This window comes from Kineococcus lubricus, assembly GCF_050871965.1.
Classification (GTDB): domain Bacteria; phylum Actinomycetota; class Actinomycetes; order Actinomycetales; family Kineococcaceae; genus Kineococcus.
The window spans coordinates 230687-276709 of the sequence record NZ_JBJLSK010000001.1 but is presented as its reverse complement, the minus strand read 5'-3'; the positions used below and the strand labels follow the sequence as shown (position 1 = coordinate 276709).

Below are 46023 nucleotides of genomic sequence, written 5' to 3'. Positions count from 1 at the left end.
GCGGGCGCCCGCCAGCGCCCCCGCGCCCCCCCCCCCCCCCCCCCCCCCCCCCCCCCCCCCCCCCCCCCCCCCCCCCCCCCCCCCCCCCCGCGTCTTCGGTTGCGCTGCAACCGGGTCGACGGGCATGATCGCCCGATTTCGCACACGGCGCGCCGTCGCGTAAGCTTGACCGTCGGTCCGTCATGCCTTCTGTTGGGTCTTCCAGCGGGGGTGATCAGACGGACTTCAACCGACACTTGATGAAAAGCGGAGGACATGCCGAAGAAGGACGGCGTCATCGAGATCGAAGGCACCGTGATCGAGGCCCTGCCGAACGCGATGTTCCGCGTCGAGCTGAGCAACGGTCACAAGGTGCTCGCCCACATCTCCGGGAAGATGCGTCAGCACTACATCCGCATCCTCCCCGAGGACCGGGTCGTGGTCGAGCTCAGCCCCTACGACCTGTCCCGCGGGCGCATCGTCTACCGCTACAAGTGACCACCCACTGGCCGCCGGCCCGTCCCGAGACCGGGACGGGTTCTGCACGACCGGAGACACGATGAAGGTCAAGCCGAGCGTCAAGAAGATCTGCGACAAGTGCAAGGTGATCCGCCGTCACGGGCGAGTCATGATCATCTGCGACAACCTGCGCCACAAGCAGCGCCAGGGCTGACGCAGCACGCACCGCAGCTTCGCCACTGCTCCAGCACGGACGCAGTTCCCACAGCAGGACCCGCCAGCACCGCTGGTGACACCCCCGGTCGGAGGCCGGGGACCCGCTCGAGACGGCGGGACAGGCCCTGCTCCAGACCTCCGCGACAGAAGAGGGACCATCCCGCATGGCACGTCTCGTCGGCGTCGACCTCCCCCGCGAGAAGCGGCTGGAGATCGCGCTCACGTACATCTACGGCGTCGGTCGCACGCGCGCCCAGGAAACCCTGGCCGCGACGGGTGTGAACCCGAACCTGCGCGTCCGCGACCTCTCGGACGACGACCTGGTCGCGCTCCGCGACCACATCGAGGGCAACTACCGCGTCGAGGGTGACCTCCGCCGCGAGGTGGCCGCCGACATCCGCCGCAAGGTCGAGATCGGCACCTACCAGGGCCTGCGGCACCGCCGCGGGCTGCCCGTCCGCGGTCAGCGCACGAAGACCAACGCGCGCACCCGCAAGGGCCCGAAGCGCACCGTGGCCGGCAAGAAGAAGGCCGGTCGCAAGTAAGCAGTGCGCGGTCCGCCTGCGGGCCGCCTCGCGAACCCACCGGTTCGCCCTCGAAGCCAGTCGTCGCAGTCCACCAGGAGTCCGGAGAGCATGCCTCCCAAGAGCCGCCAGGCCACGGCGACGCGCAAGCCGCGTCGCAAGGAGAAGAAGAACGTCGCGCACGGCCACGCGCACATCAAGTCGACGTTCAACAACACGATCGTCTCGATCACCGACCCGACGGGCGCGGTCATCGCGTGGGCGTCGGCCGGTCAGGTCGGGTTCAAGGGGTCCCGCAAGTCGACCCCGTTCGCCGCCCAGATGGCCGCCGAGGCGGCCGCTCGTCGTGCGCAGGAGCACGGCATGCGCAAGGTCGACGTCTTCGTCAAGGGCCCGGGGTCGGGCCGCGAGACCGCGATCCGTTCCCTCCAGGCCACCGGCCTCGAGGTCGGCGCGATCCAGGACGTCTCCCCCAGCCCGCACAACGGCTGCCGTCCGCCCAAGCGCCGGCGCGTCTGACTCGGGAGCGGTCCCGGGGCCCTCGGGTCCCGGGACCGACCTGATCGGAAACCCAGTTCTCTGATCGAGCCAGACCCCGTCGGTGGACCGATGCCGACGGGCGTGCGGGGCGTCATATGGCGGACGCCCGCGGGAAGGAACCTCCGTGCTGATCGCACAGCGCCCCACCCTCACCGAGGACGTCGTCGACGAGTACCGCTCGCGCTTCGTCATCGAGCCCCTCGAGCCCGGCTTCGGGTACACCCTCGGCAACTCGCTGCGCCGGACCCTGCTGTCGTCCATCCCGGGCGCCGCGGTGACCAGCCTGCGGATCGACGGTGTGCTGCACGAGTTCACGTCCGTGCCGGGGGTGAAGGAGGACGTCACCGAGATCGTCCTCAACGTCAAGAACCTCGTCGTCTCCTCCGAGCACGACGAACCCGTCGTCATGTACCTGCGCAAGCAGGGCCCGGGCGCGGTCACCGCGGCCGACATCGCCCCGCCCGCGGGGGTCGAGGTCCACAACCCCGACCTGCACATCGCGACGCTCAACAGCAAGGGCAAGCTCGAGCTGGAGCTGACGGTCGAGCGCGGCCGCGGCTACGTCTCGGCGGCGCAGAACAAGTCCGGTGAGCAGGAGATCGGCCGCATCCCGGTCGACTCGATCTACTCCCCGGTCCTGAAGGTGACGTACAAGGTCGAGGCGACCCGCGTCGAGCAGCGGACGGACTTCGACCGCCTCGTCGTGGACGTGGAGACCAAGCACGCCATCACGCCCCGCGACGCCGTCGCCTCGGCCGGCAAGACCCTGGTCGAGCTGTTCGGCCTGGCGCGCGAGCTCAACGTCGAGGCCGAGGGCATCGACATGGGCCCCTCGCCGACCGACGCCGCGCTGGCGGCGGACCTGGCGCTGGAGATCGAGGCGCTGGACCTCACGGTCCGGTCCTACAACTGCCTCAAGCGCGAGGGCATCCACACCGTCGGCGAACTGGTCTCGCGCAGCGAGGCCGACCTGCTCGACATCCGCAACTTCGGGCAGAAGTCCATCGACGAGGTCAAGGCCAAGCTGGTCGGCATGGGCCTGCACCTCAAGGACTCCCCGCCCGGGTTCGACCCGAGCGCCGTCGTCAACGACTTCGAGGACGACGACCAGTCGTTCGCCGAGGACGAGCAGCTCTGACCGTCCGCAGCTCCGCGCGCTGACCGGGCGCGGGGCAACACCGAGGAGACACAACAATGCCCACCCCCACCAAGGGTCCGCGGCTCGGCGGCGGGCCGGCCCACGAGAAGCTCATCCTCGCCAACCTGGCGACGCAGCTCTTCGAACACCGCAGCATCACCACCACCGAGGCCAAGGCGAAGCGGCTGCGCCCGCACGCCGAGCGCCTCATCACCTTCGCCAAGAAGGGTGACCTGGCGGCCCGCCGCGAGGTCATGAAGACGGTGCGCGACAAGTCCGTCGTGCACTTCCTCTTCACCGAGATCGCGCCCGCGATGGCCGAGCGCAACGGTGGCTACACGCGCATCGTGAAGATCGGTCCCCGCAAGGGCGACAACGCCCCCATGGCCGTCATCCAGCTCGTCATGGAGCCGGTCAGCGCCAAGCAGGGCGTCGTCCGCGAGGCCGAGCAGGTCGCCGCCGCGACCGCCCCGGCCGCGGAGGCCCCCGCGGCCGAGGCGACCCCGGAGACCACCGAGGTCGAGCCCGGCAGCGTCGCGCAGCCGGACACCCTCCCCGAGGGCGACGCCCCGGCGACCGCCGACGAGGGCACCGAGGTCGACGCCGCTGAGGCCGACCCCTCGGACGAGAAGAAGGACCAGGCCTGAGCGCCTCCCGTCCCAGCGTCGAGCCCGTCCTCCCCGTTCGCGGGGAGGGCGGGCTCGTTCGCGTCCGCCTCGACCTCGGCTACGACGGGACGCGCTTCGCGGGCTGGGCCGAGCAGCCGGGCCTGCGCACGGTGCAGGGGGAGCTGACCGCCGCGCTCGGCCGGGTGCTGCGGCTGGACCCCGCCCCCCGGCTCACGGTGGCCGGCCGCACCGACGCGGGCGTCCACGCCAGCGGTCAGGTGGCCCACGTCGACGTCCCCGCGGCCGCCTGGGCGGCCGTGCCGGGGAGGTCGGGCTCCCCGCCGGGGACGGCCCTCGTCCGGCGCCTGGCGGGCGTCCTGCCGCCCGACGTGCGCGTCCACCGGGCCGGGCCCGCCCCCGACGGTTTCGACGCGCGCTTCGGCGCCCTGCGGCGCCGCTACGCCTACCGCGTGTGCGACGACCCGGCCGGGGTGCCGCCGCTGCGCCGGTTCGACGTGCTGCACCACCGCCGGCCGCTGGACGCGGCCGCCATGGACCTCGCCGCCCGCAGCCTCGTCGGCCTGCGCGAGTTCGCGGCGTACTGCAGGCCGCGCGAGGGGGCGACCACGGTCCGCACGCTGCTGGCGTACTCGTGGTCGCGCGCGGACGACGGCCTGCTGGTGGCCGACGTGCAGGCCGACGCCTTCTGCCACTCCATGGTGCGCGCGCTGGTGGGCGCGGCGCTGGCCGTGGGGGACGGGCGGCGCGACGTCGACTGGCCGCGGCTGGTGCAGGACCGGGCGCGGCGCGACCCCGCCGTGACCGTCGTCGGCCCGCAGGGCCTGACGCTGGAGGAGGTCGTCTACCCCGCCGACACCGACCTCGCCGCGCGCGCGGCGCAGTCCCGGGCCGTGCGCACGCTGCCCTGACCCGATCGGGCGCCCCGGGCGCGGGGGCGGTTCGCCGGGCGGGCCCGGCGTGCGGCAGGCTAGGGCAACGTGCCCACGCTCGTCGTCGTCCGCCACGCGAAGGCCGATTCGCCGCTCGGACTGCAGGACATCGCCCGCCCCCTCGCCGACCGCGGCAGGGCCGACGCCGTCGAGGCCGGCCGCTGGCTGCGGGAGCACGTCGGCCGCTGCGACCTCCTGCTGAGCTCCCCGTCCCGCCGCACCGAGGAGACCACCGCCCGGCTGCTGGACGGCTGGGGGGCCGCCCCCGTCATCGTCGACGAGGAGCGGCTGTACGAGGCCAGCCTCGGGGACCTGCTGCGCATCGTCCGCGGGCTCGACACCGAGACCGCCGACGCCACGGTCGTCCTCGTCGCGCACAACCCGGGGGTCAGCGCGCTGGTCGAGGCCCTCACGGGCGAGGTCGTGCAGCTGCGCACGGCCGGCATCGCCGTCCTGGACGTCGCGGGGGAGTGGGCCGACGCCGACTCCACCAGCTGCTCGCTGCGCCTGACCCACACCGCCCGCGCGGAAACCGGCAGCGAGCTCTGACCTCCTCGGGGCAGACTGTCCCGCCGTGGCTGGATCTGCGAGTGGACACGTCGACGTCTCCGGGCTGAGCCACGAGCTCCCCGACGGGCGTCCCCTGCTGGACGACGTCGCCTTCCGCGTCGCCGACGGCGCCACGACGGCGCTCGTCGGCCCCAACGGGACGGGCAAGACCACGCTGCTGCGGCTCATCGCCGGCGACGAGCCCGTCCAGCAGGGCGCGATCGCCCGCAGCGGCGGGCTGGGCGTCATGCGGCAGTTCGTGGGGTCGGTGCGCGACGACACGTCGGTCGCCGAGCTGCTCGTCCACGTCGCCCCCGCGCCGCTGCGCGCGGCCTTCGCGGCCGTGGAGGCGACCGAGGCCGCGATGGTCGAGGACGGGACCGAGAAGTCCCAGCTGCGCTACGCGCAGGCCCTGGCCGACTTCGGCGACGCCGGCGGCTACGAGCAGGAGGTCGTCTGGGACGAGTGCACCCTGGCGGCCCTGGGCGTCCCGTTCGACCGGTGCCGCAACCGCCTGGTCCGCACCCTGTCGGGCGGGGAGCAGAAGCGGCTGGTGCTGGAGGCGCTGCTGCGCGGTCCCGAGGGCGTGCTGCTGCTGGACGAGCCGGACAACTACCTCGACGTGCCGGGCAAGCGCTGGCTGGAGGAGCAGCTGCGGGCGACGTCGAAGTCGGTGCTGCTGGTCAGCCACGACCGGGAGCTGCTCGCGGCGGCCGCCGACCGCATCGTCACCCTCGAACCGGGGGCGCTGGGGGCCGTGGCCTGGACGCACGGCGGCTCGTTCGCCGAGTACGGCGCCGCCCGGCAGGCCCGCGGGGAGCGCCTGGAGGAGCTGCGCCGGCGCTGGGACGAGGAGCGCGTCAAGCTGCGCACGCTTGTGGTGACGCTGCGGGAGAAGTCGAAGTTCAACGACGGCATGGCCTCGCGGTACGCCGCGGCCCAGACCCGGCTGGCGAAGTTCGAGGAGGCGGGCCCGCCGCAGGCGCCGCCGACCGCGCAGGACGTGCGGATGCGGCTGCGCGGGGGCCGCACGGGCAAGCGCGCGGTGGTCGTGGAGCGCCTGGAGCTCACCGGCCTGATGCAGCCCTTCGACGCGGAGCTGTGGCTGGGGGACCGGGTCGCGGTGCTGGGCTCCAACGGCTCGGGCAAGTCGCACTTCCTGCGCCTGCTCGCCGCCGGCGGGTCCGACCCCGACGCCGAGCACCTGCCCGTCGACGAGCACGTCCCGGCGCCGGTGGAGCACCGCGGGTCGGTGCGCCTGGGGGCCCGGGTGCGGCCGGGCTGGTTCGCCCAGACGCACGAGCAGCCGGCCCTGGTGGGCCGGACGCTGCTGGACGTGCTGCACCGCGGGAACTCCCACCGCGACGGCCTGGACCGGGAGGCCGCGGGCCGGGCGCTGGACCGGTACGGGCTGGCGGAGGCGGCCGAGCAGCTGTTCGAGCACCTGTCCGGCGGTCAGCAGGCCCGGCTGCAGATCCTGCTGCTGGAGCTGTCCGGGGCGACGCTGCTGCTGCTGGACGAGCCGACCGACAACCTGGACCTGCACTCGGCCGAGGCCCTGGAGCGGGCCCTGGCGGCCTTCGAGGGGACGGTCGTGGCGGTGACCCACGACCGCTGGTTCGCCCGCGGCTTCGACCGGTTCCTGCTGTTCGGGGAGGACGGCCGCGTCGTGGAGACGCCCGAGCCGGTGTGGGACGTCGCGCGCGTGGAGCGGGTACGTTGAGCGGCTGCCACCAGCCGTTTTGACCCATCCGGCGAACGGCAGGTAACGTCATGGGTCGTTGTGCCCACGCAGTACCTGCCGTCAGGTTCGGGAGATCTTCCCGGCGCCGGAGGGATTCGAGCGCGGGCCCAGTCCGCAATCGTCCGAGGAGATGGGTAACCCCCGTGCGCACGTTCACCCCCAAGCCGGGCGACATCGACCGCCGTTGGCTCGTCATCGACGCGGAGGACGTCGTCCTGGGCCGTCTGGCCGTTCAGGCCGCGACCCTGCTCCGCGGCAAGCACAAGGCGACGTTCGCCCCGCACGTCGACGGTGGCGACTACGTCATCATCGTCAACGCCGCGAAGGTGGCCCTGACGGGCTCCAAGCGCGAGCAGAAGGTCGCCTACCGCCACTCCGGCTACCCGGGCGGCCTCAAGGCCACCAGCTACGTCGAGCTGCTCGACAAGAACCCGGAGAAGGCCGTCGAGAAGGCCATCCGCGGCATGATCCCCAAGAACTCCCTCGGCCGTCAGGTCCTGAGCAAGCTCAAGGTCTACGCCGGCCCGGAGCACCCGCACGGGGCGCAGCAGCCCGTGCCCTTCACGATCACCCAGGTCGCGCAGTGAGCCGCGGCACCAACACGGCCAACTGAGCGGAGCGAGGAGCATCGTGAGCGAGTACACGACCGAAGACGTCGTCGAGGACATCACCGAGACCGACGAGTTCGACGGGTCCTACACGTCGGAATCGTCCGCCCCGGCCACCGGCGGCAACAGCATCATCGCCCCCGGCGGGGCCACCGGCCGCCGCAAGGAGGCCGTCGCCCGCGTGCGCATCGTCCCCGGCACCGGCCAGTGGAAGATCAACGGCCGTGAGCTGGACGACTACTTCCCGAACAAGGTGCACCAGCAGCTCGTCAACGAGCCGTTCCGCGTCACCGCGCTCGAGGGTTCGTTCGACGTCATCGCCCGCATCCACGGCGGTGGCTCCTCCGGCCAGGCCGGTGCCCTGCGCCTCGGCGTGGCGCGCGCGCTGAACGCCGTCGACCTCGAGGCGAACCGCCCGGCCCTGAAGAAGGCCGGCTTCCTGACCCGCGACCCGCGCGTCATCGAGCGCAAGAAGGCCGGTCTGAAGAAGGCCCGCAAGGCGCCGCAGTTCAGCAAGCGCTGATCCAGCGCCTGTCGGCGAGTACCGTCACGACGGCCCCGGGAGTCTCCCGGGGCCGTCGTGGTGTCTGGGGCCGGGATCGGCCGAGTGGAGAGGGAACGAGCGTGGGGCGGCTCTTCGGGACCGACGGCGTGCGGGGGCTGGCGAACGTCGACCTGACCGCCGAGACGGCGCTGGGTCTGGCGGTGGCCGCGGCCACCGTCCTCGTCGACGACACCGGCCAGGCCCGGCCGCGGGCGCTGGTGGGCCGCGACCCGCGCGCCTCGGGGGAGTTCCTGTCCGCGGCCGTGGTCGCCGGGCTGGCCGCCTCAGGGGTCGACGTGCTGGACGTGGGCGTCGTCCCGACGCCGGCGCTGGCGCACCTGGTCGGCACCTCCGGCGCCGACTTCGGCGTGATGCTCTCGGCGTCGCACAACGCGATGCCCGACAACGGCCTGAAGATCTTCGCCCGCGGCGGCACGAAGCTGCCCGACGACGTCGAGGACCGCATCGAGGCCGCCCACCGCTCCGGCGCGGCGCGGCGCCCCACGGGCGCGGGGGTCGGGCGGGTCCACGCCGGACCGGACGTGGAGCAGGACGCCCAGGACACCTACGCCGACCACCTGCTGTCGACCCTGCCCGGTGGGCCGTCGTCGCTGGCGGGGCTGCACGTCGTCGTCGACTGCGCCAACGGCGCCGCCAGCGCGGTCTCGCCGCGCGTGCTGCGCGAGGCCGGCGCCCGGGTCACCGTCCTGGCCGCGGCCCCCGACGGGCTGAACATCAACGACGGCGTCGGCTCCACCCACCTCGGCCCGGTCCGGGCGGCCGTCGTCGCGCACGGCGCCGACCTCGGCCTGGCCCACGACGGGGACGCCGACCGGTGCCTGGCGGTGGACGCGGCGGGCGACGAGGTCGACGGCGACCAGATCATGGCCGTCCTCGCCCTGGCCCTGCGCGACCGCGGGCAGCTCGTGGAGGACACCCTCGTCGCGACCGTCATGAGCAACCTCGGCCTCAAGCTCGCCATGCAGCGCGAGGGCGTCACGGTGGTCGAGACGGCCGTCGGCGACCGGTACGTGCTGGAGGCCCTCACCGCGGGCCGGTGGAGCATCGGGGGCGAGCAGAGCGGGCACGTGGTGCTCCCGGCGCACGCCAGCACCGGCGACGGCGTCCTGACGGGTCTGCACCTGATGGCCCGCATGGCCGAGACGGGCCGGTCGCTGGCCGAGCTCGCCGGTGTCGTGGAGCGGCTGCCGCAGGTCCTGGTCAACGTCCGCGGGGTCGACAAGTCCCGCGCGGGCGCCGACGGCGACCTGCTCGAGGCCGTGGCCGCGGCCGAGGCCGAGCTCGGCGCCACGGGCCGGGTCCTGCTGCGTCCCAGCGGGACCGAACCGCTCGTGCGGGTCATGGTCGAGGCCGCCCACCAGGAGCAGGCGCAGGCCGTCGCCGACCGGCTCGCCGACGTGGTGCGCGCCCGCCTGGCGCTGTGAGGACCCCTCAGACCTTGCGCAACCGCACCTGACGCACCGAGTGGTCGGCGCCCTTCTGCAGGACGCAGGTCGCGCGGCCGCGGGTCGGCAGCACGTTCTCGGCCAGGTTCGGGCCGTTGATGTCGTTCCAGATCCGCCCGGCCCGCGCGACGGCCTCCTCGTCGGTGAGGGCGGCGTAGCGGTGGAAGTACGACTGGGGCTTGGAGAACGCCGTGCGGCGCAGCTCCAGGAACCGGTGCACGTACCAGTTCCGCACGTCCTCGCTGCGGGCGTCGACGTACAGGGAGAAGTCGAAGTAGTCGCTGACCGCGACGCCCTGCGTCCCGTCGGCGCGGACCCGGGCCGGCTGCAGGACGTTGAGCCCCTCGACGATGAGCACGTCGGGGGAGCGGACGACGATGTGCTCGTCCGGCACGATGTCGTAGACGAGGTGGGAGTAGACCGGCGCCCGGACCTCGGGGACGCCGGACTTCACCGCGGCCAGGAAGCGCAGCAGCGCCCGCCGGTCGTAGCTCTCGGGGAACCCCTTGCGGTGCAGGATGCCGCGCCGTTCCAGCTCGGCGTTGGGCAGCAGGAAACCGTCCGTCGTGACCAGCTCGACCCGCGGGGTCTCGGGCCAGTGCGACAGCAGCTCGCGCAGGACGCGGGCGGTGGTGGACTTGCCGACGGCGACGGACCCGGCGATGCCGATGACGAACGGGGTGCGCTGGACGTCCTCCCCGAGGAACGTGGAGGTCGCGGCGTGCAGCGACCCGGCGGACCGGTCGTAGAGGGTCAGCAGCCGCGACAGCGGCAGGTACACCTCCTCGACCTCCCGCAGGTCGACGCGGTCGCCGAGGCCGCGCAGGCGCGCCACGTCCTCGGCGGTCAGGGTCAGGGGGGTGTTGGCGCGCAGGGCGCTCCAGTGCGCCCGGTCGAGCACCACGTAGGGGGTGGGGGTGCTCGCCGACCCCGCTGCTACCGAGGACAGCGACGTCGTCGCACCCGAGCTCACCGGCGAGAGGCTACCGGGTGACCCCGCGGGGCGACCCCCCGGCGACCCCCCGGGCGACCCCCGGCGAGGCCGCGGCCCCGCGCCGCGGCGGGACCGTACCCTCGATCCCATGTGCGGAATCGTCGGGTACGTGGGGGTCGCCCAGCAGGGCACCGAGGTGGTCCTGGAGGGCCTGCGGCGGCTGGAGTACCGGGGGTACGACTCGGCCGGCATCGCCGCCGTCACCGCCGACGGCGTGCAGACCCGCAAGAAGGCGGGCAAGCTCGCCAACCTCGTCGAGGTCCTCGGGGCCGATCCGCTGCCGGAGACGGCCACGGCCATCGGGCACACCCGCTGGGCCACCCACGGCGGCCCCACCGACGCCAACGCGCACCCGCACGTGGGGGTCGGCGGCCGGGTCGCCGTCATCCACAACGGCATCGTCGAGAACTTCGCCGCGCTGCGCACCGAACTGCTCGAGGCCGGGGTCGAGTTCGCCAGCGAGACCGACACCGAGGTCGTCGCGCACCTGCTGGCCCGCGCGTACGACGGCGACTCCGGGGGGGACCTCACCGAGGCCCTGCGCGCGGTCTGCCTGCGCCTGGAGGGCGCCTTCACGCTGCTCGCCGTGCACGCCGACGCACCCGACACCATCGTCGGCGCGCGCCGGAACTCCCCGCTGGTCGTGGGGCTCGGCGACGGGGCCAACTACCTGGGTTCCGACGTCGCGGCGTTCATCGGGTCCACCCGCGAGGCCCTGGAACTCGGCCAGGACCAGGTCGTCACGATCACCCCGACGTCGGTCGTCGTCACCGGTTTCGACGGTGCGCCCGTGGAGGGCCGCCGGTTCCACGTGGACTGGGACGCCGCGGCCGCCGAGAAGGGCGGTTACCCCTCGTTCATGGCCAAGGAGATCCACGACCAGCCGCAGGCCATCGCCGACACCCTGCTGGGCCGGGTCGACGCGGCCGGCCGGTTGCAGCTGGACGAGATGAAGATCTCCGAGGCGGAACTGCGCAGCGTCGACAAGATCGTCGTCATCGCCTGCGGGACGGCCGCGTACGCGGGGCAGGTCGCCAAGTACGCCGTCGAGCACTGGTGCCGCATCCCCGTCGAGGTCGAGCTCGCCCACGAGTTCCGCTACCGCGACCCCGTCGTGTCCGACCGCACGCTCGTCGTCGCCATCTCCCAGTCGGGGGAGACGATGGACACCATCATGGCCGTGCGGCACGCCCGCGAGCAGGGCGCGAAGGTCCTGGCGATCTGCAACACCAACGGGTCGACGATCCCGCGGGAGTCCGACGCCGTCCTCTACACCCACGCCGGTCCCGAGATCGCCGTCGCCTCCACGAAGGCGTTCCTGGCCCAGATCACCGCCTGCTACCTGCTGGGGCTGTACCTGGCCCAGTTGCGCGGGAACAAGTTCGCCGACGAGGTCGGGGAGGTCCTGGCCCAGCTGCACGAGATCCCCGGTCAGGTCCGGCAGGTCCTCGACGGCCTGGAGCAGGTCCGCGAGATCGCCCGCTACATGGCCGACACCCGCTCGGTGCTGTTCCTGGGCCGGCACGTCGGGTACCCGGTGGCGATGGAGGGGGCGCTGAAGCTGAAGGAACTCGCCTACATCCACGCCGAGGGTTTCGCGGCCGGGGAGCTCAAGCACGGGCCGATCGCGCTCGTCGAACCCGGTCAGCCGGTGTTCGTCGTCGTCCCCAGCCCGCGCGGGCGCGATTCGCTGCACTCCAAGGTCGTCAGCAACATCCAGGAGGTCCGCGCCCGCGGGGCCCGGACCCTGGTCATCGCCGAGCAGGGCGACACCGCGGTGGAACCGTTCGCCGACGTCGTCATCCGCATCCCGCGGACCTCGACGCTGCTGTCGCCGCTGCTGGCCGTCGTGCCGCTGCAGGTGTTCGCCTGCGAACTCGCGACCGCCAAGGGGCTCGACGTCGACCAGCCGCGGAACCTGGCGAAGTCCGTCACCGTGGAGTGAGCGCCCCCGCGTGATCGTCGCCGACCCCCCGCCGTCGGGCGTCGCGGACCCTCGTGGGAACGTGACGCCGGCGGAGGTCGAGGGCGCGGAGGGGTGCACGGATGATCATCGGCATCGGGATCGACGTCGTCGACGTCGCCCGCTTCAAACGGCAGGTCGAGCGCACGCCGCTGCTGCTCGAACGGCTCTTCGGGGACGGTGAGCGCGGGCTGCCGCCGGAGTCGCTCGCGGCCCGGTTCGCGGCCAAGGAGGCCGTCGCGAAGTCCCTGGGCGCGCCCGTGGGGCTGGTGTGGCGCGACGTCGTCGTCGAGCGCGAGGACGGGCACCGCCCGCGGATCGTGGTCAAGGGCAGCGCCAAGAAGATCGCCAAGGAGATGGGCGTGGGCACCTTCCACCTGTCCCTGTCGCACGACGCCGGCATCGCCACCGCCATGGTGGTCGCGGAGGGCAAGTGATCGGCGCGCACCGCGCCGAGGACGTGCGCGCCGCCGAGCGGGCCGCGCTGGCGGGGCGGGCGCCGGGGACGCTGATGGACCGGGCCGCCGCCGCCCTCGACGTGGTCTGCGCCGACGTCCTGCGCGACACGACCGCCGGGGTCGCGGGCCGCCGCGTCGTCGTCCTGGCCGGGTCGGGGGACAACGGCGGCGACGCGCTGCTGGCGGCCGCGCGGCTGGCCCGGCGCGGGGCGGCGGTCACCGCGCTGCTGACCGCCGACCGCGCGCACCCCGAGGCCCTGGCCGCGGCCCGGCGCGCCGGGGTGCGGTCCCGGCCGTGGGCGCCCGGTGACGAGTCCGCCTGCGCCGCGGCCGACCTCGTCCTGGACGGCATCGCCGGTCTCGGCGGCCGCGGTGGCCTGCGCCCGGCGTTCGAGGGGCTGTCCGCGCTGACCGGGCCGGTCGTCGTGGCCGTCGACCTGCCGTCGGGGCTGGACGCCGACTCCGGCGCCGTCGGCGGCGAGGTCGTGGCCGCCGACGTCACCGTCACGTTCGGCACCGCCCGGCCCGCGCACCTGCTCGGCCCGGCCGCCGGGCTCTGCGGCCGGCTGCTCGTGGCCGACATCGGGCTGGGGGAGCTGCCCGCCCCCGCCGTCGAGCGGGTCGAGCCCGCCGACGTCGCGGCCCGCTGGCGGCGCGCGCGGCCCGCGGACGACAAGTACTCCCGCGGGGTCGTCGGCGTCGTGGCCGGCGGGCCGGACTACACCGGCGCCGCGGTCCTGGCCGTGGAGGCCGCCGTCCGCGCCGGCGCCGGCATGGTCCGCTACCTCGGCCCGGCCCACCCCACCGAGCTGGTCCGGCAGCGCCGGCCCGAGGCCGTCGCCGGGCCCGGCCGGGTGCAGGCGTGGGTCCTGGGCCCGGGCGTCTCCCCGGACGACCCCCAGCAGCAGGCCCGCGTCCGCGCGGCGCTGGCGTCGGGCGAACCGGCCGTCGTCGACGCCGGCGCCCTGGCCGGCCTGCCGGACGCCCTCGGCCCGCATCACGTCCTGACCCCGCACGCCGGGGAGCTGGCCCGGCTGCTGGGCGTGGACCGGGCCGCCGTGGAGGCCGACCCGCTGACGCACGCGCGCCGCGCGCACGAGCGGACCGGCGCCACCGTCCTGCTCAAGGGCACCGTCACCACCGTCGTCGGGGACCGGGTGCTGACGGCCGCGGCCGCCCCCGCCTGGCTGTCGACCGCCGGGGCCGGGGACGTGCTGGCCGGGATCCTCGGCGCGGCCCTGGCCTCCCGGCCCGGGGACGACCCGGCCGTGGTGGCCGCCGACGCCGCCGTCCTGCACGGCCGGGCGGCCGAGCTCGCCTCGGCCGGCGGGCCGCTGGCGGCGCTCGACGTCGCCGACGCCGTCCCGGCGGCCCTGACCGGCCTGCCGGGGTGGGACCGGCCCGGGAGCTGACGGGGGGCCGGGTACCGTCGAGGAGTGCATCCACGACCCGGTGTACCCGCCGACGTCCCGGACGGTGTCCCCGCGGTGGCCCTCGTCGACCTGGGGGCGGTCGCGCGCAACGTCGGGGCCGTCCGCTCCGCCGTCGGCCCGGCCGAGGTGATGGCCGTCGTGAAGGCCGACGCCTACGGCCACGGCCTGGTCCCCGTCGCGCGGGCGGCGCTGGCGGGCGGGGCGACCTGGCTCGGGGTCGCGCACGTCCACGAGGCGCTCGCGCTGCGCGCCGCCGGGGTCGAGGCGGACGTGCTGGCCTGGATCCTCACCCCCGGCACCGACCTGGTGCCCGCCGTGCGGGCCGGGGTCGACCTGTCCGTCGCGGCGGTCTGGGCGGTCCAGGCCGTCGTGGCGGCCGCCCGCGCCGCCGGCCGCCGCGCCGACGTGCACCTGGAGGTCGACACCGGGATGTCGCGCGGCGGGGCGTCCCCGGCGGAGTGGCCCGCGCTGCTGGACGTCGTCGCGCGGCACGTCGCGGCCGGGGACCTGCGGGTGCGCGGCACGTGGGCGCACTTCGCCAGCGCCGACGTGCCCGGCGACCCCTCCGTCCCGGCGCAGCTGGCCGCGTTCGAGGCCGCGCTGGCGACCGCCCGCGACCACGGGGTCGACCCGGGCCTGCGGCACCACGCGAACTCCGCGGCGGCGTTCTTCGTCCCCGCCGCCCGCTACGACCTCGTCCGCGCCGGGCTCGCCGTCTACGGCCTCAGCCCCGCCCCCGACCGGGCCACGGGCGCCGAGCTGGGGCTGGAACCGGCCATGACGCTGCTGGCCCGGCTCGCGCACGTGCGCCGCGTCCCCGCCGGGGCGGGCGTGTCCTACGGCCTGACGTACACCGTCCCGGCCGCCACGACCCTCGGCCTGGTCCCCGTCGGCTACGGCGACGGGGTGCCCCGGCACGCGTCCTGGGACGGCGAGCGCTCCGGCGAGGTGCTCGTGGGTGGCGCCCGGCGGCGCATCGCGGGCCGCGTCTGCATGGACCAGGTGGTCGTCGACCTCGGCGACGACGCCGCCGAGCCCGGCGACGTCGCGGTGGTCTTCGGGCCCGGCCGGCACGGGGAGGCCACGGCCGACGACTGGGCCGCCGCCGCCGGGACGATCTCGTGGGAGGTCGTCACCCGCATCGGGGCCCGGGTCCCGCGCAGCTACCGGGAGACCGCCGCACCCGCGGGCACGTCCGTGCCCGAGCGGGCGGGGGTGTGCGCGTGAGGCCGTCGCTGCGGGCGCGCCGGCACGTCCCCGGCGCCCGGCGCGAGGAGCTGCACCCGCTGACCGGCGAGCCCGTCGAGGTCGTCACCGACGACGGCGCCCGGCTGCACGTCGACGTGGACCCGGTCGGCCACGCCCACGGCTCCGGCGGCCCGACGGTCGTGCTCTGCCACGGGTACGCCCTGTCCAGCGACTGCTGGCACTTCCAGCGGCTCGCGCTGCGCGGCCGGTACCGGCTCGTCCTGCCCGACCAGCGCGGCCACGGCCGCTCCGGGCGCGGCCCCGCCGGGCCGGTGAGCGTGGCCCGGCTCGCCGACGACCTCGGCCAGGTCCTCGACGCCGTCGCCCCCACCGGCCCGGTGGTCCTGGTGGGGCACTCCTTGGGCGGCATGACCGTCATGGAGCTCGCCGCCCGCCGCCCGGACCTGCTGCCCCGGGTGTCGGCCGTCGCCCTGCTGGCCACCAGCGCGGGCGGGATGGCCGCCGTCGACCACGGCCTGCCGCTGCTGGGGCACCACCTCGTCCGCTGGGCCGAGCTGGCCCTCGAACGCGCCGAGCACCGCTACGACGTCCTCGAGCGCAGCCGGCGCGCGGGCGCGGACCTGGAGCAGCTCCTGGTGCGGCACTGGAACTTCGCCGGCCCCGTCGGACCGGAGCTGCTGCGGCTGTCGGCGCGGATGATGGCGCAGACCCCCGTCGACGTCATCGCCGACCTGCTGCCCGCGTTCAGCACCCTCGACGAGCGCGAGGCGCTCGCCGGGCTGGCGGGCCGGCCCGTCCTGGTGCTGGCCGCCGAGCGCGACCTCATGACCCCCGCCGCGCACAGCCTCGAGATCGCCGAGGCGATCCCCGGCGCCGAGCACGTCCTGGTGCGCGGAGCCGGCCACCTGCTGATGCTGGAGCACCCCTCGGTCGTGACCGCGCGGCTGGAGCGACTGCTGTCGCGCCGGGCCCCGGTGGCCGCGACCGTGCAGGAGGTCGTCGTCCCGCTGGCGCGGCGCACCCGAGGACGGGGGACCCGGTGACCGAGCTGGAGCTGCGCACGCCCGAGGAGACGGCCGCGTTCGGGCGCCGCGTCGGCGCGCTGCTGCGGGCCGGGGACCTCCTCGTCCTCGCCGGTGACCTCGGCGCGGGCAAGACGACGTTCACCCGGGGCCTGGCCGAGGGCCTGGGCGTGCGCGGGCCCGTCACCTCGCCCACGTTCGTCATCGCCCGCGAGCACCCCTCCCTGGTGGGCGGGCCACCGCTCGTGCACGTGGACGCCTACCGGCTCGGGTCGCTGGCCGAGGTCGACGACCTGGACCTGGACACCTCGGCCGACGAGGCCGTCACGGTGGTCGAGTGGGGCCGCGGCCTGGTCGAGGACCTCGCTGGGGACCGCCTGGAGATCGAGCTGCTGCGCCCGCACGGCGCCGTCGACGTCGAGGGGGACGCCCCCGTGGAGCCCCGGCGCGCGCGGCTGCGGGGCCTGGGGGCCCGCTGGGCCGGGGTGGAACTCGGGTGAACCTCGCGCAGCGCTCGCCCGACGAGCGGGTGCGGGGGTTCTCCCGCCGCCACCGCGACCGCCCCCGCGCCGCGGTCCTGGTCCTGCACGGCTTCACCGCGACCCCGCTGTCGGTGGCCGAGTGGGCCGAGGAGTTCCACGCGGCCGGGTTCGACGTCGAGGTGCCGCTGCTGCCCGGGCACGGCACCACCGTGGCCGACTGCAACCGCAGCACCTGGGCCGACTGGGTGGCCGCGGCCGGGGCGGCGCTGGCCCGGCTGGACCACGAGGTGGTGCTCGTCGCGGGGATCTCGATGGGCGGGGCCCTGGCGCTGCGGCTGGCGCAGCTGCACCCCGACCGCGTCCACGGCCTCGTGCTGGCCAACCCCGCCGTCGCGCTCGACCCGTGGCGGGCCGGGGCGGTGTGGGCGCTGGGCCGGCTGCTGCCGGGGTGGCCGGCGATCGCGGGGGACCTGTCCGACCCCACCGCCTCGGTGCTGGCCTACGACCGGACGCCGCTGCGGGCGCTGGCGTCCCAGACCGCCGGCTGGCGGGACGTGCGGCGCGACCTGCCGCTGGTGCGCCAGCCCCTGCTGCTGCTGCGCTCGCGCGTCGACCACGTCGTGCCCCCGCTGTCCGCCCGGGTCGTGCTGGCCGGGGTCTCCTCGACGGAGGTGTCGGAAGTGGTGTACGCCAACAGCTTCCACGAACTGACCAGCGACCGGGACGCACCCGCGGTGTTCGCCGCGTCCGTCCGCTTCGCCCGCCGCGCCGCCCACCCGAGGACCTGACGGCGGCCTTCGCGCGCGTACGATCCTCCGGTGCTGCTCCTCGCCCTCGACACCGCGACCGACGGGGTGGCGGTCGCCCTCCACGACGGTGAGCGGGTCCTGCGGTCCACCCGCGCCGGGACGGCCCGCAGCCACAACGAGGTCCTCGTCCCGACGATCGCCGCGGTGCTGGCCGACGCCGGCCGCGAGCGCACCGACGTCACCGACGTCGCCGTGGGCGTCGGCCCGGGCCCGTACACGGGCCTGCGGGTCGGCATCGTCACCGCCCGCTCGCTGGCGCTGGCGTGGGGCGCGCGCGTCCACGGCGTCTGCTCCCTCGACGCGCTCGCGGCCCAGGCCGCCGCCGGTGGGCTGGACGGGGAGTTCCTCGTCGCCACCGACGCCCGCCGCCGGGAGGTCCACACCGCCCGCTACCGCGCGGGCGCCGAGGGGGTGCGGCGGACCGCGGGTCCGGACGTCGGGGCACCGGCCGAGGTCCGCGTGGACGTGCCGGTCGTCGGCTCGGGCACCCGGCTGTACCCCGACGTCCTCGGCGCCGAGCGCGGGCCCCTGGTCGTGGACGGCGGCGCGCTGGCGCAGCTGGTCGTGGACGCGCTCGCCGGCCGCGGCGGGCTGGAGCTGGTGCCGCCGGAGCCGCTGTACCTGCGGCGCCCGGACGCCACCGAGCCGGGGGCGCGCAAGCGCGTCACGGCGTAGCGCGGCCCGTACCCTCGCGCGGGTGGAGCTGCGGGAGATGCGCTGGTGGGACCTGACCGACGTGCACGCCCTGGAGGCCGACCTGTTCGGCGGCACCGCGTGGTCGCCGGAGTCGTTCTGGGGTGAGCTGGCCCGGCCCAACCGGCGCTTCCTGGTGGCCGTGGAGGACGGGCGGGTCGTCGGGTACGGCGGGGTCGCGGTCAACGGCGCCGAGGCCGACGTGCAGACCATCGGCGTCGCCCGCGACCGGCAGGGCCGCGGCACGGGGCGGGAGCTGCTGCGGGCCCTGCGGGCGCAGGCCGCCGGGGCCGGGGCCAGGCACCTGCTGCTGGAGGTCCGCGCCGACAACGAGCCCGCGCAGCACCTGTACCGCAGCGAGGGGTTCGAGCAGATCGCCCGGCGCGCGCGCTACTACCAGCCCGACGACGTCGACGCGCTGGTGCTGCGGGCGCGCCTCAGCTGACGGGCTCGACGAGCAGGACGCTCTGCCTGCCCCGCAGGCGGGTCAGCACGATCGTCGCGGGCCGTGAGCCCTTCAGCGCGAGCTGCCTGCGCAGCTGGTCGGGGTCGACGGCCGTCCCGCGCTTCTTGACCGTCAGCGGCCCGACGTCCAGGGCCCGCAGCCGCGCCCGCAGCGTCTTCAGCCCGAACGGCATCACCTCCAGCACCCGGAACGAGCGGGCGAACCCCGACGTCGCCGCGTCGTCCGTCGTCACGTAGGCGATGGTCTCGTCGACCAGCCGGCCCCCGAGGTCGTGCGCGACGCGGCCCACGAGCCCGGCGCGGATGACGGCCCCGTCCGGTTCGTGCAGGTACTGCCCGACGTCCCCGACGTCCGCCACGGGCAGGTCGCGGTCGTCCAGCTCCAGGGCGGTGGCCCCGCGGACCACCCGGGCGCTGCGCCCGACGCCGGGGCGGGCCAGCGGTCCGCACCACAGCGCGCACTCGACGACCTCGCCGTCCACGGACGTCCACCGCGCCTCGGCGCCGGGCGGCACGAGGTCGTGCGGCAGGCCGGGGGCGAGCTTGGCGCCGGTGGCCGGGACGCGCGCGGCGGTGGCCAGCACGAACGACAGGGGCGGGGAGGTGGCCTCGGGGTCGAACAGGCGCCGTCCGCCGGAGGTGCGCCGCGCCGGGTCGAACCAGGCCCCGTCGGTCGCGGTCAGCTCCTGCACGACGCCGGCCGTCACGTCCTCGCAGCGGACCGGCACCCCGAGGTTGTGGGTGGCGACGGCCGCGGTGACCGGGTCGGCGTCGACGGGCAGGACGTCCAGGCCCGCGTCGAGGAAGGCCAGGGAGTCCGCCCCGACCCCGCAGCCGAGGTCGGCGACGCGGGTCACGCCCGCGGCGGCGAACCGTCGGGCGTGCTCGGCGGCGACGACGGCGCGGGTCGCCTGCTCGGCGCCGGCGGCGGTGAGCAGCAGCTCGTGGGCGCGCGGGCCGAACTTCGCGGCGGCCCTCTCCCGCAGCCGCACCTGGGTGGTGGCCAGGGCGGCGAGCGCGGGGTCGTGCCCGGCGCGGCGCAGCCGGGTGGCGAGGGCGACGGGGTCCTCGCCGGCGGTCCCGGCCAGCTCGGCGAGCAGGGACCGGCCGGCGGGGGACTGCAGGGCCTGGACGTCCGCGGTGTTCACCCGGTGGATGCTGCCAGGACCGACCCGGACCTGGCACTCGCCGGTCGTGAGTGCTAACGTCACGCGCAGCGTCGGTGGCACTCCTCACGGGGGAGTGCCAACGGGGCAGCGGCCGAACGGCACCCGCGACGACGTGCGTCCGCTCCCCACCCCACCGACCGTCCCGTACGCCACGTTCGCTGAAGCAGAAGGGGAGGGCCGCACCAGTGTCGGTCTCCATCACTCCGCTCGAGGACCGCATCGTCGTCAAGCCGCTCGACGCGGAGCAGACGACCGCTTCCGGTCTCGTCATCCCGGACACCGCCAAGGAGAAGCCCCAGGAGGGCGAGGTCCTGGCCGTCGGTCCGGGCCGCGTGGACGACAACGGCAACCGCGTGCCGGTCGACGTCGCCGTCGGCGACAAGGTCATCTACTCCAAGTACGGCGGCACCGAGGTGAAGTACGGCGGCGACGAGCTGCTGATCCTCTCGGCGCGCGACGTCCTCGCCAAGGTCGCCAAGTAAGCGGCACGAGGTCCTGACGCCCCGGGCGCCCGAACACCGGGTGCCCGGGGCGTCCCTCGTTCTGCCCGAGCTCCGGAAGGAAGAACACATGGCCAAGCAGCTCTCGTTCGACGACAGCGCCCGCAAGTCCCTCGAGCGCGGTGTCGACGCCCTCGCCAACGCCGTCAAGGTGACCCTCGGCCCCAAGGGCCGCAACGTCGTCATCGACAAGAAGTGGGGGGCGCCGACGATCACGAACGACGGCGTCACCATCGCCCGCGAGGTCGAGCTCGAGGACCCGTACGAGAACCTCGGCGCGCAGCTCGCGAAGGAGGTCGCCACCAAGACGAACGACGTCGCCGGTGACGGCACCACCACCGCGACCGTGCTGGCCCAGGCCCTCGTCAAGGAGGGTCTGCGCAACGTCGCGGCCGGCGCGGCCCCCTCCGGCCTCAAGCGCGGCATCGACGCGGCCGTCGAGGCCGTCAACGACAAGCTCCTGTCGCTGGCCCGCGACGTCGACGGCAAGGGCGACATCGCCCACGTCGCGACGATCTCGGCCCAGGACTCCACCGTCGGCGAGCTGCTCGCCGACGCGTTCGACAAGGTCGGCAAGGACGGCGTCATCACGGTCGAGGAGTCCTCCACGACCGCCCTCGAGCTGGACTTCACCGAGGGGATGCAGTTCGACAAGGGCTACATCTCGCCGTACTTCGTGACCGACGCCGAGCGTCAGGAAGCGGTCCTCGAGGACGCGTACGTCCTGGTCCACCAGGGCAAGATCTCCACCGTCCAGGACCTGCTGCCGCTGCTGGAGAAGGTCCTCAAGGCCGCCAAGCCGCTGCTGATCATCGCCGAGGACGTCGACGGCGAGGCGCTGTCGACCCTGGTCGTCAACAAGATCCGCGGCACCTTCAACGCCGTCGCGGTGAAGGCCCCCGGCTTCGGGGACCGCCGCAAGGCGATCCTGCAGGACATCGCCACCCTCACCGGCGCGCAGGTCGTCGCCGAGGAGGTCGGCCTCAAGCTCGACCAGATCGACCTCGACGCGCTGGGCACCGCCCGCCGCATCACGGTCACCAAGGACGACACCACGATCGTCGACGGCGCCGGCTCGGCCGACGACATCGCCGGCCGCGTCGCCCAGATCAAGGCCGAGGTCGAGCGCACCGACTCCGACTGGGACCGCGAGAAGCTCCAGGAGCGCCTCGCGAAGCTGTCCGGTGGCGTCGTCGTCATCAAGGTCGGCGCGCACACCGAGGTCGAGCTCAAGGAGAAGAAGCACCGCATCGAGGACGCCGTCTCCGCGACGCGCGCCGCGATCGAGGAGGGCATCGTCGCCGGCGGCGGCTCGGCCCTGGTGCACGCCGTCTCCGTGCTCGAGGGCGACCTCGGCAAGACCGGCGACGAGGCGACCGGTGTCGCCCTGGTCCGCAAGGCGGCCTCCGAGCCGCTGCGCTGGATCGCCGAGAACGCGGGCCTCGAGGGCTACGTCGTGGTCGAGAAGGTCCGCGCCCTGGAGCCGGGCAACGGCCTGAACGCCGCGACCGGCGAGTACGTCGACCTGCTGGCCGGCGGGGTCCTCGACCCGGTCAAGGTCACCCGCTCCGCGCTGCGCAACGCCGCGTCGATCGCGTCGATGGTCCTGACCACCGACACCCTCGTCGTGGACAAGAAGGAGGAGGAGCCCGCCGCCGCGGGCCACGGTCACGGCCACGGCCACTGACCTCCTCCGCTGCACGACGAAGGGCCCGGTCCCCCGAGGGGGGCCGGGCCCTTCGTCGTCCGCACGCCGCACCACACCGCGCACGGGGTGGGGCGGGGGTCAGCTGGCGACGCGCATCCCGCGCCGGCGTTCGGTGGCGTAGATCGCCTCGCGGTCGTCCTCGGTCATGCCGCCCCACACGCCGTAGGGCTCGCGGACCTTCAGGGCGTGCCGGCGGCACTGCTCGAGCACGGGGCAGGCGCCGCAGATGGCCTGGGCGGCGGCGTCGCGGTTGCGGCGGGCGGGCCCGCGCTCACCCTCGGGGTGGAAGAAGAGGTTCGGGTCGGCCTGGCGGCAGGACCCTTCGAGCTGCCACTCCCAGACGTCGGCGACGGGTCCGGGGAGGCGGGAGATCTCGGCCATGGTGCGCTCCTGTGGGGGGAGGGGATCTTGCTGACTGCCCTGAAGCTACAACCGCGCCAGAAGTTGTTCAAGCCCCCTGGGGAAACTTGTTCACGATCTCCGGCGACCTCCCTCGCCCGGATCCCGGCGCACCGCACCCCCGGTTGAACCGCAGGTGAACAGCGCGCGGAGCGGTCGCAGAGCCCGGAGCGCCCCGATCCGGCCCCCGGGCGACGCGGTCCTGAACAACGGTGAACAACTCGGACGCGCTGGGCGAGTGGCGATCCCGGCAGGCGCTTGCCAGACTCGCCCCATGTCCACCGCCGCCGACCCCACCGCCGGGGGACCCGACGCGCCGGGCGCGCCCACGCCGCCCGCCCCGCGCATGACCCTCACGGTGGCCGCCGTCGCCCGCCGCCTCGGCGTCGCCCCGGCGACGTTGCGGACCTGGGACCGGCGCTACGGGCTCGGGCCCTCCGAGCACACCGCCGGTGCGCACCGGCGCTACTCCTCGGCCGACCTGGCCCGGCTGGTGGTCATGCGCCGGCTCACCCTCGAGGGCGTCGCCCCCGCCGAGGCGGCCCGCCTGGCCGCCACCACCGCCGTCGCCGACGGCGGGTTCGCCCTGGCCAGCGTCTCGACCATCCCCGCGGCCGTCATCGAGGCCGCCGTCACCGACGCCGCCGCCATCGCCGGGCCCGGCTCGGGGCTGCTGAACCCCACCGCGCCCGGCGGAGGGCTGCCCGCCGACGAGCCGCGCGCCGGGGAGCCGGCGGAGCCGGTGGAGCCGGCGGAGGGGACCCGGCCCGAGACCGCCGGACCCGACGAGTCCGAGGACACCGAGAGCCGTCCCGCCCGCCGCACCCACCGGCGCGAGGACCCCGTGGACGAGGCCGCCGAGTGGGCCGTCACCAGCCTCGCGGACCGCTTCGCCGTCGAGATCCGCACCCGCGGGGTCGCCCGCGCCTGGGACGACGTCCTCGGGCCGGCCTCGGCCGCCCGCGACGCCGCCATGCACGCCGCCGTCGCGCGGGCGCTGTCGGCGCTGCCGACGGCGAACGGCGAGCGGTCGGTCCTGCTCGCCGGGACCGGCACGGTCGACGACCGCGACCGCACACCCGTCCTGCTCGCCGCCGCCGCCGCGCTGGCCGAGACCGGCACCGGCACCCGCAGCGTCGGCGACGGCGTCCCGCCGCGGATGCTCGCCGCCGCCGTGCGCCGGGTGCGGCCGCCGGCCCTGCTGCTGGTCGCCGAGCGCGACGGCGCCCCGGGAGCCGGGGGAGGGGACGCGCTCGCCGACCTCGACGACGTCCTGCGGGTGCGGCCCGCACCGCTGGTCGTCCTGCTCGGCGCCGCGTGGCCCCCGCACGCCGCGGCCGGGCGGCCCGACGTCGTCGTCGCGTCCACCCTGGAGGCGGCCGTCGCGGCGTGCGCCGCCGCCGTCTCCGCCTGAGGACGTCTTCTAGACGCCCCCTCTAGCACGCCGGAGGGCCATCGCGCCAGCGACCTGACGAACATCCCGCTCAGGTCGGGTCCGGTGCGTGCCGACAACTCCCTACGTGGCGCACCCGACGTGCGACTCAGCTGGGCCACGGACGGCCCCGCTCCACCCACACAGGGAAGAGGTTTGTGGTGGCAACGGTTCTGGTCTGCGATGACCTTCCGCTGGCCCGCGAAGCCATGCGCCGCATGGTGGCTGCTGTCCCGGGCGTCACCCGCGTCGTGGGTGCGAGCTCGGGCGAGGAGGCTCTCCAGAGGTGGCCCGTCGAACGGCCCTCGCTGGTGATCATGGATGTCCGGATGCCGGGCATCGGTGGCGTGGAGGCGGCCCGACGGCTGCTCGCCCGTCACCCGGAGGCGAACGTCCTCATGGCCACGATGGCCGAGGACGGCGACGGTGTGGCCCGCGCGGTCGCGGCCGGCGCTCGCGGTTACCTCGTCAAGGACGTCTCGCGGGAGGAGCTCGCCACGGCGGTGCTCCAGGCGCTGCAGGACGTCAGCCGCCGTCGTGGCGGCAACCGCACGCGTGCGGTGCTCACGGGCCGCGCGCCCGTGCTCACCGAGCGCGAGCAGCAGGTGCTCGTGGGCATGAGCCGCGGGCGCAGCAACGCGGAGATCGGCCGGGAGCTGTTCCTGTCCGAGGACACGGTCAAGACGCACGCGCGTCGGCTGTTCCGCAAGCTCGAGGCCGCCGACCGCGCTCAGGCGGTGGCTGTGGGATTCCGCTGGGGTCTCGTACGGTAGACGGGTGAGCCCCGGGGGCGACGAGCCGGTCGACGCGAGGACCGTCGGCCGGCCCGACGCGGACAGCAGACGCGCCGACGCCGCGTCCGCCGTCGCGCCCGACGTCCCCCGGGTCGAGTTCACCCCCGGCCCGCAGGACGTCGAGGTCGTCGTGACCGGCTCCGCCGCGCTCCCCGAGGACCTGCCCGAACACCTGCCCGACGACCGGCCCGGCACGGTGCCCGGGGACCAGCACGACGGCGAGCCCGAGGAGGACCCCCTGCGGACCGGTGCGGGCGGAGGTGTAACACCGGGCGCCCCGGTGCCGATGAACAGCACGGATGCCGGGGGGCTCCAGGAACTGGCGGCACGCGCCCTGACGGGGGAGCAGGGGGCCGTCGCCGACCTCCTGGCAGCGGTGCGCCGCCTCGTCCACCGTTACTGCCGGGCCAAGCTCGGGCGCCTGCCCGGAGCTGATCACGCCGCAGAGGATGCGGCACAGGAGGTCTGCATCGCCGTGCTGACGGCCCTGCCTCGCTACAAGGACACCGGGCGCCCGTTCGAGGCGTTCGTGTACCGCATCGCGGCCAACAAGGTCGCCGACGCCCAGCGTGCCTCCTACCGCGCACCCGTCCCGACGGACGACGTCCCCGACGCCGCCACCGCCGAACCCGGTCCCGAGCAGCTCGCGCTCGACGCCTTCGACGCCGAGACCGTGGGCCGCCTGCTCGACACCCTGCCGCCCAAGCTGCGCGAGATCATCACGCTGCGGGTGGGGGCGGGGATGTCCGCCGAGGAGACCGGCCGCGCCCTGGACATGACCGCCGGGGCCGTCCGCGTCGCCCAGCACCGCGCCATGCAGAAGCTGCGCAAGACCGCCCTGGCCGACACCTCCCTGCAGGTGGCCCCGTGAGCACCGGCGACGACGGCTCGCGCGGCGGACGCCGCCGCGGCCACCTGCGCGGCGTCCGCGGCGACGCCACCAGCACCACCACCGAGACGACGATCGACCAGGCGGGAGGGGACGACGTGGACGACAACTCCTTCTCCGTGCCCGACCTGCTGGCCACCGACGCCCTGCTGGACCGCCTGGGCCGGCACGAGGCGACCACCGGCGACCTGTCCGACGCCGTCGCCCGGCTGCTGGACTCCTACGCCCTGCACGCCGACCCCGAGACCGCCGGCGTGCGGCCCGTCGAGCTGCCCGACCTGGACGTCGCCGACCCCGCGCCCCAGCACGTCCCGGCCCCGCGGGTCCTGCTGGCCCGGCGCCGCACCCTGCAGCGGCTGGGTCGCGGGACGGTCGCGGCCGCCGCGGTCCTGACGCTGCTCGGCGGGACGGCCGCCGCGGCCGCCACCGGGGTGGGCCCGCTCGGCGACCGCGACGGCCGGGTCGCCGCCTCCTTCGCCTCCCAGCTGCCCGGCTGGTTCCCCGACACCGTCTTCGAGGCCTTCGCCGGCACGCCCGCCGAGCGCGTCCAGCGCGAGCTGAGCCAGGTCCAGGCCCTCGCCCAGGCCGGGGACGACGAGTCCGCCTCGGCGCGGCTGAAGAACCTGCGCCGCCAGCTCGACGGCGCCGACGTCGACGCCGTGGTCGTGCAGCAGGTCGACGAGGCGCTCGCCGTCCTCGAGGCCGAGGGCGACCTGACCGGCGTCGCGCTCGACGCGCCCACCGGGTCCCCGACGGTCTCGCCGACCGGCTCGCCCACCGGCACCACCCTCGCCGATGTGGCGGTGGTCGCCACGCCGACGCCCACGCCCTCGTGGGCGCCCACGCGGCAGACCGAGCGCCCGACGTCGACCCCCAGCCCCTCCGGCACCGGGTCCACCGGGTCCACGGGGTCCACGGGGTCCACCGGCTCGACGGCACCCGCGACGCCGCCGCGGGGCACCGGCACGCCGCCGGCGGCCCCGGTCGTGCCCGTGCTGCCCGGCGGGTCCGACGACGCGCCCTCGGCCCCCTCGGCCCCCGTCGGCACCCCGCAGACCCCCGGGTCCGGGGCGACCGCGGGCACGCCCACGACCCCGGCGACGGACGTCCCCACCCAGGAGCCGACCGACGCGCCGACCGACGCGCCGACCCCGGCGCCCACCGACGTCCCGGCGCAGACCCCGGACGCCACACCCACCGACGCGGTCCCCAGCGCCGAGCCGACGACGGGCGAGACGCCCGCAGCGCCGCCGGCGGACCCGGGCGCGCCGGTGGACCCGGCACCGGGCACCGACGAGCTGCCCGTGGCCACCCCCACGCTGCCCGTCGTCGTCGAACCGTCCCCGAGCGCCGGGCTCGTCCCGGTGCCCGAGGGCGGCGCCCCGACCGGGTCCGGGTCCGCGGTCCCGGACGCGTCCGGAGCGGCCCCGGCCGGCTCGTAGACTCGTGGGGGTGAGCGCGCAGATCCCCGACGGACAAGCGTCCGAGAACGACCCCTTCGGCTTCGTGGGCCTGACCTACGACGACGTCCTGCTGCTGCCCGGTGAGTCCGACGTCATCCCCTCCGAGGTCGACACGTCGACCCGCGTGTCCAAGCGCGTCAGCCTGCGGATCCCGCTGCTGAGCTCGGCGATGGACACCGTCACCGAGTCCCGGATGGCCATCGCGATGGCCCGTCAGGGTGGTCTCGGTGTGCTGCACCGCAACCTGTCCGCCGAGGAGCAGGCCAACCAGGTCGACCTCGTCAAGCGGTCCGAGGCGGGCATGGTCACCCAGCCCGTCACCACCTCCCCCGACGCCACGCTCGCCGACGTCGACGCGCTGTGCGCGCGCTACCGGATCTCCGGGGCGCCCGTCGTCGACGCCGAGGGCCGGCTCGTCGGCATCGTCACCAACCGCGACCTGCGCTTCGAGAGCGACTTCTCCCGCCCCGTGCACGAGGTCATGACGAAGGCGCCGCTGGTCACCGCCCCCGTCGGCATCTCCGCCGACGACGCGGTGCAGCTGCTGCGCCAGCACAAGATCGAGAAGCTGCCGATCGTCGACGCCCAGGGCCGGCTCACCGGCCTGATCACGGTCAAGGACTACGAGAAGTCCGAGAAGTACCCGCTGGCCACCAAGGACGAGGACGGCCGGCTGCGGGTGGCCGCCGCGATCGGCATCTTCGAGGACGCCTGGAAGCGGGCCATGGGCCTGGTCGAGGCGGGCGTGGACGTGCTCGTCGTCGACATGGCGCACGGGCACTCCCAGGCCGTGCTGCAGATGATCTCCCGCCTCAAGGGCGACAGCGCGGCCGCGCACGTCGACGTCGTCGGCGGCAACGTCGCGACCCGCGCCGCGGCGCAGGCGCTCGTCGACGCCGGCGTGGACGGCATCAAGGTCGGGATCGGCCCGGGGTCGATCTGCACCACCCGCGTCGTCGCCGGCGTGGGCGTCCCGCAGGTCACCGCGATCCACGAGGCCTCCCGCGCCGCCAAGCCCGCCGGCGTCCCGGTCATCGGCGACGGCGGCCTGCAGTACTCCGGCGACATCGCCAAGGCCCTCGTGGCCGGCGCCGACACCGTGATGCTGGGGTCGCTGCTGGCCGGCTGCGACGAGAGCCCGGGCGACCTGGTCTTCATCAACGGCAAGCAGTTCAAGAGCTACCGCGGCATGGGGTCGCTGGGGGCCCAGCAGACCCGCCAGGGCGGGCGCTCGTTCTCCAAGGACCGCTACTTCCAGAACGACGTGGCCTCCGACGACCGCTTCGTGCCCGAGGGCGTCGAGGGCCAGGTGCCGTACCGCGGGCCGCTGGGCGCGGTCGCGCACCAGCTCGTCGGCGGGCTGCGCCAGTCGATGTTCTACGCCGGTGCGCGGTCGGTCCCCGAGCTGCAGGCCGTCGGCCGGTTCGTCCGCATCACCCCGGCGGGGCTGAAGGAGTCGCACCCGCACGACATCCAGATGACGGTCGAGGCGCCGAACTACAGCGGTCGCTGACCCCCGCCCGGCTCCCCGCCGCGGCCCGCGCGTGATCGGCGCGCGGGCCGCAGCAGGTAGCCTGAGGCCGTGTCTGACATCGAGATCGGCCGCGGCAAGCGGGGGCGACGCGCCTACAGCTTCGACGACATCGCCGTCGTCCCCAGCCGGCGCACCCGCGACCCCGAAGACGTCTCCACGACGTGGCAGATCGACGCCTACCACTTCGACATCCCCGTGATGAGCGCGCCGATGGACTCCGTCGCCTCGCCCGCCACGGCCGTCGCGCTCGGCCGGCTCGGCGGCCTCGGCGTCCTCGACCTCGAGGGCCTGTGGACCCGGTACGCCGACCCCGAGCCGCTGCTGGCCGAGATCGCCGCCCTCGACCCGGCCGTCGCGATCCCGCGCATGCAGGAGATGTACGCCGAGCCGATCAAGCCCGAGCTCATCACCAGCCGTCTCGCCGAGGTCCGCGCCGCCGGCGTCACCGTCGCCGGTGCGCTGTCCCCGCAGCGGACGCAGGAGTTCTGGAAGGTCGTCGTCGACGCCGGGGTCGACCTGTTCGTCATCCGCGGCACCACCGTCTCGGCCGAGCACGTCTCCGGCCGCAGCGAGCCGCTGAACCTCAAGCGCTTCATCTACGAGCTCGACGTGCCCGTCGTCGTCGGCGGCGCGGCCGGGTACACCGCGGCCCTGCACCTGATGCGCACCGGCGCGGCCGGCGTCCTCGTCGGGTTCGGCGGGGGAGCGGCCCACACCACGCGCACCGCGCTGGGCATCCACGCCCCGATGGCCTCGGCCGTCGCCGACGTCGCCGCCGCCCGGCGCGACTACATGGACGAGTCCGGCGGCCGGTACGTGCACGTCATCGCCGACGGCGGGGTCGGCACGTCCGGCGACATCGTCAAGGCCATCGCCTGCGGCGCCGACGCCGTCATGCTCGGCGCCGCCCTGGCCCGCGCCACCGAGGCCCCCGGCCGCGGCTGGCACTGGGGCCCGGAGGCCCACCACGCGGTGCTGCCGCGCGGTGAGCGCGTCCGCGTCGGCACCAGCGCGCCGCTGGAGGAGATCCTCAACGGCCCCGGCCGCGTCGCGGACGGAACCACCAACCTCATGGGCGCGTTGCGGCGGTCGATGGCCACCACCGGGTACTCCGACCTCAAGGAGTTCCAGCGCATCGAGGTCGTCGTGTCCCCGTACCAGCCCGCCTGAGGAGCTCCGTGACCCAGCAGGACCCCACCCCCTGGACGCCCGACGCGATCGGCCCGCAGGAGGGGCGCACGGTCCTGGTGACCGGCGCGAACTCCGGTCTGGGGTTCCACGTGGCGACGGAGTTCGCCCGCCGCGGGGCGGACGTCCTGCTGGCCTGCCGCAACCCCGAGCGGGGCCGGGCCGCGGTGGCCCGGCTGACCGCGGAGGTCCGCGACTCCGGGGTGGACCCCTCGGTCGAGCTGCTCGCCCTCGACGTCGCCGACCTCGCCAGCGTGCGCCGGGCGGCGTCGGAGGTCCTGCACCGCCGGTCCCGCGTCGACGTCCTGGTGAACAACGCCGGGGTCATGGTGCCGCCGTTCGGCCGCACGGTCGACGGGTTCGAGACGCAGGTCGGCACGAACCACCTGGGGCACTTCGCCTTCACCGGCCTGCTGCTGCCGGCGCTGCTGGCCGGCGGCGGGGCCCGCGTGGTGAGCGTCGCCAGCGTCGCGCACCGGTTCGGCCGGCTGAACCGCGACAACTACCAGTCCGAGCGCAGCTACCAGAAGTGGCTCGCGTACGGGCAGTCGAAGCTGTCGAACCTGCTGTTCGCCTTCGAGCTGCAGCGCCGCGCCGCGGCCGTCGGCGCCCCGATCGTCTCCACGGCCGCGCACCCGGGCCTGTCCGACACGAACCTGTGGAAGATGACGCCGCTGGGCGGCAACCGGGTCGGCGAGGCGTTCGCGCAGGTCCTCGGCCGCGCGGTGGGCCAGCCCGCCGCGCAGGGCGCGTGGCCGCTGCTGCGCGCGGCCACCGACCCCGACGTCGCCGGCGGGGAGTACTTCGGCCCCGGCGGCCGCCAGGAGTGGCGCGGGTTCCCCGTCGCCGTCCCGGCCAGCCCCGCCGCCTACGACACCGCCGACGCCGCGTGGCTGTGGGCGCGGTCGGCGGAGTGGACCGGCGTCGACTTCGCCGAGCTCACCGCCTGAGGCCGCGCACCGGGGCGACCGCGGCCGTCGCGGCCAGCAGCGCCCCGGCCGCCGCGACCACGGCGAAGCCCCACGCCGGGCCGTGGTGCTCGGCCAGCGCCCCGCCCGCGGACGCGCCCGTCGCGACCCCCAGGACGACGCCGGAGTTCAGCAGCGCCATGAGGAACGCGCCCCGGCCCGCCGGGGCCAGCCGCGCCGCGAGCGTGTTCACCGTCACCAGCGCCGGGCCGACGAACAGCCCCAGGAACAGCACCGCGACCGTCAGCGGGACCAGCCGGTCGGCGGCCAGCGCCATCGCGACCGCCCCGGCCAGCAGCCCCAGGCCGCACACCGCCCACCGCGCGCGCAGCGTGAACCGCGCCGGCAGCAGCACCAGGCACAGCGTCGTCACCGTCGACCCGATCGCCGACACCGCGTAGACCAGCGAGCCCAGCGAGGCCGACCCGACGGTCTCGGCCGCCGCCGTCACCCCCGTCTGGGTGGCGCCGAAGACCGTGCCCAGGCACAGCATCCCCAGCACCGGCACCGCGACCACCCACGGCACCCGGCCCGCGGCGCGGCGGTCGTCGTGCGGCAGCGGCGCGGTGTGCCGGTGGGTGCGGTGCAGCGCGAACGCCGAGACGAACACCGTCGTCAGCCCCGCCGACGTCAGCAGCGCCGCCGCCGGGCTGCCCAGCACCCCGACGGCCCCCACGAGCGCCGGGCCCAGGATGAACGTCGCCTCGTCGATCGTGCCCTCGGCCGCGAGCGCCGTCGTGACGTCGTGCGGGTCGCGGGCCATCCGCAGCCACCGGGCCCGGGAGAACCCGCCGACCGACGGCAGCGTGAACCCGACCCCGGCGGCCGCGGCCAGCACCACGGGCGTCCCGGCGGTGGCCAGCGCGGTGAACAGCCCGGCCAGCGCGAGCAGGTGCAGCAGCACGACGGTCAGCAGGACCGTCCGCTGGCCGCGCCGGTCGGCGAACCAGCCGACGACGGGGACTCCGACGGCCTCCCCGACGGCCGCGGCGGCGCTGGCGAGCCCGCCCACGGCGACGGACCCGCTCGCGGCGGTGACCAGGGCCAGCACGGCCAGGGGGACCATCGTGATGGGCAGCCGCCCCAGGGCGGTCAGCGGCAGGTAGGTGGGCCCGGCGAGCTGCGGCAGCCGCGCGTAGCGGGACAGCAGGGTCGGGGTGGTGGTGCTCACGGGTAGGCTCCAGCGTCGCGGGTGCGCCTCCCCACCACTGACGCACCGGAGCCCTGAGAGTGAACTCCTCCCAGGTTAAGCCTCCCCGTGCCAGCTGCGCCACAGGTGCGCGTACGAACCACCCGCGTCGACCAGTTCGTGGTGGGTACCGAGCTCGGTGATGCGGCCGCCCTCGACGACGGCGATCCGGTCGGCGTCGTGGGCGGTGTGCAGCCGGTGCGCGATGGCGACCGTCGTCCGCCCCTGCAGGACCGCGGCCAGCGACCGCTCCAGGTGCCGGGCCGCGTTCGGGTCCAGCAGCGACGTCGCCTCGTCCAGGACGAGGGTGTGCGGGTCGGCCAGCACGAGCCGGGCCAGGGCCACCTGCTGCGCCTGCGCCGCCGACAGCGTCAGGCCGTTCTCCCCGACGGGCGTGTCGAGCCCGTCGGGCAGCGCCCGCACCCACTCGCGGGCGTCGACGGCGGCGAGCGCGTCGAGGACCTGCTCGTCGGAGGAGCCGGGGGCGGCCAGGGCGACGTTGTCGCGCAGCGGGGCGGCGAACACGTGCCGCTCCTGGGTGACCAGGGCGATGCGGGAGCGCAGCTCGTCCAGCGGCAGGCCGGTGACCTCGGCGCCGCCGACGCGCACGGAGCCGTCGCCGGGCGGGTTGATGCCGGCCAGCAGGCGGCCCAGGGTGGACTTCCCGGCGCCGGTGGGCCCCACGATCGCGAGCCGCTCGCCGGGTTCCAGGGACAGCGAGACGTCGCGCAGGACGGGCCGCCCGGCGGTGTAGGAGAACCCGACCCGGTCGGCGGAGAGCTCGTCGGAGACGGGTTCGTCGGCGCTCGGAACCCGGTCGGGCTCGACCGCGGACAGCCCCACCACGCGCGCGAAGGAGGCCTGCCCGACCTGCAGCTCGTCCCACCAGGCGAGCAGCTCGTTGACGGGGCCGACGAGCTGGCGCAGGTACAGGACGACCGTCGTGACCTGTCCGACGGTCTGCAGGTCGTGCCGCACGAGGTAGCCGCCCCACAGCAGCGCGACGACGACGGGCAGCAGGTAGGACATCTCGATGCTGGGGAACCACACCGTCCGCAGGGACAGGGTGTACCGCTCGCGCTGCACGGTGCGGCCGATGACGTCGTCGACCTGCCGGACGCGGTGGTCGGCCAGGCCCAGGGCCTCGACGGTGCGGACGTTCTCGACGTTCTCGCCCAGGGTCGTGGAGATGCGGCCCCACTCGGCGCGCTCGGCGGCGTACCCCTGCGGGGCGCGGCGCAGGTACCAGCGGGTCGCCAGCAGCAGCCCGGGCAGGCCGGCGAGGACGGCGAGCGCGACGAGCGGGCCGGACAGCACCGCGGCCACGACGGTCAGCACGGAGGTGACGGAGGCGACGAGGATGGCCGGCGCCCCGTACCGGACGGTGTAGCTGAGGGCGTCGACGTCGTTGGTGGTGCGCGAGACGAGGTCGCCCGTCCCGGCCTGCTCGACGACCGACAGCGGCAGCGCGGTGGCGCGGGTGAGGAACTCCTCGCGCAGCTGCGCGAAGACGCCCTCGGCCAGGACGAGGGAGCGCTGCCGGGCGAGCCGGGCCAGGACGGCCTGCGCGACGACGGCCGCGACGAGGACGGCGACGGCGACGTCGATGCGGTGCGCGACGGCGGCGAACGCGGTGCCGTCGCGGACGGCGCCCACGACGTCGTCGACGAGCCGGCCGAGCAGGAACGGGCCGGTGAGCCCGGCGAGGGCGGCCAGGGCGTGCAGCCCGAGCATCCGCAGCCCGGGGCCGCGGTGCTGGGTCAGCAGGCGCCGGACGTCGCGCAGGACGTGCGCCCGGTCGGCGACGGGCAGGGTGGTCCGGGAGCTCACGGGCGGTCCTCGGGGGTGGGGGTGCGGGGGGCGGGCAGGTCGGCCGCGGCGTCGCGGGTGACGAAGCGGCGGTACCCGGCGTCGCGGGCGAGCAGGTCGGCGTGCCGGCCGCGGGCGGCCAGGCGCCCCTCGCGCACCCAGCAGACCTCGTCGACCTGGGGCAGCACGAGGGGGCTGGCGGTGGCGACGACCGTGGTCCGGCCGGCGCGGGCGGTGCGCAGGCGGGCGGCGATCCGGGCCTCGGTGTGGGCGTCGACGGCGCTGGTGGGCTCGACCAGGACGAGGGCCTCGGGTTCGCGGGCCAGGACGCGGGCCAGGGCCAGGCGCTGGCGCTGGCCCCCGGACAGGGACCGGCCGCGTTCGGTGACGGTGCCGGCCAGGCCGCCGTCGACGAGGTCGAGGACGTCGCGGGCGTCGGCGACGTCGACGGCGGCCAGGACCTCGGCGTCGGTGTGCCGCCCCTCGGGGTCGACCTGCTCGCGGACGGTGCCGCTGAACAGCTGGGCGTCGTCCTCGGACAGCAGCACGCGCCGGCGGACCTCGGCGACCGGCAGCCGCCGCAGGGGGACGCCGCCGAAGGTGGCGCGGGTGTCGTCGTCGAAGCGGGTGAGTCGGCGGGCGAGCGCGGCGGCGTCCTCGGGCGGGTCGCAGACGACGGCGGTGAGCGCGCCCGCGGCGGCGTGGACGCCGGAGTCGGGGTCGTCGAGGTCGCCGCCGGCGGTGGTGGCGGTCCCGTCGTCGGTGACGGCGGGCGGCACCGCCAGCAGCGTCGTGAGCCGTCGGGCGGCGACGAGGGCGCGGACGTACTTGTCGGCGGCCTCCACGAGCATCCGCAGCGGGGAGGTGAGGAACGCGGCGTACCCGTAGAGCGCGACGAGGTCGCCGGGGGTGATCTCGCCGCGGGCGGTGGCGCGGGCGCCGGCCCAGACGAGGGCGGCGACGAGCAGGCCGGGGACGAGGACCTGCAGGGCCTCCAGGGAGGACTCCCAGACGGCGACGCGCACGCCGGCGGCGCGGACCTGCTGGCTCTTGGCGCGGTAGCGGCCCAGGAAGACCTCCTCGCCGCCGATGCCGCGCAGGACCCGCAGGCCCCGGACGGTGTCGGTGCCGATGGAGGTGAGCTCGCCGGAGAGCTTGCGGTGCAGCCGTTGCCGCTCCTGCAGGGGGCGCAGGACGAGCAGCAGCAGGCCCATCACGACGGGGACGCCGACGAGGATGACCAGGCCGATGGGCACGGAGGTGCGCAGCACGAGGACGGCGACGACGGCGACGGCGGCCACGGACGCGACGGCGCGCTGGGTGACGTCGAAGGCGTCGGCCAGGCGGGGCCCGTCGGAGGCGATGGAGGCCATGACCTCGCCCTGGGGCAGCCGCGCGGTGACGGCGGTCCCGGCGCGGGAGGTGTGCCGGCCGACCTGCTGGAGGGTGCGGAAGCAGGCGGTGAGCCAGTTGGTGACGCCGAAGCGGTGGCGCACGATCGCCGCCCAGGAGGTGACGACGGCCAGGCCCAGGACGAGCAGCGACCAGCGGGTCAGGGCGGCGCTGTCGCCGTCCACGACGCCCTCGTCGACGGCGCGGCCGATCGCGGCGGGCAGGACGGCCTGGGACAGCAACCACAGGGTCCCGACCGCTGACCCGGCCACCATCGGCCGCCACTGCAGCGCGGCCGTGCGCAGCAGGAGCCGGGTGGGGGAGGTCACGTCGGGGGTGCCGGGGTCGCTCAGCGGGAGGGAGCGCACGTGCACCGACGGTAATCGCTGTCCGCCGGGGGTTCCACGGGGTTTACCGCCGGGCCCGCGCCGGCGGATACCCTTGGGTGGTGACGCCGGATGCGCCCGAGAGCGAGACCGCACAGGAGAACCCCGAGGTGGCTGCGGAGCGCACCCACCGACCGGTCCTCGTCGTCGACTACGGAGCCCAGTACGCGCAGCTGATCGCGCGCCGGGTCCGGGAGGCGGACACCTTCTCCGAGATCGTGCCGAGCTCGATGCCGGTGGCCGAGATGCTGGCGAAGGACCCGGCGGCGGTGATCCTGTCCGGCGGCCCGTCGAGCGTGTACGCGCAGGACGCCCCGCAGGTCGACCCGGCGCTGTTCGAGGCGGGGGTCCCCGTCCTCGGCATCTGCTACGGCTTCCAGGCGATGGCCAAGGCCCTGGGCGGCGAGGTCGCCCGGACGGGCAGCCGCGAGTACGGCGGGACGCCGGCGCAGCTGCCGGACGCGGAGGCCTCGACGCTGCTGCGCGACCAGCCGGCGGCGCAGAACGTGTGGATGTCCCACGGGGACAGCGTGTCCCGCGCCCCGGAGGGTTTCCGGGTGACGGCCTCGACGCCGGGCACGCCGGTCGCGGCGTTCGAGGACGACGAGCGGCGCCTCTACGGCGTGCAGTGGCACCCGGAGGTCAAGCACTCCGAGCACGGCCAGGACGTGCTGGTGAACTTCCTGCGCCGCGGGGCCCGGATCGACCCGGACTGGACCACGGGCAACGTCATCGAGGAGCAGGTCGCGCGCATCCGCGCCCAGATCGGCGACGGCAAGGTCATCTGCGCGCTGTCCGGCGGGGTGGACTCGGCGGTGGCCGGCGCGCTGGTGCAGCGGGCGGTCGGGGACCAGCTGACGTGCGTGTTCGTCGACCACGGCCTGCTGCGGGCCGGTGAGGCCGAGCAGGTCGAGAAGGACTTCGTCGCCGCGACGGGCGTGAAGCTGCACGTGGTGGACGCCGTGCAGCGGTTCGCCGACGCCCTCGACGGGGTCAGCGACCCTGAGCAGAAGCGGAAGATCATCGGGCGCGAGTTCATCCGCGTGTTCGAGCAGGCCGCGCGCGACGTCGTGGCCAAGGAGGGCGCGGACGGCGGCGAGGTGCGGTTCCTCGTCCAGGGCACCCTGTACCCCGACGTCGTGGAGTCCGGCGGCGGCACGGGCGCGGCGACGATCAAGAGCCACCACAACGTCGGCGGCCTGCCCGACGACCTGGCCTTCGAGCTCGTGGAGCCGCTGCGCGCCCTGTTCAAGGACGAGGTCCGCGCGGTCGGCGTGCAGCTGGGGCTGCCGGAGGCGATGGTCTACCGGCAGCCGTTCCCGGGTCCGGGCCTGGCGATCCGCATCGTGGGGGCGGTGACGCCGCAGCGGCTGGAGATCCTGCGCGCGGCGGACGCCATCGCCCGCGCCGAGCTCACCGCGGCCGGGCTGGACCGCGACATCTGGCAGTGCCCCGTGGTGCTGCTCGCCGACGTGCGCAGCGTCGGCGTGCAGGGCGACGGCCGCACCTACGGCCACCCGGTCGTGCTGCGGCCGGTCTCCTCCGAGGACGCCATGACGGCGGACTGGACGCGGCTGCCCTACGACGTGCTGGCGAGGATCTCCACGCGCATCACGAACGAGGTCGACGAGGTGAACCGGGTGGTGCTCGACGTGACGAGCAAGCCGCCGGGCACCATCGAGTGGGAGTGATCCCGCGCTGAGCTCCACCGACGCCCCCTCGCGGTCCACCGCGAGGGGGCGTCGCGCGTGGTGGCCGCGCTCGGGGGGTGAGCTCCACCCCGACGCGGGGGGCGGCGAGCCCGAGGCGCTCGCAGGAGCGGTGCGCGTCGATCCGCTCGAAGGCCGCGCGGTGGGGCGCGAGGTCGCCGGTGGGGCTCCCGGCCGCGGCCGAGCCGGTCGTCGAGGGGCAGGCCGACGGCCGGCACGTCCGCGCGCCGGGCCTCGCGCAGGACGACGGGACCGGTGGGGGTGTCGGAGGTGTGCGGCGCGGGGTCCGGTGAACCCCTCGCCGCGGCGCTCACAGCGACCCGGCGAGGATCTTCACGGCGGCGGGGATCTGCTGCTCGGTGATCGCGGCGTAGCACAGCCGGAGGTGGGTGGCGTCCTCCTCGGCGACGACGTAGTGCCGGCCGGGGCCGACGACGAGGCCGTGCTCGCGGGTGCGGCGGGCGACCTCGAGGTCGTCGACGCCGCGCGGCAGCCGCAGCCACAGCGAGAACCCGCCGCGGGGCCGGGTGAAGGCGCACTCGGGCAGTTCGCGGGCGAGCGCGGTCGCCAGGGTGTCCAGGCGGGCGCCGAGGGCGGCGGACAGCCCCCGCAGGTGGGCGTTCCACCCGGCGCCGGTGACGAGCTCGACGGCGGCCTCCTGCAGCGGCCGGGACACGATGAGGTGGTCGACGAAGCTGAGCCCGGCGATGCGGCGCGCCACCGGCCCGCGGGCGACGACGCAGCCGACGCGCAGGCTGGGGCCGGAGACCTTGGACAGGGAGTTGACGGTGATGACCCGCCCGTCGGTGTCGTCGCGCAGCAGCGAGGGGGTGGGGGTGGGGCCGTGGCCGAGCCAGCGGGCGAAGTCGTCCTCGACGATGAACGCCCCGGCGGCGGCGGCGAGGTCCAGGACGGGGCGGCGGCGGTCGGCCGACAGCACCGAGCCGTCGGGGTTGGCGTAGGTGGGCTGGAGGTACAGCAGTCGCGACCCGGACTGCTCGAAGGCGCGCTGGAGCAGTTCGGGGCGCACGCCGTCGGCGTCGGTGGGGACGGGGACGGGGACGAGCCCGGCGCTGCGCAGCAGCGAGATGACGCCGGGGTAGCTGGGCACGGCGACGAGCACGGGGCTGCCGGCGGGGACGATGGAGCGCAGGACGGTGGACAGCGCCCCCTGGCCGCCGGGGCTGATGAACACGTCGTCGCGGTCGGCGCCGAGCTGCTGGGCGAACCAGGTCCGCAGCTCGGGCACGCCGGACAGCGGCGGCACCGACCAGGCCTCGGGGCGGCGGGCGGCGCGGGCCATGGCGGAGGCGAGCCGCGAGGTGGGCTGCAGGGTGGGGTCGAGGTAGCCGCGGGCCATGTCCAGGACGTTCTGGGAGGGCACGGTCAGGGCGGACAGGACCCCGTCGGCCTGGACGGGGGAGGCGCCGAGGGCGACGCGCTGCCAGTCGGTGTCGACGGTGGCGGTGCGGGCCGCGCGGGCGACGAAGGTGCCGGCGCCGGGGCGGGTGACGACGGTGCCGTCGGCGACGAGGGCGTCGACGGCGCGCTGGACGGTGACGGGCCCGACGCCGAGGTCGGTGACGAGCCGCCGGCTGCTGGGCAGCTTGCTGCCGGCGGGCAGGGCGGCCGCCAGCTCGCGGAGGCTGGCCGTGACGCGCTGCACACTGCTACCGTAGTCCATGAGAGACAACAATAGCGCTTTCCGATCCGATGACAATAGCGGTCGGTGGTCCCGATGAGCCTAGTCCTGATCCTGTGCCTGCTGGTCGCGTTGGCGCTCAGCGCTCCTCTCCTCGGTGCCGACACCCGCTACCCGGGGGCGGACCGCCGGGCGGACCGACCGGCCCGGGGAAAGCGCTACCGCCCTTCGTGGAATGCCGCTATCGCCGACGAGGCCCGGCAGGACCAGTTCGGGCGCACGAGCTGACGGGCGCACCGGGCCCGGCACGTAACCTGTGGCGGTGAACCGGGACGGCGTGGACCAGGAGCGGGTGGACCCGGTGGACGAGGGCCGCAGGACCGCCCCCACCGGGCGGGTCGTCGTCCTGACCGTCGTCGCCCTCGTCGTCGTCCTCGCCTGCGGCGGCCTCGGCGTCTGGCAGTGGCAGCGCGGGAACGTCGTCGTGTCCGAGCCCCCCGCGCTCAAACCGGTCGCCCCGGTCAGCAGCGTCGTCGACGCCGGGGCCGCCGGCGCCGCCGCCGTCCTGTCGGCCGAGGAGGTCGGGCACCGCGTCGAGGTGTCCGGCACCTTCGACCCCGCCGTGAGCCTGCTCGCCCCCGGCCGCCCGCTGGACGGCGCCGTCGGCTCCTGGGTGGTCGGCGTCGTGGTCCTCGCCGACGGCTCCGGGGTCCCCGTCGTCCGCGGCTGGGTGCCGCAGGGGCAGCCCGCACCCGCCCTGCCGACCGGGCCGGTCGAGCTGACCGGGGTCGTCCAGCCGCCCGAGGCCTCCGACGTGGCCCCCTCCACCGACGCGCTGCCCGCCGGGCAGACCTGGGTCGTCAGCGCCGCGGACCTCGTCAACCGCGTCGACTACCCCGTCGCCAACGCCTACGTCACCCAGACCTCCCCGGCCGAGGGCCTGCGGGCCGTCCCGCCCGCCGACCCCGGCCGGACCAGCCGCCGGCTGGACTGGCGCAACCTCGCCTACGCCGGGCAGTGGTGGGTCTTCGCCCTCTTCGCCGTCGTCGTGTGGTTCCGGGCCGTGCGCGACGAGCGGACCGGGCCGGGGGAGGATGACCCCGGACCGCGGGTGGACGAACCCGTGGACGGTGCTGGAGGACGAGACATGAGTGGTGCCCGGTGAGCCCTGACGCGACCCCCCGACCCGCGGGCGACCTGCGCTCGGCGCCCAAGGTGCGCGCCGCCCTGACCCGCTACCGGGTGATGGCCTGGCTGACCGGCATCGGCCTCGTCGTGCTCGTCCTGGTCGGCATGCCGCAGAAGTACCTCGACGCCTTCGGCGGCGGGGACGCGGTCGTCGCCACCGTGGGCGTCGCGCACGGCTGGCTGTACGTCGTCCTGCTCATCACGACCTTCGACCTCGGCAACCGGGTCCGCTGGTCGTGGGGCCGGATGCTGCTGACGGCGCTCGCCGGGACGATCCCGTTCCTGTCCTTCTACGCCGAGCACCGCAACACCCGCGACGTGCGCGCCCGGCTGGGCGCCCGCTCCGCGACGGCGGCGTGAGCGCGCTCCAGCGCGTCGCGGTCCACCTCGCCGACGTCCAGGACGGCCGGCTGCTCGTGCTCGACGGCGTGCTGCCGTGGGCGCTGCTGGCCCACGGCGAGACGCCGGCCGCGGCGCTGGCGCGCGTCCACGGCGGCGGGCCGGGCGGCCCGGAGACCGGTGAGCTGCTCGCGGTCGTCGACGGCCGCCGCGAGGACGACGGGCTCGACCTGCACACGGTGCACCTGGTCCTGGCCGGCCGCGCCCCCGGCGGCCTGGCCGGCGCGCAGCGCGTCCCGGTGCCGCAGGAGTGGCCGCTGGCCGCCGACGCCGACGTCGTCCTGGACCCCGCCGAGCGGGTCCGGCTGTCCCCGGTGCCGGGGGACGCGCCCGTGGTGCGGCAGCGGCTGGCCTGCTACGCCGTCGTCGTGTCCGACGGCGCCCTGCTGCTGACCCGGCTCAGCGCCCGGACCCCCAGCCCGGGGCGGTGGACGCTGCCCGGCGGCGGGGTCGACCACGGCGAGCACCCCCTGACCGCCGTCGTGCGCGAGGTGCACGAGGAGACCGGGATGGACGTCCGGGTGACGGGGCTGGCCGAGATCGGCGCCGAGCACTTCACGGGCCGCTCCCCGCGCGGGGTCCTGGAGGACTTCCACGCCGTGCGGGTCCTGGTCCGGGCCGAGCCGCTGGAGGTCCGCGAACCGGAGGTCCTGGACGTGGGGGGCAGCACCGACCTCGCCCGGTGGGTGCCGCTGGCCGAGGCCGAGGGCGTCGGTCTGGTGGGCGTGGCGCTGCGCGGCCTGCGCATCGCGCTGGGCGACGCGCGGGTCCCCTGAGGCCCGTGCGGTCCCTGTGCGCCACCTGATCCCCACCCGGGTCGCCACCAGGGGGTTCCGCTGAGGTCACCGTGACTGACAGGATCGGCGATCGCCCGCCCCGCCCCGTGGAAGCGAGATCATGCGCCCGAGTCGCCCCCTCGTCCGGTTCCTGTGCTCCGGTGCCGCCGTGGCCGCCCTGAGCACCCCGCTGCTGGCCGGTCCCGCCGGAGCGGCGACCACGCCGTCGCCCTCGCCGACGCCGTCGACCCCGGCTCCGGGGCAGGTCCCCGACGTCCTGCCGGCCCCCGCCGCGGGCGTCACCCGGATCCAGGTCGGCGCCTTCAACGACCTGCACGGCCGCCTGGAGGCGCCCGACGAGACCGACGACGGCGACCCGGTCGGCGGCGCGGCGCAGCTGGCCGGGGCGATGGACGCCCTGCGCGCGAAGAACCCGAACACCCTCGTCCTGTCCGTCGGCGACAACGTCGGCGCCTCGACGTTCACCTCGTTCATCCAGCAGGACGAACCGACCGTCGCCGCCCTCAACGCCATGGGCGTGGCGGCCTCGGCCGCCGGGAACCACGAGTTCGACCGGGGCTACGCCGACCTCACCGACCGGATCGGCGTGAACGGCGAACCCGGCGCGAACGGCGCCGACCCGCTGGCCGACTTCCCCTACCTCGCCGCGAACGTCGTGAAGGCCGACGGCTCGCCCGCGCTGCCCGGGTTCGTGACCACCGAGGTCGGCGGGGTCCGCGTCGGCGTCGTCGGCGTGGTGACGCAGCAGACCGCGAGCCTGGTCTCCCCGCAGGGCATCGCGGGCCTCACCTTCACCGACCCGGTCGCCGCGGCCAACGCCGTGGCCGCGCAGCTGTCGGACGGCGACCCCGCCAACGACGAGGCCGACGTCGTCGTCCTGCTCGCCCACGAGGGGTCCTCGGCCACCGACTGCGCCACCGTCGGCACCGAGGGCGCGTTCGGGAGGATCGTCCAGGGCGCCTCCGGGCAGGTCGACGCGATCCTGTCCGGGCACACGCACCTGCGCTACGACTGCGCGTTCCCCGTGGCCGGCAAGGCCGTCCAGCGCCCGGTGCTGTCGGCCGAGAGCTACTCCACGGCCTTCGACCACCTCGTGCTGGACGTCGACGCCGCCGGCGAGGTCGTCGCGGCCGGCCACCAGGTCCTCGACGTCGTGGGCTTCACCCCGAACGCGCAGGTCCAGCGGATCGTCGACGACGCCGTCGCCGTCGCCGAGACGGTCGGGCAGCAGCCCGTGGGGTCGATCACGGCCGACATCACCCGCGCCTTCACCGGCGAGGACGACGACCGCGGCAAGCAGTCGCCGCTGGGCAACCTCGTCGCCGACGCGCAGAAGCAGCAGACCGCGGGCGCGGGCGCGCAGATCGCCTTCGAGAACCCCGGCGGGATCCGGGACGACCTGCTGTTCGCCGCCTCCGGCGCCGAGGGCGACGGCGTCGTCACGTACGCCGAGGCCGCCGCGGTGCAGCCGTTCGCGAACTCCGTCGTCACGATGACCCTCACCGGGGCCCAGGTCCGGCAGGTCCTGGAGCAGCAGTGGCAGCCCGCCGGGTCCTCCCGGCCCTTCCTGGCCCTCGGCGTCTCGAAGGGGTTCTTCTTCACCTACGACGAGGCGGCCCCCGCGGGGCAGCGCGTCACGTCGGCGACGCTGGACGGCGTGGAGCTGGACCCGGCGGCGCCCTACCGCGTCACGGTGAACAGCTTCCTGGCCTCCGGCGGCGACAACTTCACGACGTTCGCCGAGGGCACCGACCGGGCCGAGCTCGGCAAGACGGACCTGGAGGCGTTCACCGCCTACCTCGGGCTCCCGGAGAACCAGCAGCTGGCCCCCGACCTGGAGCCGCGGTACCGGGCGGCGGTCGCCGCCCCGGCCCCGACGCCGACCACGACGGCGCCGGTGGTGCCGCCGGCGCCCGCGCCGACCGCCGCCCCGACCAGCAGCGCCCCGGTGGCGACGCCGGTGTCCCGGCCCACCCGCACCGCGGTCGCGGCGCGGCCGGCGGGCAGCGGGCGGCTGGCGAACACGGGGGTGGAGGTGGCGCCGTGGATCGCGGCCGGGGCCGCGCTCGTCCTGGCCGGCGGGTTGCTCGTCACCGTCGCGGCCCGGCGCCGGAGCGCCTGAAGCAGGAGCTGGTCGCCCCGAGCGTCGCCTCTCGGCGAGTGGCCGCTCGCAGCGGCTGGAGTTGAGGCCCGGGGACACGTACCGGGGCGACCAGTCCTTCCAACCATCGGCACCGCCCCTCCATTCCTGGAGGGCGGTGCCGACGTCGTTCAGCCGTTCGGGGCGGGGGCCGGGGCGGCTCCGCGCCGTTCCAGCGCGGCCCCCTCGACGTCCAGGACGGGCAGCCAGGCCAGCCACCGCGGCAGCCACCACGCCGACCGGCCCAGCAGCGACAGCGCCGCGGGCACCGCGACCATCCGGACGACGACGGCGTCGGCGAGGATCCCGACGGCCAGCGCGAACGCGATGGGCTTGATCGTGGCGTCGCCCTCGGGGACGAAGCCGGCGAAGACGGCGAACATGATCGCCGCGGCCGCCACGACGACGGGGGCGGCCTGCCGGAACCCGGTGCGCACGGCCTGCAGCGGGTCGGCGCCGTGCGCGTGCGCCTCGTGCATCCGCGAGACGAGGAACACCTGGTAGTCCATCGCGAGGCCGAAGAGGATCCCCACGACGATGATCGGGGCCAGGCTCAGCAGCGGCCCGGTCGTGTCGGCGTGGACGAGGTCCTTCAGCCAGCCCCACTGGAACACGGCCGTCGTGGCCCCCAGCGAGGCGCCGATGGTCAGGAGGAACCCGACGACCCCGACGACGGGGACGAGGATCGAGCGGAAGACGAGCACGAGCAGCACGAAGGCCAGGCCGACGACGAGCACGAGGTAGACCGGCAGCGCCTCGGCCAGCGTCTCATTGACGTCGACGCTCACGGCGGTCTGGCCCGTCACGTAGGCCGGGGTGGCGGAGGCGTCCTCGCGGACGAGGTCGCGCATCCGGTGCACGAGGTCGGTGGTCGCCTCGTCGTCGGGGGCGGTCGTGGGGATCACCGTCACCAGCGCGGCGTCCCCGTCGGCGCTGGGGACGGCCGGGGTGACCAGGGCCACCCCGTCGAGGCGGGCCAGCTCGGTGCTCAGCTCGCCGCCGCGGGCGACGGCGTCGGTGCCGCGGGCCAGGACGAGCAGCGGGCCGCTGACCCCGGCGCCGAAGCGCTCGGCGAGGATCTCCTGGGCCTTCTCCTGGGTGCTGTCGTCGGGCCACGACGTCGCCAGGCTCGTCTGCAGGGAGGTGATGGGGATCGAGACGGCGCCGAGGGCGACGACGGCCGCGACGAGGCTGAGCCAGCGCCGGCCGGTGACGAGCCGGCTCCAGCCGCCGAAGAACCCGCGGCCGGTGGGGGCGGGGTCGGCGGGCGGGACGGCGGCGTGCTTGCCGCCCTCGTGGGTCAGGGCGCGGCGGGCGGAGCGGGGCAGGGCGCGCAGGCCGACGACGCCGAGGGCGGCGGGCACGAGCGTGAGCGCGACGAGGACGGCGACGACGACGGTCGCGGCGGCCGCGACGCCCATCTCGGTGAGGAAGGGGATGCCGGCGACGGCCAGGCCGGCGAGGGCGATGACGACGGTGGTCCCCGCGGTGAGGACGGCCGACCCCGCGGTGCCGACGGCCAGCGGGACGGCCTCGGCGACCGTGCGGCCGGCGAGCAGCTCGTGCCGGAACCGCGTGACGATGAACAGCGCGTAGTCGATGCCGACGGCCAGGCCGAGCATGACGGCGAGGATCGGCGTCGTGGACTGCAGGTCGACGAACCCGGTGAGCGTGGTGATGCCCAGCGCGCCGATGCCGACGCCGACGACGGCGGTCAGCAGGTTCATGCCGGCCGCGACGAGGGAGCCGTAGGTGAGGGCGAGCACGACGAGCGCCACGACGACGCCGAGGGCCTCGGCGGCGCCGCCGATCGTGGAGACGCCCTGCGTCGCGCTGCCGGTGACCTCGGCGGTCAGGCCGGTGCCGCGGGCGTCGTCGACGGCGCGCAGCAGCGCCTCCCGCTGGGCGTCGGTGACCTCCGGCGGGGCGACGCCGTAGGAGACGGTGCTGTAGGCGGCCTGCAGGTCGGGGGAGACGGTGGGGTTCGCGGGGTCCAGCGGGTTGCTGGCCCCCTGCGCACCGGGCAGCGCGCCCAGGGCCTGGACCACCCCCGCGACCTTGGCGGCGTTCTCCGGGGAGGTGATCTGCTGCCCGGCCGGGACCTGGAGGACGACCTGGGCGGTGGCGCCGTCGGCGGTGTCCCCGAACTCCTCGCCGATGAGCCGCAGGGCGGTCGTCGACTCCTGGCCGGGGATCTCGAAGGAGTTGACCGTCTTGCCGGACAGCGTGGCCGCGCCGACGCCCCCGAGGGCGAGCAGCAGGACCCACGCGGCGATGACGAGCCCGCGGTGCCGGAGGGCGGCTGCGCCGAGGCGGTGCAGGAAGGTGGCCATCTCAGTTCTCCTCGGTCGGGGCGGGGTGGCCGAGCGCGCTGAGCGCGGTGGTGACCAGTTCGGTGCGCAGGTCGGCGGTGGGCACGTCGCAGAAGGCGAGGGAGGTGACGGCCAGGCCCCCCACGGCGCTGGTGACGCGCAC

At 75.6% G+C, this 46023-nt stretch carries 45 protein-coding genes (1 of these 45 running past the window's edge); 36 read left to right on the top strand and 9 right to left on the bottom strand.

The annotated features are described in order from the left end of the window. Positions 1 to 255 precede the first annotated feature (255 nt). The 12 genes from infA to glmM all read left to right on the top strand — a co-directional run bounded on the left by infA (position 256) and on the right by glmM (position 9304). Entirely contained in the window at positions 256 to 477 is a 222-nt protein-coding gene (gene infA, locus ACRYRX_RS01265) for a translation initiation factor IF-1 (RefSeq protein ID WP_012084955.1), read from the top strand. A 61-nt stretch (positions 478 to 538) separates the two neighbouring features. Continuing rightward, positions 539 to 652, top strand: coding sequence for a 50S ribosomal protein L36 (gene rpmJ / locus ACRYRX_RS01260; protein ID WP_106209588.1), 114 nt, complete (start codon positions 539 to 541; stop codon positions 650 to 652). A gap of 166 nt (positions 653 to 818) precedes the next feature. Then, positions 819 to 1199, top strand: coding sequence for a 30S ribosomal protein S13 (gene rpsM, locus ACRYRX_RS01255; protein WP_432509959.1), 381 nt, complete (start codon positions 819 to 821; stop codon positions 1197 to 1199). 90 nt (positions 1200 to 1289) lie between these two features. After that, positions 1290 to 1697, top strand: a complete 408-nt coding sequence (gene rpsK / locus ACRYRX_RS01250; protein ID WP_432509958.1) for a 30S ribosomal protein S11 — start codon at positions 1290 to 1292, stop codon at positions 1695 to 1697. A gap of 145 nt (positions 1698 to 1842) precedes the next feature. Further along, positions 1843 to 2856, top strand: coding sequence for a DNA-directed RNA polymerase subunit alpha (locus ACRYRX_RS01245; RefSeq protein WP_432509957.1), 1014 nt, complete (start codon positions 1843 to 1845; stop codon positions 2854 to 2856). Between the two features lie 56 nt (positions 2857 to 2912). Further along, positions 2913 to 3503 carry a 50S ribosomal protein L17 gene (gene rplQ / locus ACRYRX_RS01240; RefSeq protein ID WP_432509956.1) on the top strand — a complete coding sequence of 197 codons (591 nt, stop codon included), beginning with the start codon at positions 2913 to 2915 and terminating at the stop codon, positions 3501 to 3503. Next, positions 3500 to 4393: a tRNA pseudouridine synthase A gene (locus ACRYRX_RS01235; protein ID WP_432509975.1), complete on the top strand. Its 894-nt coding sequence runs from the start codon at positions 3500 to 3502 to the stop codon at positions 4391 to 4393. Before rplQ ends, ACRYRX_RS01235 begins: the two co-directional genes overlap by 4 nt. A 69-nt stretch (positions 4394 to 4462) precedes the next feature. After that, the gene (locus ACRYRX_RS01230) at positions 4463 to 4963 is read left to right on the top strand and encodes a SixA phosphatase family protein (RefSeq protein WP_432509955.1); all 501 of its coding nucleotides are present in this window, start codon (positions 4463 to 4465) and stop codon (positions 4961 to 4963) included. A 25-nt stretch (positions 4964 to 4988) separates the two neighbouring features. Continuing rightward, positions 4989 to 6686 (top strand): ABC-F family ATP-binding cassette domain-containing protein, encoded by a 1698-nt coding sequence (locus ACRYRX_RS01225; RefSeq protein ID WP_432509954.1) that lies wholly within the window; start codon positions 4989 to 4991, stop codon positions 6684 to 6686. A gap of 164 nt (positions 6687 to 6850) precedes the next feature. After that, entirely contained in the window at positions 6851 to 7294 is a 444-nt protein-coding gene (gene rplM, locus ACRYRX_RS01220; RefSeq protein ID WP_432509953.1) for a 50S ribosomal protein L13, read from the top strand. Positions 7295 to 7337: 43 nt separating this feature from the next. After that, the gene (gene rpsI / locus ACRYRX_RS01215) at positions 7338 to 7838 is read left to right on the top strand and encodes a 30S ribosomal protein S9 (RefSeq protein WP_432509952.1); all 501 of its coding nucleotides are present in this window, start codon (positions 7338 to 7340) and stop codon (positions 7836 to 7838) included. Positions 7839 to 7939: 101 nt separating this feature from the next. Further along, a complete protein-coding gene (glmM, locus tag ACRYRX_RS01210) occupies positions 7940 to 9304 on the top strand; it encodes a phosphoglucosamine mutase (RefSeq protein WP_432509950.1) in 1365 nt (454 codons plus the stop codon). Between the two features lie 7 nt (positions 9305 to 9311). Here the strand turns inward: glmM and coaA are convergent, their stop codons facing one another. Continuing rightward, the gene (gene coaA / locus ACRYRX_RS01205; RefSeq protein ID WP_432509949.1) at positions 9312 to 10298 is read right to left on the bottom strand and encodes a type I pantothenate kinase; all 987 of its coding nucleotides are present in this window, start codon (positions 10296 to 10298) and stop codon (positions 9312 to 9314) included. Positions 10299 to 10407: 109 nt separating this feature from the next. Between coaA and glmS the strand changes: the two genes are divergently transcribed. From glmS to rimI, 9 genes are all read left to right on the top strand, one after another. After that, complete coding sequence (gene glmS, locus ACRYRX_RS01200) at positions 10408 to 12264, top strand: glutamine--fructose-6-phosphate transaminase (isomerizing) (protein ID WP_432509947.1); 1857 nt, start codon at positions 10408 to 10410, stop codon at positions 12262 to 12264. A gap of 101 nt (positions 12265 to 12365) precedes the next feature. After that, a complete protein-coding gene (locus ACRYRX_RS01195; protein ID WP_432509946.1) occupies positions 12366 to 12719 on the top strand; it encodes a holo-ACP synthase in 354 nt (117 codons plus the stop codon). Beyond that, a complete protein-coding gene (locus ACRYRX_RS01190) occupies positions 12716 to 14152 on the top strand; it encodes an NAD(P)H-hydrate epimerase (RefSeq protein ID WP_432509945.1) in 1437 nt (478 codons plus the stop codon). The genes ACRYRX_RS01195 and ACRYRX_RS01190 overlap by 4 nt, the downstream gene beginning before the upstream one ends. Before the next feature lie 75 nt (positions 14153 to 14227). After that, entirely contained in the window at positions 14228 to 15400 is a 1173-nt protein-coding gene (gene alr / locus ACRYRX_RS01185) for an alanine racemase (protein ID WP_432509944.1), read from the top strand. Further along, on the top strand, positions 15397 to 16425 hold the full coding sequence (locus ACRYRX_RS01180; RefSeq protein WP_432509943.1) for an alpha/beta fold hydrolase: 1029 nt from the start codon (positions 15397 to 15399) through the stop codon (positions 16423 to 16425). The genes alr and ACRYRX_RS01180 overlap by 4 nt, the downstream gene beginning before the upstream one ends. Beyond that, entirely contained in the window at positions 16422 to 16904 is a 483-nt protein-coding gene (gene tsaE / locus ACRYRX_RS01175; RefSeq protein ID WP_432509942.1) for a tRNA (adenosine(37)-N6)-threonylcarbamoyltransferase complex ATPase subunit type 1 TsaE, read from the top strand. The genes ACRYRX_RS01180 and tsaE overlap by 4 nt, the downstream gene beginning before the upstream one ends. Further along, positions 16901 to 17674, top strand: coding sequence for an alpha/beta hydrolase (locus tag ACRYRX_RS01170; protein WP_432509941.1), 774 nt, complete (start codon positions 16901 to 16903; stop codon positions 17672 to 17674). Before tsaE ends, ACRYRX_RS01170 begins: the two co-directional genes overlap by 4 nt. A 30-nt stretch (positions 17675 to 17704) precedes the next feature. Further along, complete coding sequence (gene tsaB / locus ACRYRX_RS01165) at positions 17705 to 18370, top strand: tRNA (adenosine(37)-N6)-threonylcarbamoyltransferase complex dimerization subunit type 1 TsaB (protein WP_432509940.1); 666 nt, start codon at positions 17705 to 17707, stop codon at positions 18368 to 18370. 37 nt (positions 18371 to 18407) lie between these two features. Next, the gene (gene rimI, locus ACRYRX_RS01160; RefSeq protein WP_432509974.1) at positions 18408 to 18833 is read left to right on the top strand and encodes a ribosomal protein S18-alanine N-acetyltransferase; all 426 of its coding nucleotides are present in this window, start codon (positions 18408 to 18410) and stop codon (positions 18831 to 18833) included. Here the strand turns inward: rimI and ACRYRX_RS01155 are convergent. Then, positions 18826 to 20001: a class I SAM-dependent methyltransferase gene (locus ACRYRX_RS01155; protein WP_432509939.1), complete on the bottom strand. Its 1176-nt coding sequence runs from the start codon at positions 19999 to 20001 to the stop codon at positions 18826 to 18828. The genes rimI and ACRYRX_RS01155 overlap by 8 nt on opposite strands. A gap of 206 nt (positions 20002 to 20207) precedes the next feature. On the opposite strand from ACRYRX_RS01155, the gene groES reads away from it, so the two are divergent. Further along, a complete protein-coding gene (gene groES / locus ACRYRX_RS01150) occupies positions 20208 to 20504 on the top strand; it encodes a co-chaperone GroES (RefSeq protein WP_012084928.1) in 297 nt (98 codons plus the stop codon). An 88-nt stretch (positions 20505 to 20592) separates the two neighbouring features. Next, a complete protein-coding gene (gene groL, locus ACRYRX_RS01145; RefSeq protein ID WP_432509938.1) occupies positions 20593 to 22209 on the top strand; it encodes a chaperonin GroEL in 1617 nt (538 codons plus the stop codon). A gap of 99 nt (positions 22210 to 22308) precedes the next feature. Here groL and ACRYRX_RS01140 read toward each other — a convergent pair whose 3' ends face one another. Further along, the gene (locus ACRYRX_RS01140) at positions 22309 to 22611 is read right to left on the bottom strand and encodes a WhiB family transcriptional regulator (RefSeq protein ID WP_432509937.1); all 303 of its coding nucleotides are present in this window, start codon (positions 22609 to 22611) and stop codon (positions 22309 to 22311) included. A 292-nt stretch (positions 22612 to 22903) separates the two neighbouring features. On the opposite strand from ACRYRX_RS01140, the gene ACRYRX_RS01135 reads away from it, so the two are divergent. The 7 genes from ACRYRX_RS01135 (at position 22904) to ACRYRX_RS01105 (ending at position 30879) form a co-directional block, all read left to right on the top strand. After that, a complete protein-coding gene (locus ACRYRX_RS01135) occupies positions 22904 to 24043 on the top strand; it encodes a MerR family transcriptional regulator (protein ID WP_432509936.1) in 1140 nt (379 codons plus the stop codon). A gap of 179 nt (positions 24044 to 24222) precedes the next feature. After that, entirely contained in the window at positions 24223 to 24834 is a 612-nt protein-coding gene (locus ACRYRX_RS01130) for a response regulator transcription factor (RefSeq protein WP_179750673.1), read from the top strand. A 4-nt stretch (positions 24835 to 24838) separates the two neighbouring features. Then, entirely contained in the window at positions 24839 to 25726 is an 888-nt protein-coding gene (shbA, locus tag ACRYRX_RS01125; RefSeq protein ID WP_432509935.1) for an RNA polymerase sigma factor ShbA, read from the top strand. Continuing rightward, positions 25723 to 27186 (top strand): hypothetical protein, encoded by a 1464-nt coding sequence (locus ACRYRX_RS01120; protein WP_432509934.1) that lies wholly within the window; start codon positions 25723 to 25725, stop codon positions 27184 to 27186. The genes shbA and ACRYRX_RS01120 overlap by 4 nt, the downstream gene beginning before the upstream one ends. A 10-nt stretch (positions 27187 to 27196) precedes the next feature. Beyond that, positions 27197 to 28720 carry an IMP dehydrogenase gene (guaB, locus tag ACRYRX_RS01115; protein ID WP_432509933.1) on the top strand — a complete coding sequence of 508 codons (1524 nt, stop codon included), beginning with the start codon at positions 27197 to 27199 and terminating at the stop codon, positions 28718 to 28720. 69 nt (positions 28721 to 28789) lie between these two features. Further along, the gene (locus ACRYRX_RS01110; protein ID WP_432509932.1) at positions 28790 to 29911 is read left to right on the top strand and encodes a GuaB3 family IMP dehydrogenase-related protein; all 1122 of its coding nucleotides are present in this window, start codon (positions 28790 to 28792) and stop codon (positions 29909 to 29911) included. 8 nt (positions 29912 to 29919) lie between these two features. After that, on the top strand, positions 29920 to 30879 hold the full coding sequence (locus ACRYRX_RS01105) for an oxidoreductase (RefSeq protein ID WP_432509931.1): 960 nt from the start codon (positions 29920 to 29922) through the stop codon (positions 30877 to 30879). On the opposite strand, the gene ACRYRX_RS01100 is transcribed toward ACRYRX_RS01105, so the two are convergent. From ACRYRX_RS01100 to ACRYRX_RS01090, 3 genes are all read right to left on the bottom strand, one after another. Beyond that, complete coding sequence (locus tag ACRYRX_RS01100) at positions 30869 to 32068, bottom strand: MFS transporter (protein ID WP_432509930.1); 1200 nt, start codon at positions 32066 to 32068, stop codon at positions 30869 to 30871. The genes ACRYRX_RS01105 and ACRYRX_RS01100 overlap by 11 nt on opposite strands. 75 nt (positions 32069 to 32143) lie before the next feature. Further along, on the bottom strand, positions 32144 to 33916 hold the full coding sequence (locus ACRYRX_RS01095) for an ABC transporter ATP-binding protein (RefSeq protein WP_432509929.1): 1773 nt from the start codon (positions 33914 to 33916) through the stop codon (positions 32144 to 32146). Then, positions 33913 to 35655, bottom strand: coding sequence for an ABC transporter transmembrane domain-containing protein (locus tag ACRYRX_RS01090; RefSeq protein WP_432509928.1), 1743 nt, complete (start codon positions 35653 to 35655; stop codon positions 33913 to 33915). Before ACRYRX_RS01090 ends, ACRYRX_RS01095 begins: the two co-directional genes overlap by 4 nt. A 128-nt stretch (positions 35656 to 35783) precedes the next feature. On the opposite strand from ACRYRX_RS01090, the gene guaA reads away from it, so the two are divergent. After that, positions 35784 to 37364: a glutamine-hydrolyzing GMP synthase gene (gene guaA, locus ACRYRX_RS01085; protein ID WP_432509973.1), complete on the top strand. Its 1581-nt coding sequence runs from the start codon at positions 35784 to 35786 to the stop codon at positions 37362 to 37364. A 179-nt stretch (positions 37365 to 37543) separates the two neighbouring features. Next, the gene (locus ACRYRX_RS01080; RefSeq protein WP_432509927.1) at positions 37544 to 37675 is read left to right on the top strand and encodes a hypothetical protein; all 132 of its coding nucleotides are present in this window, start codon (positions 37544 to 37546) and stop codon (positions 37673 to 37675) included. 17 nt (positions 37676 to 37692) lie between these two features. Here ACRYRX_RS01080 and ACRYRX_RS01075 read toward each other — a convergent pair whose 3' ends face one another. Further along, a complete protein-coding gene (locus tag ACRYRX_RS01075; protein ID WP_432509926.1) occupies positions 37693 to 39048 on the bottom strand; it encodes an aminotransferase-like domain-containing protein in 1356 nt (451 codons plus the stop codon). A gap of 298 nt (positions 39049 to 39346) precedes the next feature. On the opposite strand from ACRYRX_RS01075, the gene ACRYRX_RS01070 reads away from it, so the two are divergent. From ACRYRX_RS01070 to ACRYRX_RS01055, 4 genes are all read left to right on the top strand, one after another. Beyond that, entirely contained in the window at positions 39347 to 40189 is an 843-nt protein-coding gene (locus ACRYRX_RS01070) for an SURF1 family protein (RefSeq protein WP_432509925.1), read from the top strand. 50 nt (positions 40190 to 40239) lie between these two features. Next, positions 40240 to 40572 (top strand): DUF3817 domain-containing protein, encoded by a 333-nt coding sequence (locus tag ACRYRX_RS01065; protein ID WP_432509972.1) that lies wholly within the window; start codon positions 40240 to 40242, stop codon positions 40570 to 40572. Beyond that, complete coding sequence (locus tag ACRYRX_RS01060; RefSeq protein ID WP_432509924.1) at positions 40569 to 41387, top strand: NUDIX domain-containing protein; 819 nt, start codon at positions 40569 to 40571, stop codon at positions 41385 to 41387. Before ACRYRX_RS01065 ends, ACRYRX_RS01060 begins: the two co-directional genes overlap by 4 nt. A 169-nt stretch (positions 41388 to 41556) precedes the next feature. Beyond that, the gene (locus ACRYRX_RS01055; RefSeq protein ID WP_432509923.1) at positions 41557 to 43530 is read left to right on the top strand and encodes a bifunctional metallophosphatase/5'-nucleotidase; all 1974 of its coding nucleotides are present in this window, start codon (positions 41557 to 41559) and stop codon (positions 43528 to 43530) included. 149 nt (positions 43531 to 43679) lie between these two features. Here the strand turns inward: ACRYRX_RS01055 and ACRYRX_RS01050 are convergent, their stop codons facing one another. Further along, positions 43680 to 45881 carry an MMPL family transporter gene (locus ACRYRX_RS01050; RefSeq protein WP_432509922.1) on the bottom strand — a complete coding sequence of 734 codons (2202 nt, stop codon included), beginning with the start codon at positions 45879 to 45881 and terminating at the stop codon, positions 43680 to 43682. Position 45882: 1 nt separating this feature from the next. Then, positions 45883 to 46023, bottom strand: the 3' end of a protein-coding gene (locus ACRYRX_RS01045; RefSeq protein WP_432509921.1) for a TetR/AcrR family transcriptional regulator. 447 nt of this gene lie beyond the right edge of the window; only the last 141 of its 588 coding nucleotides appear in the window; its start codon lies beyond the right edge, outside the window; the stop codon is at positions 45883 to 45885.

What these genes read in the sequence shown, in the direction of transcription:
- infA (WP_012084955.1), top strand. Translation starts at nt 256, where the DNA reads ATGCCGAAGAAGGACGGCGTCATCGAGATCGAAGGCACCGTGATCGAG.
- rpmJ (WP_106209588.1), top strand. Translation starts at nt 539, where the DNA reads ATGAAGGTCAAGCCGAGCGTCAAGAAGATCTGCGACAAGTGCAAGGTG.
- rpsM (WP_432509959.1), top strand. Translation starts at nt 819, where the DNA reads ATGGCACGTCTCGTCGGCGTCGACCTCCCCCGCGAGAAGCGGCTGGAG.
- rpsK (WP_432509958.1), top strand. Translation starts at nt 1,290, where the DNA reads ATGCCTCCCAAGAGCCGCCAGGCCACGGCGACGCGCAAGCCGCGTCGC.
- rplQ (WP_432509956.1), top strand. Translation starts at nt 2,913, where the DNA reads ATGCCCACCCCCACCAAGGGTCCGCGGCTCGGCGGCGGGCCGGCCCAC.
- glmS (WP_432509947.1), top strand. Translation starts at nt 10,408, where the DNA reads ATGTGCGGAATCGTCGGGTACGTGGGGGTCGCCCAGCAGGGCACCGAG.
- ACRYRX_RS01195 (WP_432509946.1), top strand. Translation starts at nt 12,366, where the DNA reads ATGATCATCGGCATCGGGATCGACGTCGTCGACGTCGCCCGCTTCAAA.
- rimI (WP_432509974.1), top strand. Translation starts at nt 18,408, where the DNA reads ATGCGCTGGTGGGACCTGACCGACGTGCACGCCCTGGAGGCCGACCTG.
- groL (WP_432509938.1), top strand. Translation starts at nt 20,593, where the DNA reads ATGGCCAAGCAGCTCTCGTTCGACGACAGCGCCCGCAAGTCCCTCGAG.
- ACRYRX_RS01140 (WP_432509937.1), bottom strand. Translation starts at nt 22,611, where the DNA reads ATGGCCGAGATCTCCCGCCTCCCCGGACCCGTCGCCGACGTCTGGGAG.
- ACRYRX_RS01135 (WP_432509936.1), top strand. Translation starts at nt 22,904, where the DNA reads ATGTCCACCGCCGCCGACCCCACCGCCGGGGGACCCGACGCGCCGGGC.
- ACRYRX_RS01050 (WP_432509922.1), bottom strand. Translation starts at nt 45,881, where the DNA reads ATGGCCACCTTCCTGCACCGCCTCGGCGCAGCCGCCCTCCGGCACCGC.